Origin of the sequence: Tardiphaga sp. 172_B4_N1_3 (genome assembly GCF_052076035.1) — a bacterium.
In the GTDB taxonomy this organism is placed as follows: domain Bacteria; phylum Pseudomonadota; class Alphaproteobacteria; order Rhizobiales; family Xanthobacteraceae; genus Tardiphaga; species Tardiphaga robiniae.
In genome coordinates this window covers 3,525,919-3,583,589 of record NZ_CP197238.1, presented here as the reverse complement: position 1 = coordinate 3,583,589, position 57,671 = coordinate 3,525,919, and the positions used below count along the sequence as shown (strand labels likewise).

Genomic DNA, 57,671 nt, shown 5'->3' with positions numbered 1-57,671 from the left:
GCTCGCGGCCAACTTGGACAACGGCGCCAAACTCAACATGTCAGGAAATAGAATGATCCTCCCAACGGATACCATCGTTGCGGTTGCCGACGGTGAAAAGTTGAACCTTTTCCGCAATGTCGGCACCGAAACCGAAATGAGCTTGGTCGCTGCTCCCGGCGAGGATGTCGAGCCGGTCAGCGGCAGTGGTGGACAGAATAGCAGCTCCGCCAACCCCGATCAGAGTCGGGCGGAAGAAGACGGTTTTGCATCCGGCATCATCGAAATGCTGAATGCTCAGGTGCTAACAAATAAGTTCAGCAACATCGTGATCATCGCCGCGCCGAAGACACTTGGTGAGATGCGCAAACATTACCACAAAAAGCTCGATGAGGCTCTGGTCGGCGAAATCGCGAAGGACCTGACTGGTCACTCGATAGCGGATATCGAGAAGACGATACTTGCTGCGTAGCTCTTGAGATCCTCGACCGGCCACTTGGACCAGGCACCTTATCTGGCGAGTTCCAAGAATTGCGAAGGATGAGCCCGATCGACGGGGAACTCTCCGTTGAAATCCGCGTTCGCAATCCGCCGCCGGATACGGCAGGTATCGATAACAGGAGGATTCGATGGGTCTGTTCACTAAAGACATTAAGACCATGGAAGACATGTTTCTTCACGGCTTGCAGGACATCTATTACGCTGAAAACCAGATCACCAAGGCGCTGCCGCAAATGATCGAGCAGGCGACCAATCAGGATCTTGCCGCTGGCCTTAAGTCGCATCTTGAAGAGACCGTGAAGCAGGTAGGTCGTCTAGAACAGGTCTTCAAGAAGCTTGGCAAGGAGCCAAGCGCTACGGATTGCCCAGCCATCGACGGTATCATCAAAGAAGCCAAGGAGACGGCGGGCGAGATCGACAATAAGGCGGTCCTGGACGCCGCCATCGTCGCGAACTCTCAAGCGGTCGAGCACTACGAGATTGCTCGCTACGGCACGCTTATCGCCTGGGCAGAGGAATTGGGTCACGACGACGTTGTGCGGCTGCTGACCACCAACCTTAACGAAGAAAAGGCGGCCAACACCAAACTGAATACCATCGCGCTTCGTAAGGGCGTCAACAAGAAGGCGGTGGCCTGAAGACACCACCGTTCGTCGGTCGCGACGGTGACACTGCAAAATCCCGTGACGCCAGATGGCGGGCACTTCGTCGTGAAGGGCCGCCTCTGGCGCTTGTCTCCGGCTAGGGAAGCACTGATGGAATTTGCAGCCGCCAGCGCGATCGCTCGGGCGGCTTTTTGCATTTAGTGAACTGTTGGCCTTATGGATGGAGGTCCGCTAATCGGCGGCGTCCATCCTCTCGTGCAGTCTGACCGACGGCTCGGATACGTATCGGCGCTCCCGGCAACGGCATTCGCGACATCTTCGGCGGGGGACTGTCGTCCTCATCAAGTGAGCTGAGCGCTGCGAGAATATCGCCGATCCTGACCGTCTCATTGGAGCCGGGGATCTGGCGTAGCCATGGCTTCCCCTCGACAGTAAAAGCATCCGATGCCCACGCCGCAAGAACGCATCGCTTTTGCAGAGTGTCTAAAAAGGGATTCGCGAGAACTTCCCGGGGATGCGTGAAGGTGCTGGCGAGGAGGGAATTTGCGTGGATTTCATTCATCGACATGGCAGACGTCGTCATGTGGGCCTCCTGACTCCTTTCGTTTAAAGGCGATAATCGATGTAGATTTCTACAATCCTCGGTCAAGAGGGGAACCAAAAATTTTAGCGATGTTGCATCGCTTCTACCCGCCGAACTCGCTTTAACAGCCGCGGCCGTACAACACACCTGCGAAGTGGGGCCTCATATATTAGCCCGCATCGTTGTAAACTTCCCAAGCGTCCGGCGATTAGCGCGCAAAAGGACGTTCCATCATTTCACGAAGGCGGCAAGTTCGTCCGGGGTTCCCATCGGGAAAGCTTCTTTCAGGTAGTCCAGAAAAGCAGAAACACGAGCGCTCAGCAGCCGCCGCGAGGGATAAAGAGCCCACAGAGCGATGTCCGGTCCGCCTACGTCGCCCCAATGCACTAACGTGCCAGCAGCCAGATCATGACTTACGAGTGATATCGGAAGACGTGCTGCGCCAACGCCCGCGCGGACTGCGTCGCGCACCATGACAATCGATGAAAGACAGAGCACTGGATCGACCGTGATGCGCGATTTTCCTGTTGGTGTTGTTACGTCCCAGGATGTGATCTGGCCGCCTGCTCCACGCACAACGGCTGGGACAGGCAAGTCGGCAGGTCGAGCCAAACTTGAACTCGCAACGACTACCAGCCGATCGCGCAGAAAGGCTCGTCCGACGAGGCTTTCATCCGGATCTGGATCGATGCGGATGACCAGGTCGTAACCTTCTTCCACCATGTCGACGGGACGGTCTTCGGTCGTGATCTCCAGCCGCACCTCCGGATATTTGAGCGCGAACCCAGCGGCCAGCCTGCCCATGGCGATCTGTGAAAACAGCAGGGGGGCGCTGATCCGTAATTTGCCGCGCGGCTTGTCGCCGCCCGAAGCGATTGCGGCTACCGTTTCGTCTAGCTCGGTAAGCAGGGTCCCTGTCCGCTCGTAAAGTGATCGCCCCTCCTGAGTAAGCTTCAACTCTCGCCCGCCGCGCTCAAACAGGCGCAGGCCGAGGATGCTCTCCAGTTCCGCCACCCGCCGCGACAGCGTTGCCTTCGGGTGACCCGTCGCACGTGCAGCGCGGCCAAACCCGCCATGGCGGGCGACCAGGTTGAAATCGGCGAGGGCGAGTAGGTCCATCTGTTCCATCTATGAGACTGTCTGTCCAAATATACTGTCTATCGGACCATATGTGAACCACTCATATTCAGGGGGTGATCAACCAATAGGAGAATATCCCATGACCATCCTCGTAACTGGCGCTACCGGCAACATCGGCCGCAATGTCGTCGAACAGCTCGCAAAGCGTGGCGCCTCGGTGCGTGCCCTCGTTCGCGATCCCTCCAAGGCCAAATTTCCAGACGGTGTGGAGGTCGTCCAAGGCGACCTGCTCGACGTCGATTCCCTCCGGTCCGCCATGAAGGGCGTATCCACGCTGTTCCTACTGAACGGTGTCGTGGCCGACGAATATACCCAGGCGCTGATCGCGCTAAACGTGGCCCGCGAGGCCGGGATCGATAGGTTCGTCTACCTGTCCGTCATCCACAGCGACCGCTACGTGAACGTCCCGCACTTCGCAGGCAAGTTCGGTGTCGAGCGCATGATCGAACAGATGAAGCTCGGCGCCACCATCCTGCGCCCGGCCTACTACATGGACAACGAGATCACCATCAAGGACGTGGTCACCGGCTACGGCATCTACCCGATGCCGATCGGCGACAAGGGCCTCGCCATGATCGATGCACGCGACGTCGGTGAACTCGCCGCGATCGAACTGATCCGCCGTGAGCAATCGCCCACGTCCCTTCCGCTCGATTATATCAATGTGGTTGGGCCCGACACGCTCACCGGCGCAGACGCAGCGGCGATCTGGTCGGATGTCCTCGGTCGCACGATCACCTTCCCCGGCAACGACACCGCCGGGTTCGAGCAGAACCTGCGCCAGTTCATGCCGAGCTGGATGGCCTTCGACATGCGCCTGATGGCCGAGCGGTTTCTGACCGAAGGCATGGTCCCGGGCACCGGCGACGTCGAGCGGCTGACCGCGCTGCTCGGCCGTCCGCTCCGCTCGTATCGCGACCACATCGCGCAGATCACGGCATAGCTCGCCGCGACGTCATCTAACAATCCAAGGAGAACTATCATGATCTATTCGACCGCCACCGTTCCGGTAAACCCGGAAGGGGAAACCAAACTCACTCGCGACCAGGCCTGGAAGGGTCTGGAGCTCAAGGCCCGCGACGCTCGCGAATTCTTGCCGCCCGGACTGTGCACGCGCTGCGACGTCGTCGAGGAGAGCGCGAACCACTTCGTGCGCGAGGCCACGATTGCCGGAGTAGACCTGCGGGAGATCATCGTGCTTGAGAAAGGAAGCAAGGTGACCTTTCTCCAGGCTACCGGTCCGCGCGAAGGTGCAATCATCAATGAGTTGTTCGTGGATGAGGCCGGAGCGCTCCAGCTCCGCTTCTACTGTTACACCGGCTTACGCGGGAAGAAGCCTCATGGCCCTGAGGAACAAGCCGAGCAGGCGCAGTTCGACAGCGAGGATAAGGGCTACAAAGCCGCCCTGTTATCGACACTAAAGCGCACCCGCGAGCTGCTCGCGGATGGGCGGCTCTGAGAGTTCACAAAATAAAGGGGGCTGTCTTAAGGGAGGCGCCCCCTTCGAGAAGGCACAGCCGCGCAAGTCAGATTCGCATAACACTCATTACGATAATAAGCTTACACAAAAGGTAGGCGAACGTTGTCTCTCAACTGGACTGCCTGTCACTCACTCAGGTGTGGCAAGCTCAACGCCACACCATTCGGCGATGAAAAGTGTCATCGCAGTAGTGATGCGCTTGAGAGACGCAATACTGACGCGCTCATCAAAGCCATGAATGTTTTGGGAGTAGGGGCCGTAGCATAGCGCGGGAATCTTGTCGTAGAGCGCATAAACCCTGGTATCGAGATAACCGGCAGTCATGAAGCTTTCGAGCTTCTTGCCAGTCGCCCCTAAATGAGCATCTGCGAGCACCTTTTCTGCCTCGGAGCCTGGCGGCAGTTCGTATCCTTCTGTGTGGAAGCCGTGGAAAGTGACTAATGGGGGAATGTTTGAAAGGAACGAGTCTTCCCGCGCGAATTTTGCAATTCGCTGCTCAATCTCAGCAGCTGCCTCCTTGGCACTGACGCCAGGATAGATCGAAACGCGGCAGCCGATTCGACACCATGCGGGAACGGACGACTCCCAGTCGCCGCCCTCAATTTTGCCGACGTTCAAATTAATAGGATGTTCTTCGTTTTCAAAGTTTGGACGCCCCGCTTTCCGAGCGTTCCATTCCGTTTCCAGTTTGCGGAGCTCACCAATGATGCGGTAAGCCGCGTCGATCGCATTGGCACCCGTGCCCATCTCGCGGACGTGGACGGGTAGACCCCGCACCTCCACCTGAAACCAAACAACACCTACGTTCGCTCGTACTAGCTTCTCGTCTTCTGGCTCTGGAATGAGAACGGCGTCGGCTTTGTAGCCGCGAAGATGCGTCATCAAAGCGCCGTTACCAGTCGATTCTTCCTCGACGACGGATTGAATATAGACGGTCGCAGCCGGCTGCAGCCCGATCCTGCGCAGCGCATCGAGAGCGTAAAGGTTCGCCGCGTGGCCCGCCTTCATGTCTGCGCCACCTCGGCCATAGAGCCAGTCGCCCTCAATCACCGGGTCGAAAGGTGGATGGGTCCACAAGCTCTCTGGTCCCGGCGGGACGACATCAACGTGGGCCTGCAAGATGAGGGACCGACCGGCTTCGTCGCGCGGGCGATGTGTTCCAACAACGATCGGGGCGCGTGAATGATCGTCTGAGAACGGGGAGCCGCCGGGATGCCGCCCGATGGCCTCACGGTCCATGTCGAAGCGCTCCATCGCGTATCCGCGATTACGCAACTCATTGAAAACGCGGTCCTGAATAACGAATTCGTCGCCGCGCACGGATTGCAGCCTGATGAGATCCTGCGTGTAGGCGATCTGCTCGGCAAATCCGTCTTCGACCGAAGCAATCAGTTTTTTGCGAAGCGTATCGTCGAGAACCATGGCTGCCATCCGGTGAGAGACAGCACAGTTTGGTCCACGGCCCTTGTTTGTGTCAACACATGATGTAGAGTGTCACAGCATGATACAAAACCCACTTGCCGGACGGCTGTCGGCAACGATCGCAGACAAGCCAGGCGTTCCCATCGTAAGAGCACTGGACCGGGGCATCGCGCTCCTCAAGGCCTTCCATATCGCACGACCTCGTCAAACCTTGACAGAACTGTCGGCAGCGGCCGATCTGGACAAAGGGACTGCGCGACGACTACTTCATACGCTTCAATGCAGCGGGCTGATTGATCACGATCCCTCGAGCGGTCTGTATTCGCTCGGTGTTGGCGTTCTCGAGCTTGCATCCTCCGTGGAAAAGGGGAGGGAGCTGCGCGAGATTGCAGCGCCCTTACTGAGCGAGCTCAGCGAGACAACTGGAACCACTGCCTATCTCTGGGTTCATCATGAGGGCAGCGCCATCTGTGTCGAGCGCGTGCGAGCCTCTATTCCAAATGTCGATGCCGCCTGGTTCACTGTCGGATCAAGGGCGCCGCTTAACTGCGGGGCAGGGCCCCGCGCGTTGTTGGGCTTTATCTCACCGGAGGAGCGAGCCGTCGCCCTTTCGCTTGAGCTTGCGAAACGCACGCCGAAAAGCCAGACCAACATCAAAACCCTGAATGCCGAGGCCGTGCGAATTCAAAAACAAGGCTGGGAGCTGGCCGTTGATGATTTCGTTGTAGGCCTGGCGGCATTGGGCGTGCCTGTCTTCGATCGCCAGGGACATCTAGCCGGAAGCATCAGCATCACGACATTGACTGCGCAGCTGGCCGAAGGTGCGAAGCCACGTCACCTTGACCTCATCAAGAAGGTCAGTGCTGAGATTGGCGCGAAGCTTTTTAGCCGCGACGCACGATGACCGACCGAGATAGCCCTTTAGTAAAGCTGAGTGAGGATCGAATGAACAGCGTTGAACTTGCACAAGCCTTGGTGCGATTTGATTCCCTCAACCCGCCCGGCAGAGAAAAGGATTGCGCAGGTTATATTGCCGATTTGCTGCGGGATGCCGGCCTTGCCGTTACAGCTTACGAGTTCGCGCCGGGACGGCCGTCAATCGTCGCCAGGTTGTCTGGCACGGAGGCACTAAAGCCACTTGTCTTCACAGGCCACATTGATGTGGTGCCGCTTGGAGAAAAGCCGTGGTCGGCACCGCCGTTCGCGGCGGAGATCCGTGAGGGCAAGCTCATCGGGCGCGGCGCCAGCGATATGAAAGCTGGCGTCGCAGCCTTCATTGTTGCTGCGGTCGAAGCGACCAAGAAAGGCCGCTTGAAACGCGGTATCACGCTGGTCATCACCGCAGGTGAGGAGACGGGGTGCCAAGGAGCGTTCCACCTTGCACGCGAGGGTGCCCTTGGGGACGCAGAGCTATTGATCGTTGCGGAGCCGACGTCGAATCTTCCTATCATCGCGCATAAAGGCTCGGTCAGGCTGAGAATCACGGCCACAGGAAAGACAGCGCATTCTTCGATGCCTGAGCTGGGCGAAAACGCTGTGTATAAGGTTGCGAGCTGGGTCGGACTTATCGAAGCTCTGAAGTTTCCTGAGAACGAACACCCGTTGCTAGGGAGGACGACCGCCTCGGTCACCACGATCTTCGGCGGTCAAAACATCAACTCCGTTCCCGATTCGGCAGGCGTTACAGTCGATTTTCGCACAGTGCCCGGACATGACCATCAGGTGCTCATTGCAGACATCCAAGAGCGATTGGGAGCTGAAGCATCGATACAGCTGGTCACCGATTTCAAAGGGTTCGCGACTGCACCCGACGAGCCTGCGATTGAACCATTGATGGACATCCTGGCCGCTCGACTGGGCGCTCCCCCTGTGCCGGCCGGCGCTCCTTACTTCACCGATGCCTCTGCCTTGGTGCCGGGGTTTAACAATGTGCCAACCGTCGTCATCGGTCCCGGCGAAGCGGCGCAATGCCACCAAACCGATGAGTTCTGCTACGTCGAGCGAATTGATGAGGCATTCGACATCTACACTCAGCTTATAGACCGTATCTGCGGGTGACCTTTTGTGGGGAGGTAAGGGCCTCTCAAGCCGGCACCCCGCCTTGAGGCGCGCTGCGCTTCAAGAAAATCGGAATCGCATACTTACATTATAGAATAAAAACCTAGGCTAGCGACTAGCTGACCGTCGCCGGGTCCGTTCGATGCCATCGTTGATCTCGCCCCGGCACGCTTCAACAGCCAGTTCACGCAAGCGAAACTTGACCGGCCCCCGCTGTAAGAATTAGCGGATCGCTGCCCTAGTCAGTATTTGACGTCACCTTTCAGAGTGAGCGCAGAGACCCGTCCCGATGGGCGCAGATTATCAGACGAATGCCGGGGCGGTGCCAGACGCACGATCTTGCGATGCCCAAATGCCATGTGGAAGTAATTGTCGTCGGGCAGGAATTCGTTGTCCGCGATTTCAATGAAGCGCGTCGTCGTGGCGGCTTGCAGGTCGAGAAAGAAACCGGCGGCGTCTTCACCAAGCACTGCGCCAATCTTCTGGTCAATCGCCGACGTCGGGGAGCAAAGAAAATGAAAGGCCTCTCGAGGTTGATCGGAGTCCTCGGCTGCGAACATTGCATGCACGGTGTCATGCGCCGCTGGCCCAAAGCGATAGCAGTGACCGGCGTCGAAGAACCGGTCGAATATCTCGAACGCTCCGATTGAAAGCCCGGCATGTGGCGCGATGGTCACATTGCGCACCGCTTCGATCACCGGCGTCTTGCCGTCTCTCAGGCAACGCAAGGTCAGTTTGCCCGCGGCGGCCCGCGGCGTGTCATTGACGAGATGGAGGTAGAGCCCGTTGGTGCCTTCGTCAGTGATCGACAAGCGCAGTGGCAGCGAGGCGCGGCGCAGTGCGTAGAAGGCCGATTTCGGGCGGCCGTAGCAATCCAGCAGGCCCCAGCCTGCGCCGGGCTGCAGGTCGCGCCACAGCCATATCAGCGCGCCAGCGGTGGTGGAGGCCGGGCGGCGCCATTCGTCGATCGTCCGTTCGATGACCTCGGCTGTGATCGCGCGCGATAGCTGGCGCCAGCGCCCGGGTTCGCTGGAGCGCAGGCTGCGGCCGTCTTCGTTCCACAGCGCCAGAAGATAATGCTCGCGCACATCGTCGAAATCCCAAGACGCGCCTCCGTCGCGCGGGACCCCGGCGAGCCAGCGTTCCGGATTGCTGACAGGGTCGAGCCGATGGTCAGCGAAGTGACGATCGTCGGGCAGGTTGGCGAAAGCGAGACACTCAGAGGCAAAGCGGACATTGGCGCGGCGCGCATCGTCGAGGGGCCGCAAATATGCGCCAACGCCGTAATAATGCGACGGGCCCGCTTCAGCCACGAAGGGTAGCACGCCGCCGGACGGCGAACCCGGCACATAGGCGACGTCACACCAGCCCGCCAAAACTTCGGGAATGACGGTTTCCGCCAGTGGTACGTCGCGCATCTGGCGGGGCAGGCCCATCATCGCAGCCTGCTGACCAACCTCACTGCCGCCTGATATCACGACCAATGATGGCGACGCACTCAAGCGGCTAACGACTGTCGTGATTTCGCTGCGGATGACTTCAGCAAAGGCCACATCCGACGGGTAATCAAAATTGGCCATCATGACATCCTGCCAGACCATGATGCCGAGCCTGTCGCAGAGGCGGTGGAAACTTGGGGTCTCATACACCATGGTCCCGCTGAGACGGACCATGTTGAGGCCAGCACTTTGCACCAGTCCAAGGTCCTGCGCGTAATCGGCGTCAGATGCCTGCAGGCTCACCACGTCGATCGGCGTCCAACATGCGCCGCGGCAGAAAATGCGGACGCCGTTCACCTGCAGGGCGAAGCCGTTTCCGTCCGGCCCGCGGCCGACCGCGATCCGGCGAAATCCAACCTCTCCCAAATCGATCCCGACGGTGCCGATGTCGATGGTCACCGCATGGAGCGTCGGGCTACCATGGGTGTGAGGCCACCACAGCTCCACATCGGGGATCCGCAGTGCGCCCTGCCAGCGCGCCGCACCGGCCGGCGGCGCTTCCGTGTCGAGCGGCCTCAGCAGCACCTCCGCCCCGGCGCAGTGCAGGACCGGCGTCACGCCTTCTGCCACTCCCGACAGATCGAGCGCGAGCGTCAGAACGCCTTCGGTGTCGTCGAGCCGGCTGCGCAGATCGACATTATTGGCGCGAACAATTCCCTCTTCGATCAGCAGCACTGATCGGTATGGGCCGGCCACATCGACGGGCGGGCACCATCCGGGCATGTGCCCGATCAGCGTGGTGCGCAGGAACCGCAGCCGTGGCTCCTCGATCATCATCGTTTTCCAGCGTGGCCGAGGGCCTTTCGTTCCTGCCATCACGCCGCGGAGGCTCCTGAAGGCGATATGCATCCAATGCTCACCGCCGAGCACAATCTCGGCCTCACACGGCTCGAACATCGAGCTCCCGGTCAGGATGAGCCTGCCATCGAGGAAAACCTCGGCGAATGTCGCGAGTCCCTCGAACCGCAGCTTGCGCTTGCCGTTTCCACTGATCTGGAGCCGGTACCAGACGTCCTTGTCATGCAGCGGCTGAGGGTCAATGAGGCTCCATTGCCCGAGGGCCCGCAGCGCACCCGAGACCGTTCCAGGGACGATCGCGGGCAACCAGACGGCTTCACTCAACCCGCTGGGCTCCTGCCACGCGTGAGGGCAAGACAGCGCCAGTTCCCAGCCGCTGTCGAGCGGCTGAACCTTGCGTCCCGTCATGGCGCGGATGTCGGTCATGGCAATCAACAGGCCGATCAGGTCACAGAGAAATCATGCCGCGGCGCCGCGAACCGCGAAGCCGTTCATGAGGCTGTCGAGGGCGATATCGTAATCGGTCGCGAGCTGGCGGATGGCATCCGCCACATCCGGAACCTTGCCGCGGGCCGAGGCGCGGGCGAATTGAAACTGCATGATCTTGGTGCCGCCGGCGATCGCCTCCGCGGCCAGCCTGGCGCGCTCCAGCGCCGGGTCACCGTGCTCCTGCAACCACGCCAGATAGGTCGCGAGCAGTTCGAAATTCGCACCGGCCTGACGTAATGTACTGAAAGCGTAGGTGTGAAACCACTCGGGAGGCCGCCCCATCAGCCGGCCGATGTCGGCACCGATCACGTCGCCCCATGCGGTAAATGGATTCTGCGACGGCCGACGACGCAGATGTTGTGCCAGCAACGTGCGAGACATCGCCATCTGCTCGTGTGCAGACGGCGCCGGACCGAACTTGATGAATTCGACGTAAGGGAAAAGCGGCAGGCCGTTGTCACGCACGGGCCGCAACAGCGCCTCGAAGTCTTCGCCTTCGAGACGGAAATATCCGCCATTGTGAAAGTAATCGAGCCGGCGGTCGACCGAATCCAGGACGTTGACGCCGATGGTCGTTTTGCTGTGACTGTGACGATAGGTGATGCCGCGGGTATCCGGCAGGTAGTAAGAATCGACCTCGATCAGCGGCAGACGGCCCCGCGTCAACTGCACGTGCGCGTGATCTTCCAGCTGATCGAAGATCGCGAGCTCCAGAATCTCGACGCCGTACAACAGCGCGAGATCGGCGGCCGGGATCTTGAAAAACGTGAACTGGTCGCCCTCGTAATCCTGCGCGACCGTGAAAGCCAGCGCGGCCCGGGGATCATGCCCGCGTCGGGCCAGTACTTCGATCAGTAGATCGACGTAGCAGTTGGTCTCGGGCCAGTTGCGCGCGGAATCATGCAGCTCGTGACGCACATAGGTTGCGGGATCCAGTCCATCGATGGCGCAGGTGGTTTGCAAGGCCTAGCCCCACAGCACGCGGCGGACATCCGCGGGCCACGCGTCGACCTTGGTGCCGTGGTGACGGAATAGCGCCAGCGCCGTCCGCTCCAGGCCGAAGCCGACGCAGGCCGAATGTGCGACTTCGCCGCCTGCGAAATGCATGCCCCACAGGCTGCCGAAATGGTTCTGATGATAGTTGAATGACAGACACGCGGTCGGATTTTCATCGCTGGCGACCGGGATCAGCAACTCAAATTTCAGACCCTGGTCGCGCTGACTCGACGCCATGACGCGGCCAGTGCGCCCGAAGAACGGATCGTTGGCCACATCGATAACGCAAGGCAGGCCCAACGAAGCGATAAGCTTTTCGCCGCGCTCGAGCCAAGTGGCGCGGAAAGATGTCACTTCGTCGGCCGAGCCGATGCGGACGAATTCGCGCATCCGGAACAGCTGCATCCGCGCTGGATCCTTCGAGGGCTCATGGCGGAAGCAGTATGACTTGAGATCGAACAGCCGACCGCCTTCCGGCACCGGACCTTCCGCCGCGACAGTGGGATACAGCGGGTAGCAGGCAGCCGGCGTCAGCGCGACTTCCGTCGCATCCTGCATCTCGGTCCAGTCTTCGCCCCGCTCGATCATGCCGACGAGCTTGGCATGGTCGGCGTTATCGCCCATGAAAGAGTGGACGCAGCCGGCCAATTGCGGAAAGCTCTTCAGGTAACCGGCTTTCACAAGATTCTTGCGCGGCATGCCCGGCGGAAAATGAATCCGCGTCGCCTGATCGCCGACGGCTATTTTTGTCACCGCGGCTTCGAACCCGTCGATGACCTCTTCGAACACACCGGCGCGGCCATAGAGCCCGTCGACGCCGGTCCTGATCAGGATCGACTCGTCGAACAGGGCGTCGAGAAATGCCTCCGGACTTTGCACGGCTTTAACAGGCGCGTTCATCGCTATCACTCCAGATCTGAGTCAAATCGGCTCGCGACCACGAGGCCAGCGGTGTTGGTGAGGATGCGATCGTTAGCCACCATCAGCGGCGCCGACAGCACATCCCTGAGATGGCGGCCGACCGAGAATGGACCGTCGTTGCGGTAGCCGGCGATGCCCGTCACCATCAGCGCTTCACGTACGATGTCGACGGCTATGGTCGAAGCCATGACCTTGAGATTGTTCATTTCGATCGCGAAATTGATCGAGCTGAGATCGTCTTCGTTGCGCTTCGCAGTCTCGAACCGCTCAATATGGGCGACGAGCGTGGACTTGAACGTCTGCAATTTGGCGGTGGCCTCGGCCAGTCGAGCCGCGCCTGGGAGCGGCCCCGCGAAATCGGACGGCACGCGCCGCGCCGTTGCTCGAACCGAGGCATGCGCGCGCGACAAAGCATCGGTCGCGATCCCGAACCAGACGCTCGCCCACAGAACATGCGCGGTGGCCAGCATGGATTGCACCGCGATCTCGTGGAACGGCTTCGGAAAGATCTGATCGGCTCCGGCTGTTGCCGTCAGCAGGAAACCCTCGGAGCAGGTGGCGCGCATGCCGAGCGTATTCCACTCAGCGGTGCGCTGAAGTTGGTAGTCGCTACGCCGCAGCGCGATCAGGACCTGATCGGACCCGACGGACGCCGGACCGCGCCGCGCGGTCGCCATGATGATATCGGCTTCCGCAGCATAGGACAGGACACTTGCCTGCTTTGTCAGCGAAACCCGATCACCCGTCGTCTCGATCGCGCAATTCGATATCCGCAGATCGCCGCCGATACCAGCCTCCGTGGTCGACGACGCGATCAGCAGCTGCTTGACAGCTACATCGCGCATGAGCCCGCGATGATATTCGGTTTGCATCCCATGGGCGACCAGGCTCGATAGCTTGATCTGATGCATGGCGTAAATCATGCCGCTGGCGCCGCACGCGCCCGCGAGAATCGCGCAAAGATTGGCAATCTTGCGCAATTCCAATTCCTGGCCACCAAGGCTTCTAGGTACCATCAAGCCGAGCATCCTTTTACGACGAAGGGCTTCGAATGTCTGCGCTGGAAACGTCGCGGTTAGGTCCGCAAGAGCAGCATTTGGCGAAGCAACCTCGATGGCAACCCGCCGCATCGCGTCACGCCAGGACACGGCTTCGGGCACGTCAATGCCTTGCTTCACCGCGTTCGGGATCATGACCCTAGACTTTCTCAGAGACGAGCTGCTCGACAGCAGCAATCAACCCACCAAGCGTGGCGAATGTTTTGCGAGTCAGCAGGCTGTTGGGAAATTCGATATCGAATTCTTCCTCGATGGACATCATCAGCTGAACTGAACCGAACGATGTCATGCCCGCATCGAACAGATTGTCCTGGTCGGATAAGCCATCGACTGGAACGGGAAGCAGGTTCAGCGATCCGACAATGGTGCGGACACGGTCACGCATGAAGTTTCTCCAACGCTACAAAAAGTCCATCGCTTCGCCAGGGGATGCGAGCGGCTCATAGTGATATGGACGAGATATCAATCAAAGGTGGAGAGGATCGTAATAAGCCTCAAATGCAAAAGACCGTTCCGGCGTCAAGCTTAACGAAATGAGGATATAATCAGGCAAAATGGACGATTTCGATAATCTGACGCCGATTACTGTGGTCCCGATTATCGGTCGGGTGGCTTCGAGCAACGGCGTCGATATTAGGATCAGCGGGTTCAGTCGATCGCGCGAGATAACCAGCCGCGATTAGCAAATAGTTAACTATCGGCGGCAACGTAACGCGCCGGGACGTTAATGATGGAACGCGATATCGAATGACACCTTCGTCGCCCCTGAGTTAAAGAAATTACCGTGTGCCAAGGCGGCTGCTCAGCAGCGACAATATCGATCTGTTGACGCCATTCGGTTGACGAACGGAAAGCTGTGATAGTCTCAAGATCATGACATCCCGATATGGCGCACCTGTAACGTTTGATACTTTCGGCGGCTTCTATCACGCCGGCAGCGCTGATCGATGCGGACGCAAGGCGGTGTTGTTGCTCGCGCCGATCGGATATGAGGAATTGTGTGCCCGCGCCACATGGGGGGCTTTGGCCGAGTATATTGCCGCCGCAGGTCATGCATGCCTCAGATTCGATTATCCCGGCACAGCAGATGCTATCGATCTCGTTGGTGAACCCGAAGGCCTCTCCGACTGGTTTGTTGCTGCCCGTCGGTGCGTTGCATTCTTGCGGGAATACAATCCAGGCACTGAACTCGTTCTGGTTGGACAAGGGCTTGGCGCTAGTCTGGCCGCCCAACTCGGAGCCGAATTATCCGACGTTGCAGCAACGGTCCTGATGGCGCCGGTCGTCAAAGGCCGCGCCTATCTTCGTGAACTTCAGGCCTGGTCGCGCATGCTGACCGATCGGATTGGTATCGAACCCGACCCTTCCGACAACGGCTATAGTGTCGCTGGTATTCCTCTGGCAAGCGGCCGTGCCGAAGCCATCAAAACTATCGATCTCACTCGGAGAACTGAGCCTCCCGCCGCACGGGTCCTTTTGGTTGAGCGCAGTCAAATGTCCCGCGACAGCTCAATCGGCAACCACCTGAAGACGCTCGGAGCTGATGTTTCGTCCATCGACTACGAGGGGTATGAAAATATCCTGCGAAATCCAAGTTTGGCTGGTCCACAGCTCGGCACGCTGACACGCATCGCGTCATGGATCGACAATCTCGGGCATTCTCCAACCACGGGCACCGACTGCCCTGCCAAAGTGGTCGGTCCCGCGCGGCCAATCGTCGGACCTCACTATGACGAGTTACCGGTTCGGTTTGGGCCAGACGAGCGGCTCTTCGGCGTCCTCTGTCGGCCGCTCGGTCGAAGGCCTTCAGCTATCGCAGTGCTCGCTAATTCGGGGCGCGACTATCACATCGGCTGGGGTCGCGCGGCAGTGGAGCAGGCTCGCGCCCTCGCGGAGCGCGGGATCGCTTCGTTGAGAATCGACGCCGGCGGTATAGGCGACAGTGCGGCGTCGGCAGGGGCGCCGGCCGAAGTACTTTATTCGGAAGAGCAAACTGCTGACGTGCGTCACGCGATCGACTATGTAGAGAAGCTCGATGCCGGCCCGATCGCCTTGGTAGGACGCTGCAGTGGTGCTTACGCCGCATTCCAGGCTGCGGTGCAAGATGCCCGCGTTCGCAATGTCATCGCCATCAATATCATGCGTTTTGTCTGGGACCCACGGGAAACCGTCGCTGAAGCCTTGTTATCGGCCCATCGCACCATCGGCGGGTCCGTTGCGATGTTGTTTAGCAAGCGAAGCCTGAGACGACTACTGTCAGGCAATTTGCGCGTCAAAGCTCCGGTTATCTTTTTCTCCAAGCGCCTTGTTCGAACTGTCTCATTGATAGTCAGCCACATCCCGGGCCGGGCCGGCCAGAAGCTTTACAGCGAGGGTCACCGCCGTTTCCAGATTCTCGAAAGTCGCGGCGTTCGTCTAGCGATGTTATTTTCGGAAGGAGATCACGCGCTGGGCGAATTCCGCACGTATATGGGAAGAAGGGGCGCGCGGCTACGCCGCTATCCGAAGGCTTCGGTTTCGATAATCCCTGATGCCGACCACGATTTCACCCATTCGGCGGCGCGCACGCAACTAACGAACGCGTTGTGCGACGTGCTCTCGGCACCTTCGTCACCGCCATCCCGCGAACAGCACCGTCTGGCTTTCAGGTTCGCCTCGAGATCTCTCTTGCGCCACTAACGTTTGTCGAATGCTTCGCAGTATCCTCGGACTCGAGGATTCTCATGGAAACGTGTCCATGTCGTTTGTCTACGTGCAATTGACGAAGTTTAACCCTATCGAACTTGTGGAGGAGGGCCATTATGTCTGACCCAGAGGTCAGCTCAAAACGGCTGGCACAATTTCCGGCGTTTGACGGCTTTCGTGGCGTGGCAGTGATAGTTGTCGTCTTCAGCCACTTACCGCAAGTGGTTGACAGTGACATGTATAACATGGCCTGGAAGCTCAATCAGGCGCCCCGCGCAGCTTATGTGGTGCTGGACATTTTCTTCGCCGTCAGTGGCTTCTTTATTACCCGGCTATTGCTGCGGGAACGCGCCAAGACCGGCCGCATCTCGTTCTTTAATTTTTACGCTCGCCGCGCACTGCGAATTGTTCCGGTCTATTACATTGCCGTGGTCTCTTGCTACTTCGTTTTTCATTTTGGGCCGTGGGATACGCTCAGTCTGCTGACCTACACATTTAATTTTTACCACCCGTTTAATCCTGCGCCGCATCCGCTCGAACAAACCTGGTCGCTCTCCGTCGAGGAGCAGTTTTATTTCTTTTGGCCGCTATTGGTCCTGTTGGTGCCGCAGCGCCTGTTGAGCGTTGTTACGGGGCGCGTGGTTCCCGCTCTTGCAATCGTCAGTGGCCTCGTGATCGCTGCAGGTTATGGTGGCCGGGATAACGTTTTGTCCGGCGATCTCGTTTACATGTCGATCTTTACACGCATGCTGTCACTATCGCTTGGCGGTTGGTTGGCAGTTCGCGAGTTTGAAAAACGCTCGCTGCGTGGACGGCATTGCGTGCTGTTTCTGGCGGTCGCGATCTTGCTGCTGATTGCCGATCGGGTAGGCCGGAGCACTGACATCATCACCTCCCAAGCGGCGTATTGGACATTGGCTCTGGCGGCCTACGCGATGATCAGTGTAGCGTTCGTCAGTACGATGGTTTTCGACGATGGTGTCGTGAAGCGTGGGCTGACCGCGTTTCTGTCGATGCCGATCTTGCGCGGCTTCGGCCACATCTCCTACGCGATGTACGTTGTCCATCTCCCGGTGTTGTTCTTTTTGGGCCTGAACGATGGTGCGCTAAGCGGCAATAAAGCGCCAATGGCGCAGGTTGTCCTCGCCTTCGCCATTACCCTCGCACTTTCTGTTCTCTCGTATTTTGCTCTCGAGAGCCCGCTATCATCCTTCAAGGAAAAATTTGGCGGAGCGCCGGGCCAGCCTGCGGAGAGCCCCGTCGTCGAAGTGTTACCTACAGGGGCGCCGTCAAATTGAAGACTGCGTCCCTGTCTTCGCGCCTGATACAGCAGACTGTCCGCGATCGTTGGGAGGCTCTAGGTGAGAGATGGCGGTCTCCTAGAGACCGTTTACGTTAATCTGAACTCCCCGCGATTGCTGTAGACAAGTACCGATAATAGCTGTTCGGTCCTCGTTGGCGGCTGAGGCAAATGCTGCGGAACTGACGATTAGATTAAAGTTGGAAATACTTCGGGAGTTTTACGGCTTCCGAGGGATGAGCGTCGCCATTTGCTCCCTCAATATCCTGCACTGCAGTCCATGTTTGGTATCAGGCAATCTTCAGAAGGCATGCTTTATGGGAAATCTGGCCGATCTCTACCATCTGTCACGCTTCGCAAACCGCCATCCGCTGGCGCGCGAGAATAAACGTCGTACGTTCTTAAGGTTCATGCGATGGCAGGTTGCCAGCCGCGCCATTCAGCAGCCCATCGTTTTACCCTTCGTCGGAGATTCCCGGCTTATTATCTCCAAACAGATGCCGGGTGCTGCGGTGAACTATTACTTCGGCTTGCCTGAGGTCGAAGAAGTCTCGCTCGCGCTTCACTTCCTCAGGGAAGGCGACCTGTTAGGGGACGTCGGCGCCAACATCGGCGCACTTTCGATTGCGGCAAGCAGCGTCGCGAAAGCACGCGTGATCGCCATGGAACCGGTGCCGTCGACATTCAAAGCTCTGCGCGACAATGTGGCGATCAATGAGGTGTCGAACCTGGTGACCACGCTCAACATGGGGGCGGGAAGGGAGGCTTCCGATCTGAATTTCTCCACCGACCGCGGGGGAAACGACCGGATCGTCCTGGATGGCTCGGGGTTATCAATTCCCGTCCGAGCACTTGACGACGTGTTCCCGGAGACTCCGAACATGCTGGTTATCGATGTGGAGGGATTTGAACCCGCGGTAATCGCGGGAGCGAAACGGCTTCTTGCTGATCCCAAGCTTGAGATCATCATCGTTGAGACGCTCGGGCTGGCCTCCGACTACAATCTCGACGATCGCGCAATGCACAACACGATTCTCAGCAACGGTTTTGTCACAGCGAAATACGATGGATTTACGCGCGTACTCGAACCGACAACGGGTATGGATAAGTTCAATACAATCTATGTGCGGGACGTGGCGAGGATAAGTGAGAAGGTCCGCAAGGCAAATGCGTTCCGGGTTGGCGATCGCCTTATCTGAAGGTCGCCTGGATCCGGTGCCGACCCCGGTCGTTGACGGTGCGGCATCGCCCTTCACGGATTGCTGACGACGAACACGGCGATTCCAGTCCCTAGGACGACGCTCGTGAATTGAAAGCGATTTTCGCACAAGCATTCCGGTTCAAGGCGACACTGCGAGCTGGATCCAACGATCCGACAGAAAGCTAGTGTCCAGGTATAAGTTACGTGGACGGCGCGCCCGTTCACCAAGTGGCGCGGAAGCCGCCAGTGCCCTTGTAGCTGCGGTTCGCCGCCGCGTCTTGAAGGCTCGCGCTATAGGAGACTTCGCCGAACACGGCGTAGCGGCCGTTGGCCCAGCTATAGGTGCCGCCGCCGCCGATGCTGCCCCACAGCCGGTCTTGCGCACTGGCGAAGCCGGTGCCGGCGACATCGACACGGGTGCCGTCGAGGAACTCGTAGCGCAGGTTGCCGATGCCATAGATATCTGAGCGCACGATGCCCGCGCCATCGTTCCAGGTCTTCTGGTGGTTGAGCGCAAGTCCGGCGCGGCCGAGCAGGCTGTCGCCGTCGCGCAGCGACACGGGTGCGCCGAAACGATCGGTGAAGCGATCGAACTCCGCCTTCGAATAGGACAGCTGCGCCTGCGGCGTCAGCGACCAGCCGTTGCCGACAAAGAACCGCTTGCCGGTTTCAGCGCTGAAGGCATAGCCCACCCCTTCATTGCCGTGGGTCAGGCTGCCGGCCAGCACCGAGGACAGATCGCTGCGGTAGAACATCGATTGCGCCTGGCCGTCGACATAGAAGCCGTTGTCGCCGAACCATGTCAGCGTGCCGCCGACACCCGAACCTTCGACGCGGATCCGGCCGTTGCCGAAGGCCGAGGCGACATTGGCAGTCGTCAGACCATATTGCCCGGTGAGACCGACGATCAGCCTTCCGCGCTCGTTTTCCATCAGGAGACCGTCGAGGCCGGCCTGCACTTTCAACTGATCGGCTTTATAGGTCGAGCCTGTGGTGGTGGAGGGCTGCAAATTGGATTGGCCGCCTTCGATGCGGCCCCAGAACGCCGTGGGCGCTGAAGAGTCGTCGCCTGGTGCCGCCGCGACACCTGCGCGCGCCATGGCATCGCTGCCGCCCCAATAGCGATTGCCGACGCGCTGCTGCATGGTCGGCAGCTCGTTCATGCCGAGCAGCACCTGTGCATAATTCTCGTAAAGTGGAACGCCGGGCTGATACAGCGGGCCCGCAGTCGCTGCTGGACCCGATGCAGACGGCGGATTGATCAGGCTGGAGCGCAGATACCAGTCGCCGTCGGTCGGCGTGCTGACGCCGTTCTTCTGCAGCGTATAGGCATAGGCGCCGCCGACCACGGCCTGCTGGCCCTGAACGACGTAATTGCCGAGCAGTGAGAACGCGCCGTTCGACGCGCCGCCGACATCGATGATCTTGATGCCTTCGACGGTTTGAGCGCCGCTGCCGCCGACATTGATCACCCGCACATTGGTGCTGCCTGCGGTATTGCCGGTGACGACAAGCCGATCGGTCGGCGAGGAATCGCCGCCGAGCGCCGTCTCAATCTGCAACGTTCCGCCATTGCCGGTGTAGTTGCCCGCGACGGTGAGCGTTCCGATAGAGTTACCGGGCGCCACGATGCCTGCGTTCGACGTGTCGCAGACCGTGCCGGTGCCTTGCAGCGTGCCGCCGGCCAGCACGGTCATGGCGCCGCAGACGCTGCCGTTGACGCTGAGCGTGCCGCCGCTCACCGTAGTGCCACCGGTATAGGTGTTGACGCCCGAAAGGATCTGCATGCCGCTGCTAAGCGTTAGTCCGCCGGTGCCGGAAATGACGCCGGAGAACAGATCATTTGCATTGGTGATCGCCAGGTTCTTGGTGCCCAGCGCGACGGCACCGCTTCCCGCCAGGCTCTGGATGTTTGTGACAGCCGCAGTGATACCCGTGACATCGAACGTCGAATTTGCCACGACGCGGCTCGAATTGCTGATGGCGCCCGCGCCGGTCAGCGCAAGCGTACCGGCCTGGATCACCGTCTGGCCGGCATAAGTGCTGCTTGCGGCGAGGTTGAAAGTACTGGCGCCTGTCTTGGTCAATCCGCCGCCCCCTGAGAAGCCCGATGCCGCATCGGTGCCAACCGTGAAGGTGCCGGTGTCGATCGTCATTCCGCCCGCGAGGATGTTGAGGTACGTACCGGAAAATCCACTGATGAAGGTTGCGTTGCTGGCCGTCGCTTTCAAAAGGCCATTGTCGAAATTGGCCTGCGCCGCGCCAGTTCCCCTTCGCAGGAAGCTGGTCTCCAGCGTACCGCCGCCGCTGACATTGAGCGTGCCTGAGGCGCCGGGATTGGCTCCGACCGTCAAGCCGTTTTGGGCGGTAACGCGCGCGCCATTCTCGATATTGAGTGTGCCCGTCCCACTGTTGCCCATTCTCAATGCGGAACCCGATAGAATCCACTGCGATCCGGCTCCGGTCACAGTGACGGTGCCGGCGCTTCCTCCCGTCGACCCGATCGCAAAAAGAGGCGAGATGCTAGTGAGCGTACTGCCGTTCTGAATCGTCAGATTGGCGAAGGTCCCGCTTTGACCGACAAAGATGTTGCGTGTCGCGCCGCTTGCCGGACCATTGACGCCGAGGACTATTGGATTTGGAGACGCCGGGTCGATGGTCGCAGCGGTGGCTGCGCTGGGCGCCACCCCACTGTTCCAGTTCGCTCCGTCGGTCCAGTCGGAGCTTACAGCTCCTGTCCATGTCTGGGCCGATGCCGATCCGGCAAACAGAGGCGTCAGCGCCGTAGCCGACACGCTCGCGAGCAACAAGTGGAGCCAGAGCGCCCTGCGGCTGGCAGGTGGAGGTCGCCGCGCGCGATCCAGAATCTTCCGGCGGAAGTCATCTGACTGTCGTCCGATTGTTACATCGCTCACGCATTCGCGCATGACGCTAATTCCAATCGCATGGGTCCGCAGCGTTCAAGGATGCGAATCTTGAAGCATGCAATCCGGGAAGAACAGTTGCGACGGTAAATGAGCTAAATCAATCCGACAATAACTGGATCGTGTTCAGGGCGAACTAACACGCAGCCTGTGTCGCTCGCGCAACGAAAGACGCTTAACAAAGCCCTTCGAGAGAGAACAAGGGCGTCAAACCTGCTTCTGCAGCTATCAGACTGCCAGTAGGGGCAATCGATGACATCACATCACCATAGAAGGCGTGTCACGCGACGCCGTCCAGCGTCACTCCGCCGGAAGCCTTAATGCCGCATTTCTTCGCGCGGTCGACTGTTGATGTCACTGGTGGCCGCCTCGAAGGCGCCAGTGCTGCTGGTCCTGAAGGAGGTATCGACGCCATAAATCTCGCGCAGCCTTCTTTGCACCGAAGCGACCGCGCGAGTGACGGTGGGCAGTTCAGATGGACCGGCACGGCTGACGTCTTTGGTGGGCCTCTGAAGATTCGCTATGCGCCAATTCTCTGAAAAACGATCATCCAATATAAGTTCAATCTCAACGCCGCTAACGTCCTCGCACCCGTAGCACGAGCGGAGCTCAACCAGCACTGCATGTTCGAGCGCGCCCTTGGGCAGAAGCTTTTTTGCCATTCCCGTATTCCGTATTCCTACGTCGCCGCGGAATTAAGCCGACGCGCAACTGCGTCAGCTGGTACCAGGCGTCGAAAATGATGGTGATTTTGGTCTTTTTTTGGCGGCGGGGGCGCCTCCAATTTGCGACTGTTTCGGGCGTCGCTCCATAAGAACGCCGAGCAGCTACGGATCATCAGGAACAATTTAGTCCAACGTGAGCCGGATGAGTGCGCCACGTGAACGCGTCCTCCGCGAGATGCGACAGATGAAGAACAGGAGCATTACAATGCAGGGCTGGCGCAAAGTTCGTCGCGGGGGGCGTTCCCGAGATCGTTTAACTCGTTGCCCGCTGAGCCGCGCGATAGGGCTCGAGCTCGCCCGGACGGGCTTTTGCCGCCGCGTTCTTAGGTCGATGATTCTCGGTGCAGCAATAACTGGCCTGATTGGGCCGCCCGCTGTCACAGCCGAACTTAGCTGCGCGCGCTATGCTGTCTTTAACAAGCTTCCGAGCAGCTTTCAGGAAATCGCGAGCGGCGATCTTGTCGGCGGTCCCGAGATATTTGTTTTATCGAACGGCCATTGCACCTGCGATAACGGCCCCGCGGTCTCACGCCGTTATAACCGACCGGCTCCTCTGGGCGAAACCTGGTCATGTCGCCATGCATCCGGCGACGAGCTCGAGGTCAGACAGCGGTAGCTGCACCTGGCCCATAGCATTAACTCGAGGTGCTAACGCCTGAATAAATCGTTCATGACGCATTCAGGGTCGCTGACCTACATCCGTCCGCAGAATGGGCGGGAGAAAAGTAAGTGGAAGGCCTCAGCGGTTCGGCGGCTGGAATTCGGAAGCGATCAGTTGTGATAGGCGGCCACAAGACGAGCGTCAGTCTAGAGGATGAATTCTGGGACTCGATCAAGGAGATCGCTGCTGAACGCGAGCAGTCAACATCAGATCTCATCAGCGCTCTAGCCGAGGGCCGCGATAGAACTAACCTCTCGTCGGCTCTTCGCATTTTCACGCTAAATCACTACAAGCAGATGCGAGGAATTCGGTGAACGAGCGTTAGACGTCGGGACTTGACGCCGCCCTTAACCTCGCGAGATATCATTGATCGTTCTGGTTCTCTGATAGTACATTCATCCGCATCCAATCCATGTCGGAACGTCTAGCGCAAGTAGAACAGGCCAGTCGCCACGTCGCTTTTGCTGGCATCTCTGAAAGCGCCGCTCTGGCCAACGAGGCTTTGAAATTCTGCGGCAGGGCACTGGTCGCCGAAACAATACTTCCACTAGCCAGTCGGCAATCCGACTGTTCGCCCTCGCACATTTCCAAGACGACCGTCCTCAATAGAACCGTCCGATGCATCCAACCGCGCTCGTGCAAATCCCGCCCATCGTCTTGATCGCGATGGTCGCGGTTAAATCAATCGATGATAGTGGCTCCTTCCGCCTTCAAACGAGATAGGCCATCCTTCATTTGCTTAAGCTTCTCTGGAGAGTGCCCGGCCCACTTGGTGACTTCGCCAAGAACCCGTAAAGGATCGCGGGAGCGATAAGATAACGTTGGATTGCCGGCAAATTTTTTGTTCGTAACGTTCGGATCGTCATCCCACGGCCCTGTTGGTTCAACGACGTAAATGCGCGGCGGTTCGCTGCCAAAGGCCAGTTCCGCTCCCCAGATCGCTGCGTCGAGCGTTGCGGAAAAATAAACCCAAGACAGCGGTGCGGCATCGGTGAAGTTGGAACGACAGCCCACCACGATAAGGTCGCCAGGCTGCAGGTTTGCGCGCGTTCCATGGAAGAACGATTGTGAAAAAACACTGGCTGTAACCGACATGGCTTGCGCGTCTGCCTCGTGATGCGAAAGGTTCAATCGGCGAATAGTGAATGGCCGCCTAGCTTTCTATGGGTCGGCTATATCCGGGTGCCACGGTTGTACGCCTCGATTAGCTGGTTGTAGTCCCGTAGGAGACGGGCTGGGGAACCTTCGACCATCCAAGCGCTACCCGGGCTCATCATCATTTTCTGGCCGGAAGTATAAGGCACCTTGTCACGAATCCGGCGCATCAATTGTTTCGCGGTAACTAGAACCGACTTTGCGCTGCTGGCGAACATTGAGCCGACCTTCTCACCGTCCGCGGCGGAGGTCTCCTCCAGCGCCTTCATGTTCGCTTCATATTCGCTCACTGCTTTGGTGATCGCCTCAATGTCCGGCTTGTCGTTATCCTGCAGGCGGAGCATACGCTTGGCATCGATCATGATCGCTTCGACATAGTAGCGAGTCTTCTTGCCTTCCTTGGCCTCGATCGCAATCAGTTCCTCGGCCTTACGTCGATCGTTGATAGCCTCGACGCCGGCGCGCAGCTTCTTGTCGGCATCAGCGAACGCATCCCATGCCGTGACAAGACGAGGGTGCAGCGCGCGACCTTTGGCCATCTTGTCGTCCTTGTAATTCTCCTGCGTGTAATAGTCGTCGGCTTCTTTCAGCAGCGGGCCGAGCGCCGTCGCAGCACTGACATACGCGGACGCCGCAGCCTCCAGTGCACTATCGCGCGGCTCCAGCGTATTGGCCGCTGCGACGTTCTTTGCGCAATCTGCGGTGTCATAGATGGTATAAGTCCCGTAGATGATACGCTCCTTGCCGGTCGGCCCGGACTTCGGCGCCCAGTTGAAATAGCGCGACCGCGAGTCATAGGCGCGCGCCGAGAGCCGATTGATGCAACCGACATAGGCGTTGAGCTTTTCGGTCGCAGGAGAAGTTTGCGCCGCTGCGCGCTCGGTGCCGGCTGGTGTCATGGCAAGTGTCGCAGCAGCAATGGCGAACGCGCGAAAAGAAATCATCAACGGGGTCTCCAGCGCCTTGAGGCGATATGCTTTGTGATCGCGCCCACCATAGTGGAGACGTATAATCGCAGCCAGCACTTGCCGCGCATGGCGCTATGACCCGTAAAGGCATCGATCTGGTGCTCCCCATGAGCTAGCTACGCTAGTCGACCCGTTGAGCAACCATTCGATCGGTTCCCGGAAGTCGATTCGCTTTTGAGGCATTTTCGATCAGATTTGACAGTGTTCATTGTCTACGAAGCATCCCCAAGCCGTGCGTCGCAACGGCTGGGGCCTATTGGAAAGTTTGAACGAGATGAATGGGGTCATCGTCAAGACTACGCTTCAACTGATCACGCCCGGAATATTGTTCGTCTTCGGTGTTGCCTTCGTCTGCGCGTGGCTCGTGGAGAAAAAGCGTAACTACCTGCTTTTGCTGGCCAGCGCGTGCGTCCTGTTTGCTCTCGGCGCGATGTCGCAGATCCTGAGTTTGCCTCCCAGCGTGGGCGTCAATGCCATTGTGTCGGGCGCGCTCTACACGTCGGCGGTGATCGCCGCAGTGGAGGGCATCCTGGTGCGTTCGGGAAGGGGGCTAGGTCCGGTCATCGATATGGCGATCCTTGCCGGCTTCGTTTGTCTGCTCGCCTACTTCTTCTATGTCGATCGTAATCTCGTCGCCCGGGTCTACATCCAGAATTTCGGCTATGGCTTGCTGATGCTGCTCGCAGCTGGGCGGCTCACCGCGTTGGCGCGCGGGCCGTATGTCGATCGGGCTCTGTTCTGGGTGCTGTTGCTGTTCGGATTGCATTTTTTTCCCCGCACCTTGCTCACGGTCGGATTTTCCGCGCCGATCGACAAGATCACGTTCGGCAATTCGATGTTCTGGCAGGCACTCCAGCTTTCGCTCGCCGTGCTCGGCGCTGGCCTGGCGCTGGCCGTCCTCGCCGCGGCGGTGTCCGACATGATCGACGATCTCCGCCGCGAACGCGATTTCGATTTGTTGACCGGCATTCTGAACCGGCGCGGCTTTCAAGACCGGGTGTCTGCCCATCTGCTCAAACACGGATCGGGCCGTGCTTCGTTCGCCTTGTGCGACATCGACAACTTCAAGAGCATCAACGACACCCTCGGTCATGACGTCGGAGACGATGTCCTGGAAGAGGTGGGACGCATGCTGCGCAACGCGTCGCGCAAACGCGACATCGTCGGGCGACTGGGCGGCGAGGAATTTGCGGTGTTCCTTCCGGATACAGAGGAACAGGAAGCGGTTGATTATGCCGAACGGTTGAGGACAGCCATCGAGCAGAACAGCTTTTCTGTCCTGGGGGGAGCGAGGCAGGTCACCGCGAGCTTCGGCGTTGGGAAGCTGCAACCGGGAGATAACTGGCCGAGCCTGTACAAACGGATTGATGGGCGACTTTACGAAGCGAAGCGGACCGGCCGAAACCGCACGATTTCGTCAGCGTCACCGAGCGCTGTGATCGATGCACGCGCTCGCGCAGAACGTTTGCGATTGGACCGGGCAACGTAGTCAGGATTGGCTCGCACCGGAATTCGAACCAGGATCAGAGGGAGGCCACGCAGTTTTCGGCATGCCTGCCAAGGAGCCAGCTAGGCACGATCCGCTCCGAATCGCATAACTTACAATATGGAATGGTCGCTTCCGGCGCAAAGCCGCCGTTCATAGGGCTCGCTGTCGGGGAGCGAGGACTTCTATTTCACCACGCGATAGGCCGCTCCGGCCAAATCCGTCTGGTGGCTCGCGTCGCCTAATTTCCAAATGGAGAAGCTCCGCCGGGTCTGACGTTTATGTTTCCCCGTCCGTATTTGGGTTAGTGGTGCTCAATATCCTGAGGAGATAGAGCCTCCAGTGCTCCTAAGACCGCTACCAGTTTCGGCAGCGTTCGTTTCGAGCGCGGTGTCTACGTTCAAATGACGGCGATCGATGGTACGTGGCGCCGCTCATGCGTCATGAGGGATGTATCGACATACGGAGCCACGCTGACGACTAAGGCGTCGATCGAAGGCCTTAACCTCTGCGAATTCTTCCTCCTATTATCCACTACCGGACTCGCTTTTCGCGGGTGCGAATTAGCTGGCGTCAAAGGCGATGTTTTCGAAAGGGGCGAAGAAGAAGCCTCAGTCGGTTAAAGCGGAATGGCGCCAGCAACCGATCGACCACGATGGCGCGCAGGATGGCCACGCCCGACCAATTGCAAAGGCTTGAATAAGGATCAACTCCGGGGCGATGAAGTATGTAGTCGCTATGACAAACAATGCTACCGGCCGGAAGCTCCGTGTGGGGAACGGAACTCGTCCGCCAAAGTTTCATCTGCGGTTGATATCACACGCCAATTTGCGCGGAAGGGCAAGATGCACGCAGGAAGAGGTGGTTCGTACGGTGCCGACTCGGCCGTCGATGAGGGCTTCGTGCGTGTTCGCGGAGCTCGCGAGCACAATCTGAAGAATATCGACGTCGACATTCCCCGCAATGCACTTGTCGTTTTTACAGGGGTGTCGGGATCGGGCAAGTCCTCGCTGGCCTTCGGCACGCTCTATGCCGAGGCGCAGCGGCGTTATCTTGAGTCGGTGTCCCCTTACGCGAGAAGATTGTTCAATCAGATGTCCATTCCTGAGGTGGACGAAATCGAAGGTCTACCACCAGCCGTGGCTTTACAGCAGCAACGCGGATCTCCGACGACACGCTCGTCGGTCGGCAGCGTGACGACATTGTCGAACCTGCTGCGCATGCTGTATTCGCGCGCCGGCGACTACCCGCGTGGACAACCACTGCTCTATGCCGAGTCATTTTCGCCCAACACTCCCGAAGGAGCTTGTCCTCACTGTCACGGAATCGGTCGGATCCACGATATTACCGAGGCCTCGATGGTCCCCGATGACAAGCTCACCATACGGGAGCGAGCCGTGGCGGCTTGGCCGAGTGCCTGGCAGGGACAAAATCTGAGGGACATCCTGGTAACTCTCGGTCATGACGTAGACACGCCCTGGCGCAAACTGCCGAAGAAGACCCGCGACTGGATACTCTTTACCGAGGAACAGCCCACCGTCCCGGTATATGCAGGCTACACGCCAGCTGAGGTGAGGCGAGCCCTCAAACGCAAGGAAGAGCCGAGTTATCACGGCACCTTCACCGGCGCGCGCAAATACGTCTTGCAGACGTTCGCAACAACGCAGAGCGCGATGATGAAGAGGCGGGTTTCGCAATTCATGCTGAGCGGCCGTTGCCCGGTATGTCGGGGAAAACGGCTTAAGCCCGAAGCTCTCTCGGTCAAATTCGCAGGCTTGGATATTGCGGAACTGTCTGAGCTTCCTTTAAGGGGCGTTCGCGAGTTGATCGTGCCGTATCTCGAAGGCAAAGCTCATACGCCCAAAGACCATCCGGAAAAAGCTCTCGTGGTCCAGCGCATCCTGGAAGATCTGAACGGGAGATTGGCGGTTCTGCTCGATCTCGGCCTGGGATATCTCGCCCTCGAGCGCAGCACGCCGACACTGTCCCCCGGCGAATTGCAGCGGCTCCGGCTGGCGACCCAAGTCAGGTCGAACCTGTTTGGCGTGGTGTATGTTCTGGATGAGCCCTCCGCTGGGCTTCATCCAGCCGACACCGAAGCTCTCCTGCGAGCGCTGGACCGGCTCAAGGCAGCAGGCAATTCGCTTTTCGTCGTCGAACATGAATTGGATGTCGTCCGCCACGCGGACTGGATAGTCGATGTCGGCCCCGCCGCGGGCGTTCACGGGGGCGAGGTGCTTTACAGCGGTATCCCTAAAGGACTTGCCGGCGTCGAGGCGTCTCAAACAAGGCGCCATCTGTTCGGAAACGCGACGGCCATCGACCGCACGCGCCGTCTCCCGCGAGGTCAGCTACAACTTCGCGGTGTCACCCGCAACAATCTCAACGACCTCGACGTCGACATTCCTGTCGGTGTGTTTACCGCGGTGACCGGCATCTCGGGGTCGGGCAAGTCCAGCTTGATCACTCAATTTCTGGTCGAGAAGGTTGGGGAAATATTGGGGCACAAGAGCGGCGAAGAGGACCGGGGCGCTCCGGACGAAGGAGACCTTCTGGAAACCGCCATTCAAACGCTTGGCGGCAACATCGTCGGGGGCATGGAGCACGTAAAACGTCTCGTTGTCGTCGATCAAAAGCCGATCGGGCGCACCCCGCGGTCGAATCTCGCCACCTATACAGGGCTTTTCGATCACGTCAGAAAGCTGTTCGCGGCCACGAAGCAGGCCAAGACACGGCACTATGATGCCGGCCGCTTTTCTTTCAATGTCGCCAAAGGACGTTGCGAAACCTGTCAGGGTGAGGGCTTCGTCACCGTCGAATTGCTTTTCCTCCCGTCAGTCTACGCGCCATGTCCGACCTGTCATGGGTCGCGCTACAACGCGAAGACGTTGGAAATCAAGATCCGGGACAAATCCATTGCCGACGTGTTGGGCATGACGGTGGACGATGCGCTCGCGTTTTTCGAGAAAGATGCGCTACTCGCACGTTCGCTCGGTGTCATTCGAGAGGTCGGCCTCGGTTATATCAAACTCGGTCAGTCCGCAACGGAACTCAGTGGCGGCGAAGCCCAACGGATCAAGCTCGCTACCGAATTGCAACGAGCTCAGCGGGGGGCGGCACTATATGTACTGGATGAGCCGACGACTGGATTGCATCCCTCAGACATCGAAAAGCTAATGCTGCAGCTTCAAGGCCTGGTGGATGCCGGTAACACGGTGGTCGTCGTCGAACACGATATGGCAGTGGTCGCCGAAAGTGATTGGGTAATCGATATGGGCCCCGGCGCAGGCAATGAGGGCGGATCCGTCGTGACCGCTGGCGAACCGCAACATGTTGCGCGCAACGCCGAAAGCCGCACGGCCAAATTTCTGGAAGCCTCAATCGGTTAGAGACCCGATCAACTTACTCCCGTCTTTCTGAAGAAGCCGGCGCCAGACATGGCTTATCGCAACGTCACCGGGATCGTACCGTAAAATGGGGTGATGCGGGCATTGAAGCCGCCGTGGTCATGGACAAGTCGGCGGGCCAACCGTCAAACTTGATGACACCTGTTCCGGTGAGCTCAGGGGCGCGGCCGGTCAGGGGAGGCGTGATCGTCTACGGCACGATTGAACTCTCTTTGGAACCCGGCGTTGACGGGTATGGAGGTCGTTCGTGTTTCGAATTTTGTATCTTAGCACTGCAAATGAGCCATTTTCATCCGGGGATCTTTCCGAGCTACTGCAAAAGGCAAGGGCCCGGAATGATGCGGCGCATATAACAGGCATGCTTGTCCATTCGGACAGCGACTTTCTTCAGGTGCTTGAGGGAGAGCCGGATAATGTGATCGAAGTTTACAGCCGCATCAGCGTCGATCCGCGGCATCGAGATATCAGCTTGCTCCAGCGCGGCCTTGCATATGGTGATCGACTGTTTCCGAACTGGGCAATGGGCTTCAAGCGGGTGCCGGATCAGACGTTAGTTAACGAGGCCGTTGGGTTGAACGGCCGTGTGAAATTGCGATATCTAGATGCTATGTCGGCTCTGGATTTCCTGTTGGCGTGCAGCCAAAACCAGACCTAACAATCCCTCAGATGGGCGCCCTGAACTTGAGATGGACCTCCAACCTGATGTCTGGCACCTGAGGGGAAGCGCCGAAGCCGCGTGCGTCTCCACGAATGATGGTCCCGGCGAAGCTCAGCGTCGCCTCGTCCAGCCCGAACAGGGACGGGATTTCGTTGGCGTGACGCGATGTCCGCACAGTCGCTTCGAACTTCCCGTCTCGTTGCGAGTAAGCGCCTTTGTACAGCAGAGAAGAATCGCCCCCAAGCAAAACGCCGTCACAGAGCACGACGACGCCGGCACCTCCGGACCCACCGAGACCGGCATTGAACGCAATGCTATAGAGCCCATTTTGTAGCAACGACCTACGCCCTTTGGCCGCGGTGGATAGCTACTTGCAATCGCTCAACTCGCTGTCTGGTTCCATCGACCCGAGGCTTTAGAACACGCCTTCGAAAGTCCGGCGACCGCCGGTATCGCCGACGGAAGCTCTGACGCAAGGCATGGTGAATGCCTTTCCGACCGAGAAGGAACTCAAGAATAGCTTAGCTGTTTTCAAGCCGTGCCCGACGATGACAACATTCTCGAATGTCAAAACACCGAAACGGCATGTCTGATTTCCGGTCAACGCCAAATCCCATTCTCGGGACGAAATTCCCTAGAGAGACGCGACTATGTCGAAGAACACGAACGACGCCGAGACTCTATCCATATGGGCGACGGATATCCTCCTTGAGGCCCACGCCATCGCGCCCTGTCCGGATCACGGCTATCTGCGCCTTCGTCACAGCCACCATGCCGTGGATTATGCAAGATCGATCGCCGAACATCGAAAGTTCTCCGGTAAGAACAAGGAGCAACGGGTGAAAGCCATCGAGAAAGTACTCGATGGCCTAGCGGACACCTGTCCGGCCTGCGAGTGATGGCCCGGAAGCTCAAGACCTACCAGACATCGATCGGCTTTTTCGACCTGGCCGTTGCCGCGCCGTCCATGAAGGCCGCGCTCGAGATCTGGGGCGCCGACAGCAACCTGTTTCACCAGGGCTTCGCCGAGGAGACCGACGACCCTGCAATCGTCTCGGCAACAATCGCGCATCCCGGCATCGTTTTGCGGAGAGCAGTCGGCACCGATGGCGCGTTCAAGGAGACGAGCGAACTTCCGAAAGGCCTTGCGGCCGGCAAGAAAGTGTCAATTCCGCGGAAGCGGGTGGCTCCTCAGGCCAAAGCGACCAAAGTCGACAACGCGGAAGCACGTAGAGCCGCGGCCATCTTCGACAAACAGCAGCGGAAACGCGAAGCCGACCAGCGCAAGGAAGAGCGAGCCAGGATCAAGGAGCGAGAACGGAAAGCAGCGCAGGTTGCAAGCGCACAAGTAGCCTTTGATGCCGCTGAACAGGAGCACGACGCGAGAGATGCCGCGATACAGGCGGAACGCGACGAAATCGACAATCGCACGGAGGCCGAACGACGGCGCTGGGAGCAGCAACGGGAGAAGCTGGGCGCCGCGCTACGTCGGGCCAAGAAGGGCGGCGACTGAGGCGGGAATTGGAACGGAACTCCGATTGTTCGGTTTCGTAACCATGCAGCCTCGCAACATGGATACAATCTTCATTGCAACGGCTTTTCCACTGGCGCTTATTCTCCTCGCGATCGCGTACGCCCCGTTCTTATTTGGTTGGTTATGATGTGCGGGATCCCCTGACCTTTGACTTTGCGCTGCGGCTCCATAACTAGGTCGTAGATCCACAGCCTTGGTAGAATCCACTGTCCGACCAATTCAGTTTGTTTGCGGAAAACACGCCAGGTCCCGAGGGACTCCGGTATGCCGAAGACTTCGTTTCGGCAGCGGAAGCGCTCGACCTTATAGCCCAAGTGGCCGACTTGCCCCTCCAGCCGTTTCAGTTCGGCCAGTATGAGGGCAAGCGTCGCGTAGCCTCCTTCGGGTTCAGCTACGACTATACGGCACGCCACCTCGTTGAAGCCGAGCCAATTCCTCAATGGCTCTCCGATGTCTCACATCGCGTCGAGACTTTCGGTGGACCCAGTACGCGAATACAGCAAGTCCTCTGCACCGAATACGACGTCGGCGTCGAGATCGGTTGGCACAGGGACAAGCCGCACTTCGACCGGATCTTCGGCCTGTCGCTGGGCACGATATGCAAGTTCCGATTTCGCAGGCCCGCTTCGACCAAGTTCGAGCGTTTCACCCTCGAAGCGAAGTCTCGTTCGATCTACATGATGTCCGGCGAGGCGCGGTCGGTATGGGAACACAGCATTCCGGCCGTCGAAGCCAAACGCTACTCCATCACCTTCCGGACGATGGTCGAGCGTAGCCCCTAAATGGCAAAGAATCGGATATCGAGGACGAATGGCGAAACGGACCGGCAGCGCCGATCTTCCTTTGCATGGTGGACGGGTTCCGCCATGGCTGGCCTCGCGCATGTCAGCGCTCGGTGCCATCGTCACCCAGGCGATCGTCCACCATTACGGTCGCGACGAATTTTTGCGGCGGCTGTCCCATCCGTTCTGGTTTCAATCCTTCGGTGCCGTGATGGGAATGGACTGGCATTCGTCCGGGATCACGACCAGCGTCATCGGTGCTCTCAAGCGCGGCCTAGGTCCGCTGCAGGACGAACTCGGCATCCACGTCTGCGGAGGTCGGGGCCAGCATTCGCGGAAAACTCCTGACGAACTTCACGCGCTCGGCGACCGCATCGGATTCGACGGGGCCGCCCTGACGCGCGCGAGCCGTCTCGTCGCCAAGGTCGATAGCGCAGCGGTCCAGGATGGCTTCGATCTCTACCTGCACGGCTTCTTCGTCACCGACGAGGGCAAATGGACGGTGGTCCAGCAGGGCATGAACGGCGACAAGAAACAGGCCCGTCGCTATCATTGGCATTCCGAGAACCTGACGAGTTTCGTCGATGAACCGCACAGCGCCATCGATGGTCCGTTTCAAGGAAACGTCGTCAATCTGACGGATGGGCGCGCCGCGCCTTCCCGAACAGCGCAACTGGACCTGCTGATGGCTTTGGGGCCCGACGGCATCGTCGACGAGTTCGCGGCGCTGACTGGCAGCGCGCCTGCCCAGCCCCTCCTGCCGCATCTCGTCATGCCGGCGCATCACGATGTCCGCTCGAGCGATGTGTTCACCCGGCGCCTTCATGGCACGCTCGCCGCGGCTGCCGAGCGCGGGCCGCTCGACTTTCCCGAGCTACTGCTCACGCCGGGCGTCGGCGCACGGACGGTCCGCTCGCTTGCGATGGTGGCCGAGGTCGTCCATGGCGCGCCGTACCGCTTCCGCGACCCGGCGCGGTTTTCACTCGCCCATGGAGGCAAGGATCGTCACCCGTACCCGGTGCCGATCAAGGTCTACGACGAGACCATCCGCGTGCTAAAGACAGCCGTCCAGAACGCCAAGCTCGGCCGAGACGAGGAGATGCAGACTCTGAAACGGCTCGACGACCAGGCTCGCCGCCTCGAACAAACGGCAAGCGGTCCGTCCTTCGAGGATTTCGTGGATGGCGAATTACAGGCATCCTCCGCGCTCGGCGGTCGCTCGGTCTTCGGCTTGGAGGAGGAGCGATTCGGCGAGCGCTCGACAGCGAAATGAACACCCGGCTGCCGCGCGTAACGCCCCTGACGCTGAAGAGCAAGGACGCGCTCGCGCTTTCAGCCCTCCTGATGAAGCCGCGGAACGCGCAAGCCTGTTTCGTCTTCGCCCACGGTGCAGGCGCAGGCATGACGCACCCGTTCATGGAAGATGTCGCTGCAAAGCTTTATGGCCATGGCATCGCGACCTTGCGCTTCCAGTTCCCGTTCATGGAGAAGAGCAGCAAACGCCCCGACACTCCGGCTGTTGCGCATGCGGCCATACGATTGGCGGTGGCGGACGCCCGCCGTCGATGCCGCGGCATGCCTATTATCGCGGGTGGCAAGTCATTCGGCGGGCGCAGGACCTCGCAGGCGCAAGCAGAAGATCCGATCGAAGATGTGCGCGGGCTGGCCTTTGTCGGTTTCCCCCTACATCCGACCGGTAAACCTTCGATCACAAGGGCCGAACACCTTGCAGGCATTCGGATCCCCATGCTCTTCATCCAGGGAACGCGTGATAAGTTGGCGGAGCCCGTGCTCCTTCGCCAAGTTTGCAAGGGACTGAGATCGAGGGCAACCTCTCACCTAATCGATGGCGCCGATCACGGCTTTCATATCCCGGCCCGCAGCGGACGGACCGACCAGGACGTAGTGGCGGAAATTGCGCTCACCATCTCCCAATGGGTGGAGCGCTTGGAAAGCTAATGTCGCCCCCGTCGAGCCCGCTCGGATCGAATTACTTCGCGCCCATGTCTCCGGCCAGCAAAGCTGCATACGCCCGGGCCTTTTCGAGTGCCCTGACTTCCACCTGCCGCACACGCTCGCGTGACACGCCCAGTTCTGCGGCCAGGTCGTCAAGTGTAAGAGGGGTATCCGACAGCCATCGTGCTTCGATGATACGCTGCTCTCTCGGTTTCAGATGGGCGAGCGCTTGCCCGAGGATCTGCCGCCTCCAGTTAAGTTCGCTGCGTTCCGCGACGTCGTCTTCAAAATTCGACGTTGGGTCGGCCAAGCGCTCCTGCCACTCAGCGCCTTCTTCTTCGTCCACTCGTGAAGCCGCATTGAGCGACATGTCTCCGAGGAACCGCCGGTTCATCTCAATGACCTCGCGTTCAGGCACATTCAAGCGGCGCGCTATCGTTGCTACGTGGTCGGGCTGCATATCGCCTTCTTCGAGCGCTGCGATCTTGCTCTTCAAGCGACGCAGGTTAAAGAACAGCCGCTTTTGGGTGGACTTGGCGCTAATCTGGACGATCGACCACGACCGCAGGATGTAATCTTGGATCGTTGCCTTGATCCACCAGGTGGCGTAGGTCGCAAGCTTGAAACCTTTAGACGGATCAAATCGCTTCACGGCTTGCATCAGGCCGATGTTGCCTTCCGAAATGACATCAGCGATGGGCAGCCCATAGCCGCGATAGCGCATCGCCAATTTGGCGACCAGCCGGAGATGGCTGGTCACAAGATGATAGGCAGCGTTCCTGTCGCCGTGTTCGCGTAAGCGCCTGGCGTAGGCGAGCTCCTCTTCAGGTTTGAGGAGAGGAAACTGCTTGATCGCGGTGAGATAGTTTGTAAGGCCTTCTCCAGCGGCCAAGGCTGGAAGTGCGAACTGGGTCATCCCTGCCTCCTGTCGATTTCGCGAGTGATCAACGCGCCATGCCAAATGTCGCGCAAATCCGCGACGGCCGAAGCCATCGCGGAACGATTGCACGAAGTGATCGAATAGGCGTCAGGCCGCCTTGGCTTCAAGTTGCTCGACGTTTGAGCGCGGACCTGCGTTGATGGCGATCTTTCGCGGCTTCATGGCCTCGGGAATCTCGCGGATCAGGTTGATCTGCAGAAGGCCGTTCTCGAAAGTCGCGCTGGTTACCTGGACATGGTCGGCGAGGTTGAATTGCCGCTTGAACGCGCGACCAGAAATGCCCTGAAACAGGAAGTCACGCTTCTGTTCGCCTTTGCGGCCCTCGACCGTCAGAACGTTCTGCTCTGCCGTCAAGCTGATCTCGTCCGGCGAAAAACCCGCCAGAGCAAGCGAGATGAGGTATCGGTCATCCCCGACACGTTCGATATTGTATGGGGGGAAACTGTCCTCGTTCGCGCGCTGAGCAGCATCCACGAGGTCAAACAGGCGGTCGAAGCCAATGCTTGAGCGCCAAAGCGGAGCAAAGTCGTAAGTCTTCATAGCCAAATCCTCCAATGAGCAAGATGGGTATGAGCGGGCGCCGGACACCCCCGGCGTCCGCCTCACGCTGGACCCAACCTCTGGCGTCCAGCGCACCTAAAATAAAAAAAACTGGCGGAAAGTTTCAAGGGGGGTGGGGCAAATTTTTTTGGCTTCCGCGCGGGCGAATTCTTGACCGCCCAGTCGACCGCTCTACATCGCTGATCGCCGTCTCAAACAGAAAGGAGTGAAGGAGGCGACCACTAAGCTTACGTCGATCCATGACGCCTAGTAAGGGGCGATTAGCCGATCGCAGTCGAGACGACTGATCCCGCCAGATGCGGCGGGCTCCTAGCGCCGACGGGGGCGTTTCACCACTGGCTTTCCTTCTTCGACGGCAATGCCATCCGATGCCCAAGCGGTATGAACGCATTCCTTGTCTGGGATGAACGGACTCCTCAACTCTCTGACAGCCGCAAACCCTATCAGCTGAATATTTGGCAATCGCGGCGGTCAGCTAACCTGGCCAAACGGATAATTGGAACCTGACGGCCGGCAACGAATTGACCAAATTCCGAATTTTATTGAATTTATGGGGTCACGTGAGCCTTTTTCTCAGTCCCGTTCGAAACGCTTCGAGTCGTCGCGACCTTGTACAGCTGCCGCCAGCTGAGGCCTTCGCATGACGGCAATGATGGCTTCGGGGCTGCGCAGTGATGTGCTATCGGCATTGGGCGATCATATCCGCCAGATATCAGACCCTGACGATCTTGCGTACGCCGCCGCGGAGACCTTGGGGCGGGCTCTCGGTGTCAGCCGCGCGGGTTACGGCACGATCGACCTTTCCGCTGAAACCATTACGATAAGCCGGGACTGGAATGCGCCGGGCATAAAAAGCCTGGCTGGGGTTCTGCAATTCCGGGATTACGGCAGCTACATTGAGGACTTGAAGCGCGGCGTAACCGTGGTGTTCGCCGACGCCGAAAAAGATGGTCGGGTAGGACATCAGGCGAAGGCCCTTGAGCTTATTTCGGCACGCGCCTTGGTGAACATGCCCATCCTTGAGCCAAACGGCGTGGTGGCATTGCTCTATCTCAACAATGCCGAAGCACGAGAATGGTCAGACGCCGAACTTGACCTCATGCGGGAGGTCGCTGACCGGACCCGGACTGCGGTAGAACGGCGTAGGGCAGAGGCAACTATTCGGGCGAATGAAGCCCGTCTTGTCTTTCTGGATGACCTCGGCAAAGAAACTGCGAAGTGCCGGAGGGCCGACGAGATTCTATCAGTCACGACCCGGATGCTAGGCCAGCACCTCAACGTGTCTAACTGCGCCTATGCCGACATGGATGAAGATCAGGATGGCTTTACTATTCGCGGCGACTGGGCAGCACCTGGCGCGAAACACATCTTAGGTCACTACAGCCTTGCTGACTTCGGCAGAAAAGCTGTTCAGGAGCTGGGTAACGGCCGACCGCTGATCATCAATGACAATCTTGAAGAATTGGAGCCGGAAGAAGCCCGAACCTTCCAAGATATTGGGATCGGATCCACTATTTGCATGCCCTTCGTGAAAGAGGACCGCTTAACGGCATTGATGGCAATACATCATCAGGCCGCCCATCGCTGGGCGGCTGGCGAGCTGGCCCTGCTTGCGGAGGTTACCGAAAGGTCGTGGGCTCATATCGAGCGAGTCCGTTCAGAAGAAGCCGCGCGAGAAGCCGCAGAGCGCCTCAGCCTAGCTAACAACGCAGCCGGTATCGGAACGTGGGACTTTGACCCGGTAAATAACGTCCTTCGCTGGGACGCGAGATGCAAAGCTCTGTTTGGCCTTTCATCCGAAGCCGAGATTTCATATGAAAAATCGTTTCTTGCGGGGCTGCATCCTGACGATCGCGAACGCGTTCATCGCGCGGTGACCAACGCCTTGGACCCCTCCTCCTTGGCTGCATATCGCATCGAGTATCGGACGATTGGAATCGAGGACCGGATCGAACGATGGCTCGCCGCAACGGGTGACGCAATATTCGTCAATCACAATGCAGTGCGCTTTGTTGGCACTGTCATCGATATCACGGCGCGCAAGAAATCCGAACGACATCTCAGGATCTTGAATGACACGGGGGCAACCGTCGCTAGGGAACGCAATCTCGAGACCATCGTCCAGACCGTTACGGATGCCGGCCTGGAGCTCTGCGGTGCGGAATTTGGCGCGTTCTTCTACAATGTTCTCTCGCCCGAGGGCGAGAGCTACATGCTCTACGCGCTCTCCGGCGCGCCCCGGTCTGCATTCGCGAATTTTCCGATGCCGCGGAATACAGCAGTGTTTGAGCCGACGTTTCTTGGCACGGCGGTTGTACGATCAGAAAACATCCTCGCCGACCCGCGATACGGCAAGAACGCTCCCCGCAAAGGAATGCCCGAAGGCCACCTTCCGGTGCGCTCGTACCTTGCGGTACCGGTCATCTCACGCACCGGTGACGTTTTGGGAGGGCTGTTCTTCGGCCATCAGGAAACCGGCAAGTTCCAAGAAGAGCATGAGGCTGCTCTCTTGGGAATTGCGGGACACGCGGCGACGGCCATCGACAATGCGAGGCTGTTTGCGGCTGTCGAAAGGGAGCTCGCCGAGCGGAAACGGGCCGAGGCGGAGCTGCAGGCGCTCAATATCGATCTCGAGCAACGTGTGGCCACGGAGATTGGCGAACGTTCGAAGGCGGAGGAGCAGCTGCGACAGGCCCAAAAGATGGAGGCGGTTGGCCAATTGACTGGCGGGATAGCTCACGACTTTAACAACATGCTCGCCGTGATCATCGGAGGCTTGAATCTAGCCCGCCGGAAGCTGGCAAAGGGTGACATTGACATCACCCGCTTCATTGACGGAGCCTTGGACGGCGCTAACCGGGCCGCTACCTTAACCCAGCGCTTGCTGGCTTTCTCCCGCCTGCAGCCCTTAGCTCCAGAAGTCATCGTAGTGAATCGTATGATCGCGGGTATGAGCGAGCTTCTCGATCGGTCGCTGGGCGAGACCATTGCAATCGAGACAGTGCTCGCAGCGGGGGTGTGGAACGTCCAAGCCGATCCGGCTCAACTTGAGAGCGCTTTACTCAACCTCGCGGTCAATGCGCGGGACGCGATGCCTCAAGGAGGAAAACTCACGATCGAAACGATGAACGCGTCTGTGGATGCAGCGTATGCCCGACAATACTCAATTGAACCGGGACAGTTCGTTCTCATCGCAGTGACCGACAGCGGTACCGGTATCAACAGCGATGTGCTGAGCAAAGTTTTTGATCCGTTCTACACGACCAAAGAAGTCGGAAAAGGCACGGGCCTTGGCCTTAGTCAAGTATACGGCTTCGTGCGTCAGTCGGGCGGTCATGTGAAGATTTATTCGGAACCTGATGTTGGCACCACCGTAAAAATCTACCTGCCGCGTTTCTACGGCGAGGTTACGACCGATGCTTCGACTGGCGCGGTGCGCGCAGACGTGGGGCAGCATCAAGAGCTGGTCCTGGTGGTTGAGGACGAAGAACGCGTGCGAGCGATCTCTGTCGAGACGCTTCGAGAACTTGGCTATTCGGTCATAGAAGCTGCAAGCGCGCGAGAAGCCATTCACCTCATTGAGAACGGCTCACGGCCCGATTTGGTTTTCACCGACGTTGTGATGCCCGAAATGACAGGCAGTGAGCTCGCAAAAGTCCTCCAACCGCTGTTGCCCGACGCCAAGATTTTGTTCACCACGGGCTATACGCGAAACGCCATAGTCCATAATGGCGTTCTGGATGCGGGTACGCATCTCATCTCAAAGCCTTATACAATCAACGATCTTGCAGAAAAGGTCAGGGCGTTGCTTGACGGCCTCTAAAACCAAAGCTGCGGCGCCTTAAGCTGAACGAAAACAACAGATACAGGAGCTCTGGCTGCCGACGTATTCCCTAGATCAACGCGATCAATTGACGCTCCTCGGCTAATGCCCATCGGCCAGATCGAAGGCGCACGGAGGCCTCAACATCGGGAACAGACAGGAAATCGATTGGGATATCGCACTTGGATTATGTAAACAGAAGTGGATGATTTGGTTCCGCTCCAAGATTGGTGAGTGCAGATCAACACGTCTCGCCGCGTCAGGTTTTTCGACGATGCCCCAATTTATTGTATCTTGACAGTGCAAGCCAGATCGAGGAAATGCGGCCTCCCGCCAAATTTCCGACGTCACGATGGTCAAATCCGAACTTGTTCAACGCATCGCTAAACATAACCCGCGCCTCTACCAGCGGGACCTTGAGAACATCGTGAACGCGATTCTCGATGAGATCGTCGCTGCGCTGGCACGCGGTGATCGGGCTGAGCTTCGCGGTTTCGGCGCATTCTCGGTAAGGCATCGCCCCGCTCGTGCAGGCCGCAACCCACGTACTGGAAAACATGTTACCGTGCACCAAAAGAGCCTTCCGTTCTTCAAGGCCGGAAAGGAAATGCGCGAGCGCCTGAATCGCGAAAATGCTGCGCCGGAAATGAGCGCTGCCTCAAGACCGGCCGCCGGTTTTTCGGGGAGCTAAACCAGCTTTGTCTAATCGTAGGGGAAAGTCTGAAAGCATTTTAGGCGCAATCGCCAAGGACCGGCGCTCTCCTCACGCGCAGATTTTTTCCTGTCTGGGGAAAATGCATACTGCGTATCACAAAACGAGTAGGCGGAAACCTCAACGACATCCGCCACTTGAGCTATTTTTCGGACGGCGAGGTACGCATCACAGATACGCAACTGCGTACCGCGTACCGTAGGGTAAAGGTCAGGCGCCGGATGCCTTAGCGGCGCGTGCCTTTAATGAAGTTTTTAAGACGAGCTTCGAAAAAGGCCGTTCCGATACAGAAGCTACAGCTCACGAGATGTCTTTTGCTGTTTGCTATCGGACGCGTCCGTTTCTCCGCATTCCGCGCGCACGATGCCTATTGATCGTGAACGTTTAGCCACAACTGGATTGCTCGCGCGGCACGCATCCACTCGCTGGAGCTTTGGGGGACGCTTCGGCTGTGCTGATATCCAGCCAGATCGCGGATCGCAGTCAAAGCTACTCGTTCAGCCTCGGCCATCGCGGGAGAGGTGTTCGTGGTAACCTGCTCGGTGGCCAGGCCGTTCAGCAAAATGCGGGCTTCCTGCTCGGTGCTGATCGCGGCGACCTTCAGGATCGATCTGCAGTAACGGGCCTTGATCAGGCTTTGGTCGTCGCTCATTCGAGAGCGCTCGGCGGCTTGGGCATGTGGCAGCGTAGGAAGGTCAAACTGGTTGGTCTTGTTCAAGATGCAGCCTTGGTCGATGGGACCATAGAACAGGCAATCGCCGGCTTAGTTCCCGCCCGTGAAGGCAGATCAAACCTCTTTCAGGAGGTAGCGAGCGCGGAGCTGCTTCTCTATTCGCACCACAGTCTTTGCCAGATCGGGATAGTGCCGGCGTTCGGTGGCATTCGTCAGCGCGGACCAATTGCCGTTACCGATTGGAATAATCGCAATCCCGGCATTGGGAAAGTTGGAGCCTGCAAGCTTCTCGTGAAAGAGCCAGATCAGCTCGTTGGCGGTCGCTTTCTTTTTAAGCATGGAGGTCAGACTTCAGGACGAGGTGGGAGTCTTCCTGTAAGGGATCACTCCGGGGCGCGCAATTCATATTGATGGCGCAGTTTGTTTACGGTCATTTCCAGCGCGCTATGCAAAGCACCTGGATCAATTCGACCTTCTGTGAAGGCATACAGAGTCCAATTCGTATCGGCTCGAAGGTCACTGTATTGGACGTCGACTGCCTTCAGCGTCTCGCAACCTGGGCGTTTTCTCATCTCCGCGAGGGCTTCGCGCTCCAGCTCCTTTTTAGAAAGTATCACTTTCATCGATTGGCTCCGGCGAGTTTTCCAGAAAACAGCCGCTGTGGCGGATCGTTCCCGGTCGCGAAGGTTCAGCAATGAATGATCACTCTGTCGCCACGTTTCACGCCGCCCTTAAGGTGGTCATCAAACGTGCAATCATCGTGCTCGATGCGCTCGGCGACTCCGAGATGAGGTGTCAGAACCAGGGGCAGGTCTGGATAGGGTGATCAACGATGTGCGCTGGCTGAGGGTATATTGACTGACAACTCTCACCTTGAGTGAAGAAATGCGCCCGCCCCGGAGATGTCCGCGGCGGCCGTAATTGTTCTGATTGTCTTGCCAATCGTCTGGCAAATAGAAAAGGCCGGCATTCATTTGCCGGCCTCTCACTGACGTCAGTCTTTAGAAGGTGCCGGTGCCGAAGTTGCCCAGATTGAAGCGGTAGTTCAGGCCCGCTTTGATCGTGTGCTCGTCGTTTCGGAAGCCGCCGATAGCAAACGTCGGAGTGACGAAACTGGTCGTCCCGAAATCGTAGTACTGATATTCCACCTTGCCCGACCAATTCTGGCTGAACAGATATTCGAGACCGCCGCCAACTGTGTAGCCATCCCGGCCACCATCGCCGGTGAAGCCGTTGGTGAAGCGCGAGTCGGCCCAGGCGTAACCGCCCTTTACGTAAAGAAGGGACGGGCCCCATGTGTAACCGAGACGGCCGGTAACCGAACCGAGACCGCGGTTTGCAAAGCTGCTGCTGGTGTCGATGAAGCTGTAGTTCGCTTCCAGACCAAACACCCAGTTAGGCGCGAACTGCGTGTCCCAACCGATCTGACCGCCGCCCATGAAGCGACCGTCGTCACCGCCGCCGAGAACGTTGTTCGAATTGCCGCGGAAGGCGCCGCCGACGTGACCGCCGATATAGAAGCCGGTCCAATTGTAGATTATCGCGGGCGCCATTGCGGGCGCCTTGGTGTAGGGACGTGCAGCCATGTCGGCAGCCGAGGCCGACGTTGCAGCGAAAAGTAGCGCGGCCGTTGCGAGTAAGTACTTTTTCATGTGTCGCTCCATTTTGAATCTGTAGCGAGATCGTATGAACTAATACGCCCCACTACCGTCTCTCAAAAGGCACACACGGGGACGATCGCGCCGAAGTTGTGAGCGGCAGGCGGGAACAAATCAAAGCGTGCGGCACCCGCTACCGTCTGGTTCCATACGCAGGAAGAGCGACGTTGAGCATCCAGCTGATCAAGCAAGCCTTGATGGAACATGCCGGCGTGACAGGCCTGATCATGGGCACGGATCGAGGCGGGACACCGCCGGTATCCAGACTTCGGTATTGAAGCTGTCCGCCCGCTGCACCCGGAGCGAGGCGGGTTTCGCATTCAATGGGCGAGTGATGTCGCTGCGGAGCATTTTTCTAACCCGTACTCTCGTTCTTCTGTCTATCGTCCTCGATTTTCGCGCTGCAGCGATCATGTCCTGTTGTTGCGAGTGTCGGCGATCCGCACCTGGATGCACTCGAAGTCCGTTTCTTCGGAATGTGGGCAACAAGCTCTACTGACCAATGGCAATCTGACTATTCGTTACGTTCGACCAGAGACGGGCTATCGCCTCGGAGAAGAGCTCGTGCTTCTTGGACCAGTTCGTTGGCGATCTGTTCGTTGATCAGAAAATCGTAGTGCCCATCTCGGGTGACTAACGTCAGAGTACCAAGGAGCGGGGAATCGTGTATCGACATCACGCCCACATCGAGGGCCAGCAGCGCTTCGAGGTCATCCTCGGCGGGCATGTTGAGTGGTTTGTCATGCAGGGAAGCCGCTGGTTTCTTTGTCATGCTTTGAGCTTACCCGAGCGCGGTACGACATTTGGAAAGTCGATGAGATCTGGCAAGCTGGGTGTCAGCATGCGGGACACTCATCACTCAGCCCATCGAGCACGCTCTCGACCGCCGCGATCCGCTCCTTTTTGCCCGAGAATGTTCGGTGTTCTGCCAGCGACAGAGCGTAGTCCACAGCGTGATGGCTGTGTCGCAAACGCATATAGCCGTGGTGGGGCATGGAGCGATCGCGTGCGCTTCCATCAGTAGATCTGCGGCCCACATCTCGAGTTCATGCTCAGTCATTCTCTTGGGCATGGTTAGGCCTTCTTGGTTCGTTTCGGCTTTGGAGGAGGCTGCTGCGGGATAGATCGAAATATTACGTCGCCGATGACGTGCCGCTCGGTCGTCTCGATGCTATCCGCTGCGAACGAGACGCGATCACGCCAATCCCGTCCCATGGGATCTGCTCTCGTCGCAATGGCGCGAGCCACCCCCTCGGTCTCGGCGGGGACGATGGCAATCTGTCTGCTCTTCTCAAGCAGATTCAATGCAGGCGTTAACCGCCACAATCGATTGGTTTCGGGGACCAAAACGGGCGGAGCGGCGATCTCGGTGACGGGCTCGTCTTCGTCGGACATAAGGGAAAACGACAACCAGCGCGCCATGTTCCTTGGAGAGATGGGGAGCAGCCGGGCGTGCGCTTGCTACCGGGATCGATGATCTGCGTAACCAGCAATCACGGCCCCTACGGCGATGCCGATAATGATGCCAGCGGTCACGTTCCTGATGGCAATGCCGAGGACAGCTCCAAGGCACACCCCTAACGCAATGCCTAGCCCCATCCTCGAAGGATGTTGTTTCATCGGATTCCAAACCAGTTGGGATAAGATAGCTTAGGGAATCGGCGCGCTGTAAGTCCAGATGTTTAGGGCCCCGGTCGGGTCTCTTCGTGGAAAAGGCAAACGCGGGGTCGAACCGGAGCGCAAATCTAACATCAGGCCTTGTGCGCCATCACCGCCACAAAGGAAGCGCCGTCCTCGAAGAACAAATCCTTCATCATCGAGGAGAAGGCCCCGAGATCGTGCGCCGCTATTGGGACTGGCATCACGTTCGCCTTGACAGGTTTTTGGAGAGCCGAATTCGTCCGAGCGCGCACGCTTAAAGAGGCGGCCCAGCGCCCGTTTGGACTCAGGCGCCGAGCCTAACCAACAGCCGCTGAGGAAAGCTGCCGGCTTCGTAAAAAATCAACGCAAACCTAATTCGTTCCTCGGGGAAGATCGGCCCGACGGCGGATGGGATCGACCGCCGGGCCGCCTCACTGAACTCGGTGCGGAATGATCCCGAGCCCGGTGATGGAAATTTAGAGAGGCCCGGCGGCGGTCGAGTTGGGTGCAAGGGTACGCCGCCGAGCCCGGAAGGCAGCCCACGACAGAAACTGCCGACCGCGGAAAAAATTGGCAAAAACGGATTTAGTTCCAACCAAGCCCGGCAGCGAAATGGCCCGACGCTCAACCGAATCCATGAGCGCCGGGCCTGGCCTAAGCGTGGCTTCTAGGGTCACGCCGACCATCGACCTCTAGCATCGCAACCCAAGGAAACTCAATGATCCGCCTGTTCTCCGCGTGCGTCCTGCTGTGCGCATTTTTCAATTCACCGGCGTTTGCCCAGAATTTTTTCGAAGGCGTTGTCTCGATTGGCGTCAAGTTGACCAAGGAAGAAACGTGCGTCGCCAGCCAGTACGGCGTTGGGGATGGCTACCACGGCCGTAGGACGGCTTCGGGCGAACGGTTCAATGCTTGCGCCCTGATGGCCGCGCACAAGAGCCGGCGCTTCGGTAGCCACGTCACGGTCACGAACAAGAACAACGGCAGATCGGTGCGGGTCCGCATCACGGACCGGCCCGTTCATCGAGGGGCTGCATCGACCCGTCTCGAGCAGCAGCCAACGCAATCGGCATGGGCGGGATCGCGCGCGTAACCGTTCAGTAGCCCACGAGGCCCGAGAGGGCGACCCGGATGACCCGGTCTTGTTTACGGAGCGATTCTCAGCCGGCGAGAAACTAAGCGACTTGAGACAGAAATCCGGTTATCATTGACGTCGCCGGCTGCGGGCGGGGAGAATACCGTTTCGACGTCGAAGCTCGTGTACATGCGGCGAAGAGCTAAGGTCCATGAAGCATGGAGGCCCTGCGATGTGGATAACATTAATGGCTTGCTTCGCTTGTTTTCTGATCGGCGGATATGCGGGCCTCTGCCTTGGTTACTACTCGGGTACGGAAGTGGTCCGGCAAGAGGTGCGAGAGTTGTTGGACAGACGGTGGCCGATCGCAGAAGGTCAGTCGGCAGTCATTCAGGACAACGGCGGCGCCTTCTCCGCAAACTGAACGACGGCCTGTCGTCAGGCGTGCCCCCATTTAAGTACACTCCGGCGCGTTCCTCAACTCTCCGCGCTCGTTCCTGGTATTTCACCGCCAGAGCATTTAGCCGGTCGGACACTGATCGATACCCGCCGAATTTCGCAAACTCTTCGCACCTTCGAGATATCGCTCTCAGTCGTGCAGCCGTTGCGATCGCTTCTCGTTGGGGCGTCGTCAGAGCCATCGACGCACTCGGCACAGCGCTACTAATCGATCCACAATCTCGAAAGTGGTCTTTTGCGCAATTCGATGCGCTCTCCACCTTTGGCAGACGTGAGTCTGGCCCTCAGCAAGCAAGACCGAAAATATGATTGAACCGCCATGTTGCGGCGCATAATCTTTTTTTGCCGGGAAGGTAGCGTCGGTATGGAGGATGGAAATGCCGCACGAATATCGGGTGTGGACCGATGATGATATTGCAAAGTTACGAGATCCGGCTGGCAGCCGATCTCCTGACGATATTTCCAGAGAGTTGGGACCGACGCGAGCGGCAACTGTGTGCAAAGCTCACCTGCTTGGTATTTCAATGCGTAGGCCTGCAAATGCAGGACTTCCACGAAATTGGTATAAGCAGCCGCAGGAACGTTCACCTAGACTTTAGTTTACTATGGCCGGACTTATCCTGAGGGACAGCTGGCCATTTTTATTCCACGAGCCGAAGGCGCCCGTAGCCCTTGCGCAGCCGCTCCTGTGCAGCGCTCACGTCTTCGTGGTCAAGTATTTCGAGCATGCGTTGTAAGACGAATTGCGGGCTCCGCGGTCCCGGCCACATGAGCTGTGTAAGACGGCCCGAGCGTCATCCATGGCGTCGTTGATGGTGTCGATGTCGCGCATCATTGATCCCTCACGAGCTTGTAGCGGTTGCGCCACTTCGGATCCTTGTCGACGGAGTGGTAAACCGGCGTGCCTCCTGGAAAGAGTGCTTGCAACATGCCGAGGCGTGCGAACTCGATCGGCCCGTCGTACTCGGCGGCCTGTATCAACACGTGCATTGCGTTCTGCCACGGTGGGGCGTCGTGCATCTGCTTCGGCAGGCGGGTGATGTATTCGCCGGCATCCTGCAGGGTGGCCAGTTTACCGCCAGCGGGGAGGGCAATGGGGTCTGGAAAACGCGTCGACCATGGCATAACTCAAATCCGCAACTGAACGGCAGATTCAAACGTCCTGTTGCGGATTAGTTCCGGTCAAGCGCTCAGGCTTCTCCCACAGACTATCGGTGTCGAAGGTCTTCGATAGCGCCTTTGGCTCGCAGGTCCGCCCTTACCTTGCGGACGCTTGGCAGCGAAATCCCCAGATCGCACGCCTTCCTTTTGACTGACGTAATGGGCCGGCCGAGCGCCGCTGCGGCACGTAGAGCAGACGCTCCGCTGTCGACTAGCTCTTTCAGCTTGGCGACGTCTTCCGTATCCCATGGTTTCGCAAGCAGGCGCCTTGTCACGGTTATTTCTCCAGCGGTCGCAGCTCGCCGTTCAACCAGCCCTCGGCCTGGATCACTGGATCTGGCCCAACAGCGGCATGGATGAAGCTGCACTTTGGACATTCGTAGGCATGGATGACCATGCCCTTGTCCGCCGGAGTAGACCGCAGCCAAGCAGTGACAGATCCGCATTTCGGACAGATCGGCGTTTGGGTCTGTGGCATAGCGGTGACAAATTATCAGAAATAGTCAGTCTGAAAAGTGAATTGCGCTTGAGATCAATCGAGCAGCGGGGGTACCTCGCAATAATTCGGCCCGACGTCATCGGGGGCAATGTCGTCGGGCCTCACCGGATTATCGACCTTGGAGAGATGGTGTCCGGCTGCTCCAACAAGCAACGTCAGGGAACATCGTTCCTTAAAGGGCGCGCCGCGATATAATGTGGGATGAAACCAACGAAGTTGCTCAGGAAGCAGGCTAAGAAAGCCGAGGCTGTAGCTCTGCGCTCGGAAGACACCGAGCACGCTGAACGCATGCACAATCTAGCCGAAGCGTTCCGAGCTCAAGCTGAGGCGCTGAAACCTAAAAAGAAAGGGAAAGCGAAGAACAGCAGCGGAGATTAGTCGGCCAGCTTCTGGCAATGATTACGTCACTCTTCGGGTCGGCTGAAAGTTCGTCCTCTTGCCGTTCTTGATGTCTTCAACTTCCCATCGGCGATCGTCGGCCTCGAGCTTGGAAATCAGCGAGTACCGGACTGCAGCACCTTCGCGATCACTTGCTCCACTGGCATGCCAAAGCGTGCGAGACCTTACCTCGTTGCCTTGACAGTCACGAAAACCGATGCGTCATCGCCAAGCGGATTTTGCACCGCGTCAATGAGGGAGAGCGGACCTTCGTCGGCATGGTAGTTGCGGGGATAGCAGCGGTTGAAGGGCTACGGCGCGGCACCAACAGGTTTGAGCTACAGCATACCCAGAGCGGCTGGCTTTGTCGGTCTATAACCGTGGCTCTCTGGGCTTCGCTAAATCACACTGGAGCCACTCCGGAACGAATGACAGATTCTCCCGTTTTTATCGAGACTTAAACGAGGGAGAGCCATTATGGCAAACGAAACGAGCAATCTGATCAGCAGCGAGAAGGTTGAAGGCACCGCCGTCTATGGTCCCGACAGCGAAAAGGTCGGCTCGATTGAAAGCGTGATGATCGACAAAGTCAGCGGCAAAGTTGCCTATGCCGTGCTGAGCTTCGGCGGCTTCCTTGGGATGGGCGATGAGCATTATCCGCTCCCTTGGCAGACGCTGAAGTACGACACCAATCTTGAGGGTTACGTTACCAACGTGACGAAGGCTCAGCTCGAGGGCGCGCCGAAATACGCCAATGACAGCGACTGGGACTGGTCGGACACCAACCGGGCTCGCTCGCTCAATGATTACTACGGCACTCCTTGGGTCTAGCTCCTCGATCGCGGCAAGTCGTGGCTCTTTGATCTTAAAGCAAGAAACTATTCTACTTTGGCTGAATTGTCTGACGCATACGCCGGGTGACAACCGGCCAAAACGGGGATGATGGACGCGGCGGTTTTGCCGGTTTCTCGTCACGACAGCAACGCATTGGTACGCGCGGCCATCTAACCCGTTCCCGGCATATGCGCTTAAGTACTTCGCTCGGTTCGCGGCAGAAGCGTAATGCTCATAGTCGTACTAGAAAAATGCCAGCAGCCGCGACGGCGATGATCCAGGCAACCAGCACAGCGATTGGCGCGATCCTTGAGGTGGGCATTAGAATTCTGCATGAGCGGAGCTCACAGAAACGCAAGTACGTTTGCGCTGGAGGCCTTTGAGGGAGCCGACGACCCTCAGCACCTTGCCGTAACTACAGCTCTTGTTCTGGACATAGACGACAGCAAAGGGGGGCAGGGTGTGGGGCTCACGGGCAAGGATGGGCTGAGCCGACGCGTCCACGCCAAACAACAATGCGATACCGAAAATGAGCATACGCATAACACATCCCATCATCCAATAACCGCGTACAATACTTCTATTGAGATTTAGTTCGCTTTGCGAAAACGTCGCACCGCCCGTGGCACAGGGGGTAGCCACAATGGGGTACGAGTGTGCATGAGCCTTCTAGCCCGACGCCTAGCGCAGAAGGGAGCAAGGTTCTGCATCGCTCTTCCTATTTTTCTGTGTCAGTCGGAGCACTAGATTGCGAGGCTTCGGGGAGGTGTGCAGTCGGATTACTCCGTGCGGAGCATTTACACGGCTCGTTGACGTCGGAATGCTCTTGGCTCGATCAAGCCTTGTCATTCAAACGACGTAATGGGCAAAGGGAAAGCCGCAATGTTGAACTTGACCCAGAGTGCCGCATTGCCTGCCGCAATTGCATCCCTTCATCCATGCAGGGAATCAATCTTCAACATTTCCAATCGCGCATCCCTCGTCAGGTCGGATGCTGATCCAGACAAGAAGCCTGACCTAGCTGGACAACGTGACGTACTACACGCGGTCCTGGCGCGAATTGGCTGCGGGCAAGTTCTACTCAAACGAGGCGGTTTGCTTGACGTGAGCGCAATCGGTCGTGCGATATTGGAACGCGAATGTGGCGCCGCGAGCGGGGAAACACTCTATCGCGCCGTCAAGCAACTCGTGAATCGCGCGGGAGCGCAAATTCCCGTTGGCTCGACATCATGGCTCGCGACTTCCTTTCAGGGAAGGCGTCACCAGGCTTGTAAGCCAGATGATCAATGTTTGGACCGATGAAACCAGCACCATCATTCTGCTCGATCTTGACGCTCATCCAGAGCCGACGCCTGAGGCGCTGCGGCGCTTGTTCGGCCTTACAGCCGCGGAAAGCCAGCTTGCAGTCGAATTGGCGCGTGGTCATAATTTGCTTGATATTTCTCGCTCCCGGCGTCTGAGCCGGACGACAATCCGCTCACACCTGGCCTCTCTGTTCGTCAAAACTCAAACAAGGCGGCAGGCGGAGCTGGTTGCATTACTCGGGCGTGTCGCCGTCCTCCCGTCTCATGGCAATTGAGGTCGGCGATAGGCAGCCAGAAAGCCGGAGTGCGGTGCGATCGATGGAGAGATGTTGGAGCTGAAGGGCGTAGCTCCGCTTTGCGCGCACTAAGGGGATCAATCGCTATGGCTAACCTGGGGAAACCTATAAAGCCACGAAAGCAAACTTTCACCCGAACTAACGGGACGTCAACGAGCGTTAGCCTCGAGGATGCCTTTTGGGACGCGTTGACAGAGATTGCGAGCGAAGAAGGTATCTCTCGGTTAACACTGACTAGGCGGATAGATCGCGACCGAGTCCACTCTAACCTTACGTCAGCTATCCGAGTTTCTGTTGTGGAGCGTTTTATTGCTAAATACCGCTCGGCAACTGGCGCCGATGCGGATAGGCAGCAAAAAGCCCGCCCCGGAGAGGGCGGGCTTTCTCGATAATTGCCGACATTATTTTTCCGGATGACCGGAGCCGGGCGGTGTCGTCTTCGGAGCCTTGCCATCTTCGACACGGCCTTCGTTGCGGAGGTCGCGACCTTGCTGGGCCTTCTTCTTGCTCTCCGCGTCCTTGCCGTGTTCGTTCAGCTCTTCCTTGACGAAGCCGGCACCTTCTTTGATTTTACCTTCCACGCTCATATTCATCTCCTGTGCTGTTAGCCATAAAAAACTCAGCTGGGGCAGTTTTGATCCGTCGCAAAAGCGATCTTCCGCAAGACGCCGGATAGGCACCGACGCCGAACCAGTCCGCAATTGTCACCGACACAGCCGAGCGCCCGGTGCAGGACCGGGGAGAAGCGATCACATTCACCGGCTCTTTCTGCTACCGCCGCCCTTGGAAACCAGGCCATCGCTTCCGCCGTCACCTGAAACAAAACAGCCCGAACTGCGTCATTGTCCCGGGAGCGACCATGACCGGGAAAGGACAGGCGATGTTACGGAAAACAGTAATCCTTGCAGTTGCTGTTGCCGCCATGAGCCTGCTTCCACTAACCGATGCTTCGGCTCGCGGCGGTTTCGGCGGCGGTGGGTTTCATGGTGGCGGCGGCTGGCACGGAGGTGAATGGCATGGAGGTGAGTGGCGCGGCGGTGGATGGCGCGGCGGCTGGGGGGGGGGCGGCGTTCGTCGGCGCGGGATTTGGTCTGGGCCTGGCGAGCGCTGGCTGGGGCATTGGCGGTTGGGGTCCGGGTTGGCGTGACCCGTGTCTTCGTCATCGACAGGTTTGGACCCGTTGGGGTTGGCGGATTGTGCCCGTGAATGTTTGCTGGTGAATCCTGGTCGGCGCTGGGAATTTCGCCTGCTAGCGGCCGACTGCAATCACCACGTCGATTAAGCGCTGGGTATGACTGCTACCGCGCATGGTCTGAACTGAAACTTCGGAAACAGGCGGCTGCTGGTGCGCGGCCTCACTTCGCATCTTGGCTCGGAGTTTTGTCCCCAACCCGGCCGGCCGGAGCGACGCTGGCGCCGCTATTTCTCAAAGAAGGCGGCCCAGCGTTCGGATTGGCCATCACGCCCGTGTTGGTGCTGCTCAGCGAGTTCGTCGCAGCCGCGCCAGCCGGCGACTGTCCGTAGGTTTGCGAGCTGGTTGAGGACGATGGCGCCGCGGTGACGCTGTTGATGTTGCCGGTCCCGATGTTGCCGGAGTTGGCAGCGCCCGTAGCTCCGCCGGCACCAGCGCCAGACGATCCTGCGCCGCCAGCTGAAGACGCGCTGCCACCCGCCGAGCCGCCGCTAGATCCTCCCCCGCCGCCACCTCCACCACCTTGGGCGAAAGCAGGCGCTGAAATTGCGACAATTGCCGAGATTAATATCGCGACGGCTGTGGATGACATGATCGAGCTCCCTGTTGAGCCGGTTCAAAGCGAATGTTGGAGAACAGTTCCGAGACTGTTTGGAACGATATGCCGGATCGCAAGCTTGTGCTGCTGCAGCGAGGAGATCACGACATGACTGACAAAACGCTACCACCTGCAGAGCCGGCCGAAGATTTGAAAGATGTCGTCATCGACGGCGTCAAAGACGCCGCCGACCGGGTCAGCACAGCGATCGACGAGGGTCGCAAGCCCGGCAGACCGTTAGACATTCTGGCAAAGGTCACACGGGACGCGCCATTGGGGGCCCTCTTAGTTGCTTTTCTTTTCGGAGCAGCAATGGCGCGGCGGCGCCATTGGTAGACAGATGAGTTACGATCCTGCTCGCAATATTGTCGACGGTTTGTTGAAACTAGGCGCGCTGAGCGTCCAGATAGGTGTCTTGATGGCTGAGGCGCTCCTCGCCGCGGGTGGTTCCACCAAAACGTTGCCAGCCGATGACGTTCCAGATCCGCCGCCTTCCCCCGCTCAGATTGAAGCGATTGCGCTAGCGCTCGAGCGGGAGATCCTTGGCAACTACGAACTCGGCTTCCAGGCTATGCTTCGGCTGAACTTTCCCCGGGATCGACTTCGAGAAATCGCCGTCACAGCGCTGAATGCGGCGCGCGGCGCCGGCCGCACGACCACCGGTGCAACTGCAGGGAACGATGCTGAATAGGAGATGTTCCAACGTAGTCCCGTCCCGTTTGAACGGGAGCTCATAAGCTGGGAGCCAACATGTTTGCATCTACTCTCGTCGCAATGACCGAAGCTTCCCTTCTCGGCTTCGAAGCAAGCCGGGTCGTCGCATTGCGTATGCAAGTTTTTATGCTGGGCGGGACGGCCGCATGGAATGAGGCTGATCTGATGGTCCGTGAAAAGACGAAAGCCTTCAGTCAGGCGTTCCTTGATCTTGCGGCTGGGTCATCCCGATCAGACGTCTACTCTGACCTCAGAGCGATAGTGAAAGAAAACTACGATCGGCTCTCCGAGCGGCATTAAGCCCTATGAGCAATGCCGTGTTCCAGAAAACAAGTGCTCCGACGATAGTAGGCATTCGTGAACTCAGCACCTTTTGGTCAGGAGCGCGGAAGCCTCTCGGCTTCCGTTGCTTGGGCCGGGCGTCACTCCAGCAATTCTTGCCGATGCAAGAAGGCGTCGATCAGGACAACTGCATGGTAGCGGATGGCGAATACCACAGCCGGCCTGTGTCGCGAAACGCGCGGTCCAAACCATCGACCGCATCATCACCGCACTGCGGTCGGGATCCTTCTTTAAGGTTCCTCCGATAGCTTCATCTCAAGCGGCACTGTAATGCCTACTGCTAGCTGGTAGACGAAACGACAGAGCCGCCGGAGCGACCCGGCGGGTTTTCTTTGGAGGCGGCAGTGGCATCAGCAATCGAGCTTATCGTCAGCGCATACATCCAGGTTGGTGATCGGGCGGCGCTGGTCGGTCTGCTGGATCATCGAAAGCGCATCGCTAAGGACCTGCGAAGCCGGACCGGTTTCGATTTTCGCGTGCCGCTGGATGCTGTCGAGAATGAAATCGAGGTCATAGAGGCAGGCGTGGCCACATTCGATAACTCGCCGTCCTAGTCTCTCGTGCGTGCTCTTCTTGACTCTCGGTGGCTTCATGCGACGTTGTGCCGATAGCCGTAGGGAGAGCGATGTGGCGACTGGTACCGTAAAGTGGTTTAACGCGACCAAGGGCTTCGGCTTCATTCAGCCGGACACAGGTGGCAAGGACGTGTTTGTGCATATTTCGGCCGTGGAACGGGCGGGGCTGAGCACGCTCAACGAGGGTGCCAAAGTCAGCTATGAAGAGCAGGAAAACCGCGGAAAGACGTCGGCAGAAAACCTGCGCGTCGGCTGATTGCGGCGAACTGACTGAAATATCGATCCGCCGGTTTCCCAGTCCCCCAGCGGTTCTCCTTTGCTCAGAAGAAACCCGGGCTGAGATCCAAGCCGTAGGTCATTGCAAGGATCGTACGAACAGTCCGGCCGCCCCGAACCGGACAAGATGCATCCAAGGCGACGTTGTGGGTGCTGTGACGATCGAGGGCGTCGGCTGCTTCAGTGCGACTGGCATGATGGCCTCCTGTGTTGCTGGCCTTCATAGGTGCGGCGAGCTGTCGCAGAGGTTCAGTTCTATTTTGCTGACGAGACGATAGCGGCCGCGCACGAACAGCGGGACCGTCGACAACCACGAAGACGGCCCCGCCACGCGCTCGAACCCTAGCCCTGGGGGGGCATCGGGCCGTTCGGCGAACCTCAGGATGGATTGGTTTTCAGGAGGTGTCGTCACAGCATTTTGCCGCATCGACGGCGTTACCGCGCATAGAGCGATTCGCTAATACCGTGTTGCGTGCACTCATCGTGACTAAAAGGGAAAGCCCGAAATCGAAGGGGTTTAGCAAAACGAGATGCAGCACGTAAATCTGCAAAAGAACGAAGCCGATACCGAGCGAAGTAGCAGAATTTTGTTGGGCAATTCATGTTGGCCTCGGAGCGATTCGAACGTCCGCCCCTCAGAATCGAAATCCGGTGCTCGTTCATGGCATTGCAACATTTTCCCGATTGGAACTGAACGACAGTCTTTTTTGTTCTTCCCCGATAAACGGGGGCGTGATGGATGGTAGAAAAGGCCGGAACGGAAGCGTTGCGCAAGCGACGGATGGTGCACATCGAACAAGCGTCACCCAGAGCAGAGCGAAAGCCGCTACCTTTAGGAGCTGACGCGCGTAGGAACTCCCGGGTCGTGCTTGCCCTGGTCCTTTTCGGCCTCGGGACATGGACCGCCTCAGCTTTTCTGCCGGCCCTGATATGGGCCACCATTCTCGCAGTTGCCCTGTGGCCGCTGTACCTTAAGTTTGCGGGGCGCTTTTCGTCAGGTCATTCAAGTCTGGCAGCGTTCATCTTCACCGCAATCGTGGCTTTGGTGCTGTTCACCCCACTGTCACTTGCCATCTACCAAATCGCGCAGCAAGGCGACGTTCTTGTGAGGTGGCTAAAGCAAGCCCGCGAGAGCGGTGTTGAGGTGCCGGATTGGGTCGCGCGTCTACCGCTCGTTGCGGAAACTCTGCAAACTTGGTGGCGCGCCAACCTCTCGGATCCAAAAGCTGCAGCGGCATGGCTTCAAACTGTTAACGCGGATAATGCGTCGGAGTTGTTTAAAACATTCGGCTCACAGCTGCTTCATCGTCTTTTTCTGTTGCTGTTCTCACTTCTGACCTTGTATTTCCTCCTCCGTAATGGTCGCGCTGTCACGAGCCGTTTCCTCGAGACGTGCGACCGCCTTATCGGCGATCCAGGAGAGGGACTCGTCGAGAAAATGGTCGAAGCGACGCGCGGCACGGTCAACGGCACAATTCTCGTCGCTGTGGGCGAAGGATTGCTTATTGGTGTCGGATTCTTGGTCGCCGGCGTACCGACCCCCGTGATGTTTACTATAATAACCATAGCATTCGCGATGTTACCGTTCGGAGCCTGGTTGGCTTTCACCGCGGCGGCATTAGTTTTGGTCTCCGGCGAAGGCAGTGGGTTTGCGGCCGCTGGGGTGTTTCTATGGGGTGCGATCGTTATGCTTGCTGGCGATCACTTCGTATGGCCCACTCTGGTCGGTGGTTCGGCGCGACTTCCCTTTCTTCTAGCATTTGTTGGTATCTTTGGAGGTATTGCTGCATTTGGCCTGTTCGGCTTATTCCTAGGGCCTGTCATTATGGCAGCACTACTGACCGTGTGGCGCGAGTGGATCTTCCGGCCAGTGCCGCAGTAACTTTGTGATCCTTCTTGGAGAGCTCCGCAAAATGAAAGATTTCCATATGAACTACGCTAGCAACTAACAAACAATGAGGTGCCTTTGCCGTCACAACATCTGTAATGGTCCAAAGATCGTGGCCCGCGGGGAGGGGCCCACACAGCAGACATCAGCTTTAAGTCAAGGCGTTCTGCGCGGAATTTATTAATTTCTCAAGCCAATCCCCGGCATTGATGTAGTTCACCTTCAGCGCCGCGAAGCTCGCCCGCAGGCAACGAAATAATGAGTTGAGCCGCGTCTAAGCAAGAATTACTCGACTAGAGGGTTCACCAGATCGCGCCCGTCAGCAGTGGCGAATCCGCGCGGCAACGAAAGGCAACTCGTCGTCTTATAACACCCGACCGGCGAAACGGCCGGTCTTGGCGCACGGCCATTGTGAGGTTGAGTGCCTTGCTGTGAGTGACCTCCAGCCCGCATGTGGCTCGCGTAGACGGCTTGCTTCAGGTTTCGCCCACAGGCGTCATACGCGTCATCGAACGGCTTGGCCTAATAAATCCAAGCGAAATCTAAAGTCCCCGTCGTCCGCCTTAGCCGCTGTTCAGTACAAGACTTGCGAGGCAAGGTTAGCGAGAAGATCGGCGCATTCAATTCGATCTACTACGTTCCACCTAACTCACGCGACCTCACGTCGATAGGCAGCTCCAGATCCGCGAGCACCCATCCAATGCGGCATCGCTGCGCCGTCGCGGTGGCTGCCGCCGACGCTGCCGGCGGCCACCGCGATCACAGCGCCCAGCAATATGGCCGCCGCGACGGAGAAGGCCAGGATCACTGAACTCCGTCGAGATTTGGCTATCGACGCTTGAGAGGTTGCAATCGCGGCATCGACCCGTTTTTCCGCCTCTGCGCCGGCGAGACCGGTGTTCGCGGCAACGAGTTGAGCAAGATAAGATCGATCCTCGCTGCTCATTCCCAAGTGGCTCGACGAGGTCAAGAGAATTCTTCCCGCCTCCGCACGTTCCTGCAGAAGGTCTACATTTGCGGCGCGACGCAAGGGCCTGAACAGGCGGTCGATCTCGTAGCTTAGCAAAGGCTCCGCAGCGCTGGTGCGTGCTGACGATCCGT

54 protein-coding genes and 1 pseudogene (1 of these 55 running past the window's edge) are annotated in these 57,671 nt (G+C 58.5%); 32 read left to right on the top strand and 23 right to left on the bottom strand.

Annotated elements, in window-relative coordinates; genetic code table 11:
* The first annotated feature begins 52 nt into the window (after positions 1-52).
* The gene (locus AB7783_RS17000; protein WP_184511679.1) at positions 53-451 is read left to right on the top strand and encodes a host attachment family protein; all 399 of its coding nucleotides are present in this window, start codon (positions 53-55) and stop codon (positions 449-451) included.
* Positions 452-608: 157 nt separating this feature from the next.
* A complete protein-coding gene (locus AB7783_RS16995; RefSeq protein ID WP_315843506.1) occupies positions 609-1,118 on the top strand; it encodes a YciE/YciF ferroxidase family protein in 510 nt (169 codons plus the stop codon).
* A gap of 181 nt (positions 1,119-1,299) precedes the next feature.
* On the opposite strand, the gene AB7783_RS16990 is transcribed toward AB7783_RS16995, so the two are convergent.
* A complete protein-coding gene (locus tag AB7783_RS16990; protein ID WP_439061902.1) occupies positions 1,300-1,668 on the bottom strand; it encodes a hypothetical protein in 369 nt (122 codons plus the stop codon).
* A gap of 231 nt (positions 1,669-1,899) precedes the next feature.
* Positions 1,900-2,787 carry a LysR family transcriptional regulator gene (locus AB7783_RS16985; RefSeq protein ID WP_439072847.1) on the bottom strand — a complete coding sequence of 296 codons (888 nt, stop codon included), beginning with the start codon at positions 2,785-2,787 and terminating at the stop codon, positions 1,900-1,902.
* A 100-nt stretch (positions 2,788-2,887) separates the two neighbouring features.
* Between AB7783_RS16985 and AB7783_RS16980 the strand changes: the two genes are divergently transcribed.
* The gene (locus AB7783_RS16980; protein WP_441278264.1) at positions 2,888-3,751 is read left to right on the top strand and encodes an SDR family oxidoreductase; all 864 of its coding nucleotides are present in this window, start codon (positions 2,888-2,890) and stop codon (positions 3,749-3,751) included.
* Between the two features lie 39 nt (positions 3,752-3,790).
* Positions 3,791-4,267, top strand: coding sequence for an SRPBCC family protein (locus AB7783_RS16975; protein ID WP_439072845.1), 477 nt, complete (start codon positions 3,791-3,793; stop codon positions 4,265-4,267).
* Between the two features lie 150 nt (positions 4,268-4,417).
* On the opposite strand, the gene AB7783_RS16970 is transcribed toward AB7783_RS16975, so the two are convergent.
* A complete protein-coding gene (locus AB7783_RS16970; RefSeq protein WP_184511675.1) occupies positions 4,418-5,710 on the bottom strand; it encodes an ArgE/DapE family deacylase in 1,293 nt (430 codons plus the stop codon).
* Positions 5,711-5,789: 79 nt separating this feature from the next.
* Between AB7783_RS16970 and AB7783_RS16965 the strand changes: the two genes are divergently transcribed.
* Positions 5,790-6,614 (top strand): IclR family transcriptional regulator, encoded by an 825-nt coding sequence (locus tag AB7783_RS16965; protein ID WP_441278263.1) that lies wholly within the window; start codon positions 5,790-5,792, stop codon positions 6,612-6,614.
* A gap of 41 nt (positions 6,615-6,655) precedes the next feature.
* Complete coding sequence (locus AB7783_RS16960; protein ID WP_441278262.1) at positions 6,656-7,768, top strand: M20 family metallopeptidase; 1,113 nt, start codon at positions 6,656-6,658, stop codon at positions 7,766-7,768.
* Positions 7,769-8,010: 242 nt separating this feature from the next.
* Here AB7783_RS16960 and AB7783_RS16955 read toward each other — a convergent pair whose 3' ends face one another.
* The 5 genes from AB7783_RS16955 to AB7783_RS16935 are packed head-to-tail and all read right to left on the bottom strand — an operon-like array spanning position 8,011 to position 13,914.
* Complete coding sequence (locus AB7783_RS16955; RefSeq protein ID WP_441278261.1) at positions 8,011-10,491, bottom strand: glycosyl hydrolase 2 galactose-binding domain-containing protein; 2,481 nt, start codon at positions 10,489-10,491, stop codon at positions 8,011-8,013.
* Positions 10,492-10,524: 33 nt separating this feature from the next.
* Positions 10,525-11,517, bottom strand: a complete 993-nt coding sequence (locus AB7783_RS16950) for a DUF1839 family protein (protein ID WP_441278260.1) — start codon at positions 11,515-11,517, stop codon at positions 10,525-10,527.
* 3 nt (positions 11,518-11,520) lie between these two features.
* Positions 11,521-12,429 (bottom strand): amino acid--[acyl-carrier-protein] ligase, encoded by a 909-nt coding sequence (locus AB7783_RS16945; RefSeq protein ID WP_441279714.1) that lies wholly within the window; start codon positions 12,427-12,429, stop codon positions 11,521-11,523.
* Positions 12,430-12,455: 26 nt separating this feature from the next.
* On the bottom strand, positions 12,456-13,637 hold the full coding sequence (locus tag AB7783_RS16940; RefSeq protein WP_441279713.1) for an acyl-CoA dehydrogenase family protein: 1,182 nt from the start codon (positions 13,635-13,637) through the stop codon (positions 12,456-12,458).
* A gap of 31 nt (positions 13,638-13,668) precedes the next feature.
* Entirely contained in the window at positions 13,669-13,914 is a 246-nt protein-coding gene (locus AB7783_RS16935; RefSeq protein WP_441278259.1) for an acyl carrier protein, read from the bottom strand.
* A gap of 488 nt (positions 13,915-14,402) precedes the next feature.
* Here AB7783_RS16935 and AB7783_RS16930 point away from each other — a divergent pair, with 488 nt between their 5' ends.
* The 3 genes from AB7783_RS16930 (at position 14,403) to AB7783_RS16920 (ending at position 18,713) form a co-directional block, all read left to right on the top strand.
* Positions 14,403-16,208, top strand: coding sequence for a serine aminopeptidase domain-containing protein (locus tag AB7783_RS16930; RefSeq protein ID WP_441278258.1), 1,806 nt, complete (start codon positions 14,403-14,405; stop codon positions 16,206-16,208).
* A gap of 122 nt (positions 16,209-16,330) precedes the next feature.
* Positions 16,331-17,512: an acyltransferase family protein gene (locus AB7783_RS16925; RefSeq protein WP_441278257.1), complete on the top strand. Its 1,182-nt coding sequence runs from the start codon at positions 16,331-16,333 to the stop codon at positions 17,510-17,512.
* A 319-nt stretch (positions 17,513-17,831) separates the two neighbouring features.
* Complete coding sequence (locus AB7783_RS16920; RefSeq protein WP_441278256.1) at positions 17,832-18,713, top strand: FkbM family methyltransferase; 882 nt, start codon at positions 17,832-17,834, stop codon at positions 18,711-18,713.
* Positions 18,714-18,936: 223 nt separating this feature from the next.
* Here AB7783_RS16920 and AB7783_RS16915 read toward each other — a convergent pair whose 3' ends face one another.
* Positions 18,937-21,402, bottom strand: coding sequence for an autotransporter family protein (locus AB7783_RS16915; RefSeq protein ID WP_441278255.1), 2,466 nt, complete (start codon positions 21,400-21,402; stop codon positions 18,937-18,939).
* 554 nt (positions 21,403-21,956) lie between these two features.
* Positions 21,957-22,301 (bottom strand): hypothetical protein, encoded by a 345-nt coding sequence (locus AB7783_RS16910; RefSeq protein ID WP_439072836.1) that lies wholly within the window; start codon positions 22,299-22,301, stop codon positions 21,957-21,959.
* A gap of 792 nt (positions 22,302-23,093) precedes the next feature.
* Here AB7783_RS16910 and AB7783_RS16905 point away from each other — a divergent pair.
* Entirely contained in the window at positions 23,094-23,339 is a 246-nt protein-coding gene (locus AB7783_RS16905) for a ribbon-helix-helix domain-containing protein (protein WP_439072835.1), read from the top strand.
* 367 nt (positions 23,340-23,706) lie between these two features.
* Here AB7783_RS16905 and arr read toward each other — a convergent pair whose 3' ends face one another.
* A complete protein-coding gene (gene arr, locus AB7783_RS16900; protein ID WP_441255691.1) occupies positions 23,707-24,120 on the bottom strand; it encodes an NAD(+)--rifampin ADP-ribosyltransferase in 414 nt (137 codons plus the stop codon).
* 77 nt (positions 24,121-24,197) lie between these two features.
* Entirely contained in the window at positions 24,198-25,124 is a 927-nt protein-coding gene (locus tag AB7783_RS16895) for a YiiG family protein (RefSeq protein WP_441278254.1), read from the bottom strand.
* Positions 25,125-25,422: 298 nt separating this feature from the next.
* On the opposite strand from AB7783_RS16895, the gene AB7783_RS16890 reads away from it, so the two are divergent.
* The 9 genes and pseudogenes from AB7783_RS16890 (at position 25,423) to AB7783_RS16850 (ending at position 34,974) form a co-directional block, all read left to right on the top strand.
* Positions 25,423-26,637, top strand: coding sequence for a GGDEF domain-containing protein (locus AB7783_RS16890; protein WP_441279712.1), 1,215 nt, complete (start codon positions 25,423-25,425; stop codon positions 26,635-26,637).
* Between the two features lie 401 nt (positions 26,638-27,038).
* Positions 27,039-27,218: pseudogene (locus tag AB7783_RS16885) on the top strand (PilZ domain-containing protein); the annotation flags it as partial.
* Between the two features lie 261 nt (positions 27,219-27,479).
* Positions 27,480-30,023 (top strand): excinuclease ABC subunit UvrA, encoded by a 2,544-nt coding sequence (uvrA, locus tag AB7783_RS16880; RefSeq protein ID WP_120286830.1) that lies wholly within the window; start codon positions 27,480-27,482, stop codon positions 30,021-30,023.
* Between the two features lie 265 nt (positions 30,024-30,288).
* Complete coding sequence (locus tag AB7783_RS16875) at positions 30,289-30,696, top strand: BLUF domain-containing protein (RefSeq protein ID WP_441278253.1); 408 nt, start codon at positions 30,289-30,291, stop codon at positions 30,694-30,696.
* A 653-nt stretch (positions 30,697-31,349) separates the two neighbouring features.
* Positions 31,350-31,598: a hypothetical protein gene (locus AB7783_RS16870; protein WP_120286827.1), complete on the top strand. Its 249-nt coding sequence runs from the start codon at positions 31,350-31,352 to the stop codon at positions 31,596-31,598.
* Positions 31,598-32,212 carry a cell envelope biogenesis protein TolA gene (locus AB7783_RS16865; protein ID WP_441278252.1) on the top strand — a complete coding sequence of 205 codons (615 nt, stop codon included), beginning with the start codon at positions 31,598-31,600 and terminating at the stop codon, positions 32,210-32,212. The genes AB7783_RS16870 and AB7783_RS16865 overlap by 1 nt, the downstream gene beginning before the upstream one ends.
* A 245-nt stretch (positions 32,213-32,457) precedes the next feature.
* Positions 32,458-33,015 (top strand): alpha-ketoglutarate-dependent dioxygenase AlkB, encoded by a 558-nt coding sequence (locus tag AB7783_RS16860; protein WP_441278251.1) that lies wholly within the window; start codon positions 32,458-32,460, stop codon positions 33,013-33,015.
* Between the two features lie 28 nt (positions 33,016-33,043).
* Positions 33,044-34,288: a DUF763 domain-containing protein gene (locus AB7783_RS16855; protein ID WP_149532893.1), complete on the top strand. Its 1,245-nt coding sequence runs from the start codon at positions 33,044-33,046 to the stop codon at positions 34,286-34,288.
* Positions 34,285-34,974, top strand: a complete 690-nt coding sequence (locus AB7783_RS16850; protein WP_441278250.1) for an alpha/beta hydrolase family protein — start codon at positions 34,285-34,287, stop codon at positions 34,972-34,974. The genes AB7783_RS16855 and AB7783_RS16850 overlap by 4 nt, the downstream gene beginning before the upstream one ends.
* A 31-nt stretch (positions 34,975-35,005) precedes the next feature.
* Here the strand turns inward: AB7783_RS16850 and rpoH are convergent, their stop codons facing one another.
* Positions 35,006-35,887: an RNA polymerase sigma factor RpoH gene (rpoH, locus tag AB7783_RS16845; protein ID WP_439059641.1), complete on the bottom strand. Its 882-nt coding sequence runs from the start codon at positions 35,885-35,887 to the stop codon at positions 35,006-35,008.
* A gap of 111 nt (positions 35,888-35,998) precedes the next feature.
* A complete protein-coding gene (locus AB7783_RS16840) occupies positions 35,999-36,451 on the bottom strand; it encodes an Hsp20 family protein (RefSeq protein WP_231081045.1) in 453 nt (150 codons plus the stop codon).
* A gap of 661 nt (positions 36,452-37,112) precedes the next feature.
* Between AB7783_RS16840 and AB7783_RS16835 the strand changes: the two genes are divergently transcribed.
* Together AB7783_RS16835 and AB7783_RS16830 are read left to right on the top strand one after the other, a co-directional pair.
* On the top strand, positions 37,113-40,295 hold the full coding sequence (locus tag AB7783_RS16835; protein ID WP_441278249.1) for a GAF domain-containing protein: 3,183 nt from the start codon (positions 37,113-37,115) through the stop codon (positions 40,293-40,295).
* 352 nt (positions 40,296-40,647) lie between these two features.
* Positions 40,648-40,986 (top strand): integration host factor subunit beta, encoded by a 339-nt coding sequence (locus AB7783_RS16830; protein ID WP_439064762.1) that lies wholly within the window; start codon positions 40,648-40,650, stop codon positions 40,984-40,986.
* Positions 40,987-41,374: 388 nt separating this feature from the next.
* On the opposite strand, the gene AB7783_RS16825 is transcribed toward AB7783_RS16830, so the two are convergent.
* From AB7783_RS16825 to AB7783_RS16800, 6 genes are all read right to left on the bottom strand, one after another.
* Complete coding sequence (locus tag AB7783_RS16825; RefSeq protein ID WP_068738777.1) at positions 41,375-41,725, bottom strand: hypothetical protein; 351 nt, start codon at positions 41,723-41,725, stop codon at positions 41,375-41,377.
* A 69-nt stretch (positions 41,726-41,794) separates the two neighbouring features.
* On the bottom strand, positions 41,795-42,019 hold the full coding sequence (locus tag AB7783_RS16820) for a hypothetical protein (protein WP_068738776.1): 225 nt from the start codon (positions 42,017-42,019) through the stop codon (positions 41,795-41,797).
* A gap of 44 nt (positions 42,020-42,063) precedes the next feature.
* Positions 42,064-42,303, bottom strand: a complete 240-nt coding sequence (locus AB7783_RS16815; protein ID WP_139069979.1) for a hypothetical protein — start codon at positions 42,301-42,303, stop codon at positions 42,064-42,066.
* A gap of 378 nt (positions 42,304-42,681) precedes the next feature.
* Entirely contained in the window at positions 42,682-43,332 is a 651-nt protein-coding gene (locus AB7783_RS16810; protein WP_068738774.1) for an outer membrane protein, read from the bottom strand.
* 520 nt (positions 43,333-43,852) lie between these two features.
* A complete protein-coding gene (locus AB7783_RS16805) occupies positions 43,853-44,110 on the bottom strand; it encodes a hypothetical protein (RefSeq protein ID WP_120286816.1) in 258 nt (85 codons plus the stop codon).
* A gap of 302 nt (positions 44,111-44,412) precedes the next feature.
* Positions 44,413-44,733, bottom strand: a complete 321-nt coding sequence (locus AB7783_RS16800) for a hypothetical protein (RefSeq protein ID WP_120286815.1) — start codon at positions 44,731-44,733, stop codon at positions 44,413-44,415.
* Between the two features lie 57 nt (positions 44,734-44,790).
* On the opposite strand from AB7783_RS16800, the gene AB7783_RS16795 reads away from it, so the two are divergent.
* Entirely contained in the window at positions 44,791-44,919 is a 129-nt protein-coding gene (locus tag AB7783_RS16795; protein ID WP_441278248.1) for a hypothetical protein, read from the top strand.
* A 778-nt stretch (positions 44,920-45,697) separates the two neighbouring features.
* Complete coding sequence (locus AB7783_RS16790) at positions 45,698-46,072, top strand: septal ring lytic transglycosylase RlpA family protein (RefSeq protein ID WP_441278247.1); 375 nt, start codon at positions 45,698-45,700, stop codon at positions 46,070-46,072.
* Between the two features lie 1,272 nt (positions 46,073-47,344).
* Here the strand turns inward: AB7783_RS16790 and AB7783_RS16785 are convergent.
* Complete coding sequence (locus tag AB7783_RS16785; protein WP_120286813.1) at positions 47,345-47,638, bottom strand: hypothetical protein; 294 nt, start codon at positions 47,636-47,638, stop codon at positions 47,345-47,347.
* Positions 47,639-49,028: 1,390 nt separating this feature from the next.
* Here AB7783_RS16785 and AB7783_RS16780 point away from each other — a divergent pair.
* The 3 genes from AB7783_RS16780 to AB7783_RS16770 all read left to right on the top strand — a co-directional run bounded on the left by AB7783_RS16780 (position 49,029) and on the right by AB7783_RS16770 (position 51,377).
* Positions 49,029-49,382 (top strand): PRC-barrel domain-containing protein, encoded by a 354-nt coding sequence (locus AB7783_RS16780; protein WP_120286810.1) that lies wholly within the window; start codon positions 49,029-49,031, stop codon positions 49,380-49,382.
* Between the two features lie 1,282 nt (positions 49,383-50,664).
* Positions 50,665-50,964 carry a hypothetical protein gene (locus AB7783_RS16775; protein WP_441278246.1) on the top strand — a complete coding sequence of 100 codons (300 nt, stop codon included), beginning with the start codon at positions 50,665-50,667 and terminating at the stop codon, positions 50,962-50,964.
* A 107-nt stretch (positions 50,965-51,071) separates the two neighbouring features.
* A complete protein-coding gene (locus AB7783_RS16770; RefSeq protein ID WP_439059630.1) occupies positions 51,072-51,377 on the top strand; it encodes a ribbon-helix-helix domain-containing protein in 306 nt (101 codons plus the stop codon).
* 9 nt (positions 51,378-51,386) lie between these two features.
* Here the strand turns inward: AB7783_RS16770 and AB7783_RS16765 are convergent, their stop codons facing one another.
* Positions 51,387-51,572 carry a hypothetical protein gene (locus AB7783_RS16765; protein WP_068738891.1) on the bottom strand — a complete coding sequence of 62 codons (186 nt, stop codon included), beginning with the start codon at positions 51,570-51,572 and terminating at the stop codon, positions 51,387-51,389.
* 1,311 nt (positions 51,573-52,883) lie between these two features.
* Between AB7783_RS16765 and AB7783_RS16760 the strand changes: the two genes are divergently transcribed.
* The 6 genes from AB7783_RS16760 to AB7783_RS16735 all read left to right on the top strand — a co-directional run bounded on the left by AB7783_RS16760 (position 52,884) and on the right by AB7783_RS16735 (position 56,564).
* The gene (locus AB7783_RS16760; RefSeq protein WP_068738890.1) at positions 52,884-53,111 is read left to right on the top strand and encodes a hypothetical protein; all 228 of its coding nucleotides are present in this window, start codon (positions 52,884-52,886) and stop codon (positions 53,109-53,111) included.
* A 4-nt stretch (positions 53,112-53,115) separates the two neighbouring features.
* A complete protein-coding gene (locus AB7783_RS16755; protein WP_184511650.1) occupies positions 53,116-53,466 on the top strand; it encodes a hypothetical protein in 351 nt (116 codons plus the stop codon).
* A gap of 59 nt (positions 53,467-53,525) precedes the next feature.
* Complete coding sequence (locus tag AB7783_RS16750) at positions 53,526-53,789, top strand: hypothetical protein (protein WP_184511649.1); 264 nt, start codon at positions 53,526-53,528, stop codon at positions 53,787-53,789.
* Between the two features lie 386 nt (positions 53,790-54,175).
* Entirely contained in the window at positions 54,176-54,385 is a 210-nt protein-coding gene (locus AB7783_RS16745; protein ID WP_086937168.1) for a hypothetical protein, read from the top strand.
* Between the two features lie 73 nt (positions 54,386-54,458).
* Positions 54,459-54,662: a cold-shock protein gene (locus AB7783_RS16740; protein ID WP_068738889.1), complete on the top strand. Its 204-nt coding sequence runs from the start codon at positions 54,459-54,461 to the stop codon at positions 54,660-54,662.
* An 885-nt stretch (positions 54,663-55,547) separates the two neighbouring features.
* Positions 55,548-56,564, top strand: coding sequence for an AI-2E family transporter (locus AB7783_RS16735; RefSeq protein WP_244499904.1), 1,017 nt, complete (start codon positions 55,548-55,550; stop codon positions 56,562-56,564).
* Between the two features lie 655 nt (positions 56,565-57,219).
* On the opposite strand, the gene AB7783_RS16730 is transcribed toward AB7783_RS16735, so the two are convergent.
* Positions 57,220-57,671 carry the 3' portion of a hypothetical protein gene (locus tag AB7783_RS16730; RefSeq protein ID WP_439064756.1) on the bottom strand. 412 nt of this gene lie beyond the right edge of the window, so 452 of the gene's 864 nt are visible here — the last part of the coding sequence; its start codon lies beyond the right edge, outside the window — the gene reads right to left on this strand; it ends in the stop codon at positions 57,220-57,222.

Bases quoted from the DNA above. Each gene is read 5' to 3' on its own strand.
- AB7783_RS16975 (WP_439072845.1), top strand. From the start codon at position 3,791: ATGATCTATTCGACCGCCACCGTTCCGGTAAACCCGGAAGGGGAAACC.
- AB7783_RS16800 (WP_120286815.1), bottom strand. From the start codon at position 44,733: ATGTCCGACGAAGACGAGCCCGTCACCGAGATCGCCGCTCCGCCCGTT.
- AB7783_RS16780 (WP_120286810.1), top strand. From the start codon at position 49,029: ATGGCAAACGAAACGAGCAATCTGATCAGCAGCGAGAAGGTTGAAGGC.
- AB7783_RS16820 (WP_068738776.1), bottom strand. From the start codon at position 42,019: ATGCTTAAAAAGAAAGCGACCGCCAACGAGCTGATCTGGCTCTTTCAC.
- AB7783_RS16775 (WP_441278246.1), top strand. From the start codon at position 50,665: ATGATCAATGTTTGGACCGATGAAACCAGCACCATCATTCTGCTCGAT.
- AB7783_RS16790 (WP_441278247.1), top strand. From the start codon at position 45,698: ATGATCCGCCTGTTCTCCGCGTGCGTCCTGCTGTGCGCATTTTTCAAT.
- AB7783_RS16770 (WP_439059630.1), top strand. From the start codon at position 51,072: ATGGCTAACCTGGGGAAACCTATAAAGCCACGAAAGCAAACTTTCACC.
- arr (WP_441255691.1), bottom strand. From the start codon at position 24,120: ATGTCGGTTACAGCCAGTGTTTTTTCACAATCGTTCTTCCATGGAACG.
- AB7783_RS16865 (WP_441278252.1), top strand. From the start codon at position 31,598: ATGGCCCGGAAGCTCAAGACCTACCAGACATCGATCGGCTTTTTCGAC.
- uvrA (WP_120286830.1), top strand. From the start codon at position 27,480: ATGCACGCAGGAAGAGGTGGTTCGTACGGTGCCGACTCGGCCGTCGAT.
- AB7783_RS16810 (WP_068738774.1), bottom strand. From the start codon at position 43,332: ATGAAAAAGTACTTACTCGCAACGGCCGCGCTACTTTTCGCTGCAACG.
- AB7783_RS16805 (WP_120286816.1), bottom strand. From the start codon at position 44,110: ATGACAAAGAAACCAGCGGCTTCCCTGCATGACAAACCACTCAACATG.
- AB7783_RS16930 (WP_441278258.1), top strand. From the start codon at position 14,403: ATGACATCCCGATATGGCGCACCTGTAACGTTTGATACTTTCGGCGGC.
- AB7783_RS16960 (WP_441278262.1), top strand. From the start codon at position 6,656: ATGAACAGCGTTGAACTTGCACAAGCCTTGGTGCGATTTGATTCCCTC.
- rpoH (WP_439059641.1), bottom strand. From the start codon at position 35,887: ATGACCCAGTTCGCACTTCCAGCCTTGGCCGCTGGAGAAGGCCTTACA.
- AB7783_RS16890 (WP_441279712.1), top strand. From the start codon at position 25,423: ATGAATGGGGTCATCGTCAAGACTACGCTTCAACTGATCACGCCCGGA.
- AB7783_RS16895 (WP_441278254.1), bottom strand. From the start codon at position 25,124: ATGATTTCTTTTCGCGCGTTCGCCATTGCTGCTGCGACACTTGCCATG.
- AB7783_RS16830 (WP_439064762.1), top strand. From the start codon at position 40,648: ATGGTCAAATCCGAACTTGTTCAACGCATCGCTAAACATAACCCGCGC.
- AB7783_RS16850 (WP_441278250.1), top strand. From the start codon at position 34,285: ATGAACACCCGGCTGCCGCGCGTAACGCCCCTGACGCTGAAGAGCAAG.
- AB7783_RS16910 (WP_439072836.1), bottom strand. From the start codon at position 22,301: ATGGCAAAAAAGCTTCTGCCCAAGGGCGCGCTCGAACATGCAGTGCTG.
- AB7783_RS16835 (WP_441278249.1), top strand. From the start codon at position 37,113: ATGACGGCAATGATGGCTTCGGGGCTGCGCAGTGATGTGCTATCGGCA.
- AB7783_RS16785 (WP_120286813.1), bottom strand. From the start codon at position 47,638: ATGCCATGGTCGACGCGTTTTCCAGACCCCATTGCCCTCCCCGCTGGC.
- AB7783_RS16985 (WP_439072847.1), bottom strand. From the start codon at position 2,787: ATGGACCTACTCGCCCTCGCCGATTTCAACCTGGTCGCCCGCCATGGC.
- AB7783_RS16815 (WP_139069979.1), bottom strand. From the start codon at position 42,303: ATGAAAGTGATACTTTCTAAAAAGGAGCTGGAGCGCGAAGCCCTCGCG.
- AB7783_RS16760 (WP_068738890.1), top strand. From the start codon at position 52,884: ATGACTGACAAAACGCTACCACCTGCAGAGCCGGCCGAAGATTTGAAA.
- AB7783_RS16925 (WP_441278257.1), top strand. From the start codon at position 16,331: ATGTCTGACCCAGAGGTCAGCTCAAAACGGCTGGCACAATTTCCGGCG.
- AB7783_RS16840 (WP_231081045.1), bottom strand. From the start codon at position 36,451: ATGAAGACTTACGACTTTGCTCCGCTTTGGCGCTCAAGCATTGGCTTC.
- AB7783_RS16935 (WP_441278259.1), bottom strand. From the start codon at position 13,914: ATGCGTGACCGTGTCCGCACCATTGTCGGATCGCTGAACCTGCTTCCC.
- AB7783_RS16765 (WP_068738891.1), bottom strand. From the start codon at position 51,572: ATGAGCGTGGAAGGTAAAATCAAAGAAGGTGCCGGCTTCGTCAAGGAA.
- AB7783_RS16980 (WP_441278264.1), top strand. From the start codon at position 2,888: ATGACCATCCTCGTAACTGGCGCTACCGGCAACATCGGCCGCAATGTC.
- AB7783_RS16750 (WP_184511649.1), top strand. From the start codon at position 53,526: ATGTTTGCATCTACTCTCGTCGCAATGACCGAAGCTTCCCTTCTCGGC.
- AB7783_RS16955 (WP_441278261.1), bottom strand. From the start codon at position 10,491: ATGACCGACATCCGCGCCATGACGGGACGCAAGGTTCAGCCGCTCGAC.
- AB7783_RS16995 (WP_315843506.1), top strand. From the start codon at position 609: ATGGGTCTGTTCACTAAAGACATTAAGACCATGGAAGACATGTTTCTT.
- AB7783_RS16990 (WP_439061902.1), bottom strand. From the start codon at position 1,668: ATGACGACGTCTGCCATGTCGATGAATGAAATCCACGCAAATTCCCTC.
- AB7783_RS16970 (WP_184511675.1), bottom strand. From the start codon at position 5,710: ATGGTTCTCGACGATACGCTTCGCAAAAAACTGATTGCTTCGGTCGAA.
- AB7783_RS16755 (WP_184511650.1), top strand. From the start codon at position 53,116: ATGAGTTACGATCCTGCTCGCAATATTGTCGACGGTTTGTTGAAACTA.
- AB7783_RS16920 (WP_441278256.1), top strand. From the start codon at position 17,832: ATGGGAAATCTGGCCGATCTCTACCATCTGTCACGCTTCGCAAACCGC.
- AB7783_RS16855 (WP_149532893.1), top strand. From the start codon at position 33,044: ATGGCGAAACGGACCGGCAGCGCCGATCTTCCTTTGCATGGTGGACGG.
- AB7783_RS17000 (WP_184511679.1), top strand. From the start codon at position 53: ATGATCCTCCCAACGGATACCATCGTTGCGGTTGCCGACGGTGAAAAG.
- AB7783_RS16870 (WP_120286827.1), top strand. From the start codon at position 31,350: ATGTCGAAGAACACGAACGACGCCGAGACTCTATCCATATGGGCGACG.
- AB7783_RS16965 (WP_441278263.1), top strand. From the start codon at position 5,790: ATGATACAAAACCCACTTGCCGGACGGCTGTCGGCAACGATCGCAGAC.